This window comes from Candidatus Oscillochloris fontis (assembly GCF_004138135.1).
GTDB lineage: Bacteria > Chloroflexota > Chloroflexia > Chloroflexales > Chloroflexaceae > Oscillochloris > Oscillochloris fontis.
Genome location: NZ_RYFD01000006.1, coordinates 30,992 through 88,662, shown reverse-complemented (window position 1 = coordinate 88,662; position 57,671 = coordinate 30,992). Strand labels below are relative to the sequence as shown.

At 57.5% G+C, this 57,671-nt stretch carries 36 protein-coding genes (1 of these 36 cut by a window edge); 25 read left to right on the top strand and 11 right to left on the bottom strand.

What is annotated here, in order from left to right:
• Both hemE and hemL read left to right on the top strand, forming a co-directional pair.
• A protein-coding gene (hemE, locus tag EKD03_RS04415) for a uroporphyrinogen decarboxylase (protein WP_129627987.1) crosses the window boundary here: on the top strand, nucleotides 1-62 show its 3' end. Its footprint begins 979 nt before the window's first position; 62 of the gene's 1,041 nt are visible here — the last part of the coding sequence; the start codon falls outside the window, past its left edge; it ends in the stop codon at nucleotides 60-62.
• Nucleotides 63-77: 15 nt separating this feature from the next.
• Entirely contained in the window at nucleotides 78-1,412 is a 1,335-nt protein-coding gene (gene hemL / locus EKD03_RS04410; RefSeq protein WP_129627985.1) for a glutamate-1-semialdehyde 2,1-aminomutase, read from the top strand.
• A 68-nt stretch (nucleotides 1,413-1,480) separates the two neighbouring features.
• Here hemL and EKD03_RS04405 read toward each other — a convergent pair whose 3' ends face one another.
• The gene (locus EKD03_RS04405) at nucleotides 1,481-3,232 is read right to left on the bottom strand and encodes a SulP family inorganic anion transporter (RefSeq protein WP_129627983.1); all 1,752 of its coding nucleotides are present in this window, start codon (nucleotides 3,230-3,232) and stop codon (nucleotides 1,481-1,483) included.
• 344 nt (nucleotides 3,233-3,576) lie between these two features.
• Between EKD03_RS04405 and bchN the strand changes: the two genes are divergently transcribed.
• The 4 genes from bchN (at nucleotide 3,577) to bchL (ending at nucleotide 8,670) form a co-directional block, all read left to right on the top strand.
• Nucleotides 3,577-4,863 (top strand): ferredoxin:protochlorophyllide reductase (ATP-dependent) subunit N, encoded by a 1,287-nt coding sequence (bchN, locus tag EKD03_RS04400; RefSeq protein ID WP_129627981.1) that lies wholly within the window; start codon nucleotides 3,577-3,579, stop codon nucleotides 4,861-4,863.
• Nucleotides 4,864-4,906: 43 nt separating this feature from the next.
• The gene (locus EKD03_RS04395; RefSeq protein WP_129627979.1) at nucleotides 4,907-6,511 is read left to right on the top strand and encodes a ferredoxin:protochlorophyllide reductase (ATP-dependent) subunit B; all 1,605 of its coding nucleotides are present in this window, start codon (nucleotides 4,907-4,909) and stop codon (nucleotides 6,509-6,511) included.
• A gap of 2 nt (nucleotides 6,512-6,513) precedes the next feature.
• On the top strand, nucleotides 6,514-7,770 hold the full coding sequence (locus EKD03_RS04390; RefSeq protein WP_174842808.1) for a Coenzyme F420 hydrogenase/dehydrogenase, beta subunit C-terminal domain: 1,257 nt from the start codon (nucleotides 6,514-6,516) through the stop codon (nucleotides 7,768-7,770).
• Between the two features lie 78 nt (nucleotides 7,771-7,848).
• A complete protein-coding gene (gene bchL / locus EKD03_RS04385) occupies nucleotides 7,849-8,670 on the top strand; it encodes a ferredoxin:protochlorophyllide reductase (ATP-dependent) iron-sulfur ATP-binding protein (RefSeq protein WP_129627977.1) in 822 nt (273 codons plus the stop codon).
• A gap of 33 nt (nucleotides 8,671-8,703) precedes the next feature.
• Here the strand turns inward: bchL and glgX are convergent, their stop codons facing one another.
• Nucleotides 8,704-10,842: a glycogen debranching protein GlgX gene (gene glgX, locus EKD03_RS04380; protein WP_129627975.1), complete on the bottom strand. Its 2,139-nt coding sequence runs from the start codon at nucleotides 10,840-10,842 to the stop codon at nucleotides 8,704-8,706.
• Between the two features lie 192 nt (nucleotides 10,843-11,034).
• Here glgX and EKD03_RS04375 point away from each other — a divergent pair, with 192 nt between their 5' ends.
• The 3 genes from EKD03_RS04375 (at nucleotide 11,035) to EKD03_RS04365 (ending at nucleotide 22,668) form a co-directional block, all read left to right on the top strand.
• On the top strand, nucleotides 11,035-13,062 hold the full coding sequence (locus EKD03_RS04375; protein WP_129627973.1) for a serine/threonine protein kinase: 2,028 nt from the start codon (nucleotides 11,035-11,037) through the stop codon (nucleotides 13,060-13,062).
• Between the two features lie 266 nt (nucleotides 13,063-13,328).
• Nucleotides 13,329-21,914, top strand: a complete 8,586-nt coding sequence (locus tag EKD03_RS04370; protein WP_161569179.1) for a cadherin-like domain-containing protein — start codon at nucleotides 13,329-13,331, stop codon at nucleotides 21,912-21,914.
• 85 nt (nucleotides 21,915-21,999) lie between these two features.
• The gene (locus EKD03_RS04365) at nucleotides 22,000-22,668 is read left to right on the top strand and encodes a peptidase associated/transthyretin-like domain-containing protein (RefSeq protein ID WP_129627968.1); all 669 of its coding nucleotides are present in this window, start codon (nucleotides 22,000-22,002) and stop codon (nucleotides 22,666-22,668) included.
• A gap of 478 nt (nucleotides 22,669-23,146) precedes the next feature.
• On the opposite strand, the gene EKD03_RS04360 is transcribed toward EKD03_RS04365, so the two are convergent.
• The 7 genes from EKD03_RS04360 to EKD03_RS04330 form a co-directional block, all read right to left on the bottom strand.
• The gene (locus EKD03_RS04360; RefSeq protein ID WP_129627966.1) at nucleotides 23,147-24,280 is read right to left on the bottom strand and encodes a L,D-transpeptidase; all 1,134 of its coding nucleotides are present in this window, start codon (nucleotides 24,278-24,280) and stop codon (nucleotides 23,147-23,149) included.
• Between the two features lie 132 nt (nucleotides 24,281-24,412).
• A complete protein-coding gene (locus tag EKD03_RS04355; protein ID WP_129627964.1) occupies nucleotides 24,413-29,791 on the bottom strand; it encodes an FG-GAP repeat domain-containing protein in 5,379 nt (1,792 codons plus the stop codon).
• Nucleotides 29,792-29,825: 34 nt separating this feature from the next.
• Nucleotides 29,826-33,287: a WD40 domain-containing protein gene (locus EKD03_RS04350; RefSeq protein ID WP_129627962.1), complete on the bottom strand. Its 3,462-nt coding sequence runs from the start codon at nucleotides 33,285-33,287 to the stop codon at nucleotides 29,826-29,828.
• A gap of 27 nt (nucleotides 33,288-33,314) precedes the next feature.
• Nucleotides 33,315-35,399 carry a CHAT domain-containing protein gene (locus EKD03_RS04345; RefSeq protein WP_129627960.1) on the bottom strand — a complete coding sequence of 695 codons (2,085 nt, stop codon included), beginning with the start codon at nucleotides 35,397-35,399 and terminating at the stop codon, nucleotides 33,315-33,317.
• A 69-nt stretch (nucleotides 35,400-35,468) separates the two neighbouring features.
• Complete coding sequence (locus tag EKD03_RS04340) at nucleotides 35,469-36,170, bottom strand: DUF4388 domain-containing protein (RefSeq protein WP_129627958.1); 702 nt, start codon at nucleotides 36,168-36,170, stop codon at nucleotides 35,469-35,471.
• A gap of 71 nt (nucleotides 36,171-36,241) precedes the next feature.
• Entirely contained in the window at nucleotides 36,242-36,697 is a 456-nt protein-coding gene (locus EKD03_RS04335; protein ID WP_129627956.1) for a 4-vinyl reductase, read from the bottom strand.
• A 451-nt stretch (nucleotides 36,698-37,148) separates the two neighbouring features.
• Nucleotides 37,149-38,708: a helix-turn-helix domain-containing protein gene (locus tag EKD03_RS04330; protein WP_129627954.1), complete on the bottom strand. Its 1,560-nt coding sequence runs from the start codon at nucleotides 38,706-38,708 to the stop codon at nucleotides 37,149-37,151.
• A gap of 392 nt (nucleotides 38,709-39,100) precedes the next feature.
• Between EKD03_RS04330 and EKD03_RS04325 the strand changes: the two genes are divergently transcribed.
• The 4 genes from EKD03_RS04325 (at nucleotide 39,101) to EKD03_RS04310 (ending at nucleotide 44,506) form a co-directional block, all read left to right on the top strand.
• Nucleotides 39,101-40,441: an extracellular solute-binding protein gene (locus tag EKD03_RS04325; protein ID WP_238613384.1), complete on the top strand. Its 1,341-nt coding sequence runs from the start codon at nucleotides 39,101-39,103 to the stop codon at nucleotides 40,439-40,441.
• Between the two features lie 82 nt (nucleotides 40,442-40,523).
• Nucleotides 40,524-41,744: a carbohydrate ABC transporter permease gene (locus tag EKD03_RS04320; protein ID WP_129627952.1), complete on the top strand. Its 1,221-nt coding sequence runs from the start codon at nucleotides 40,524-40,526 to the stop codon at nucleotides 41,742-41,744.
• Nucleotides 41,741-42,586: a sugar ABC transporter permease gene (locus EKD03_RS04315; protein ID WP_129627950.1), complete on the top strand. Its 846-nt coding sequence runs from the start codon at nucleotides 41,741-41,743 to the stop codon at nucleotides 42,584-42,586. The genes EKD03_RS04320 and EKD03_RS04315 overlap by 4 nt, the downstream gene beginning before the upstream one ends.
• 3 nt (nucleotides 42,587-42,589) lie before the next feature.
• A complete protein-coding gene (locus tag EKD03_RS04310; protein ID WP_129627948.1) occupies nucleotides 42,590-44,506 on the top strand; it encodes an alpha-amylase family glycosyl hydrolase in 1,917 nt (638 codons plus the stop codon).
• Here the strand turns inward: EKD03_RS04310 and EKD03_RS04305 are convergent.
• Entirely contained in the window at nucleotides 44,481-45,230 is a 750-nt protein-coding gene (locus EKD03_RS04305; protein ID WP_238613383.1) for a YceI family protein, read from the bottom strand. The genes EKD03_RS04310 and EKD03_RS04305 overlap by 26 nt on opposite strands.
• A 211-nt stretch (nucleotides 45,231-45,441) precedes the next feature.
• Here EKD03_RS04305 and EKD03_RS04300 point away from each other — a divergent pair, with 211 nt between their 5' ends.
• The 12 genes from EKD03_RS04300 to EKD03_RS04245 all read left to right on the top strand — a co-directional run bounded on the left by EKD03_RS04300 (nucleotide 45,442) and on the right by EKD03_RS04245 (nucleotide 56,793).
• The gene (locus tag EKD03_RS04300; RefSeq protein ID WP_202976762.1) at nucleotides 45,442-45,675 is read left to right on the top strand and encodes a hypothetical protein; all 234 of its coding nucleotides are present in this window, start codon (nucleotides 45,442-45,444) and stop codon (nucleotides 45,673-45,675) included.
• Nucleotides 45,668-46,081 (top strand): putative toxin-antitoxin system toxin component, PIN family, encoded by a 414-nt coding sequence (locus EKD03_RS04295; protein ID WP_129627944.1) that lies wholly within the window; start codon nucleotides 45,668-45,670, stop codon nucleotides 46,079-46,081. Before EKD03_RS04300 ends, EKD03_RS04295 begins: the two co-directional genes overlap by 8 nt.
• A 160-nt stretch (nucleotides 46,082-46,241) precedes the next feature.
• Nucleotides 46,242-47,198 (top strand): glycosyltransferase family 2 protein, encoded by a 957-nt coding sequence (locus EKD03_RS04290; RefSeq protein ID WP_129627942.1) that lies wholly within the window; start codon nucleotides 46,242-46,244, stop codon nucleotides 47,196-47,198.
• A gap of 200 nt (nucleotides 47,199-47,398) precedes the next feature.
• On the top strand, nucleotides 47,399-47,665 hold the full coding sequence (locus tag EKD03_RS04285) for an AbrB/MazE/SpoVT family DNA-binding domain-containing protein (RefSeq protein WP_129627940.1): 267 nt from the start codon (nucleotides 47,399-47,401) through the stop codon (nucleotides 47,663-47,665).
• Nucleotides 47,662-47,979: a type II toxin-antitoxin system PemK/MazF family toxin gene (locus EKD03_RS04280; protein ID WP_202976760.1), complete on the top strand. Its 318-nt coding sequence runs from the start codon at nucleotides 47,662-47,664 to the stop codon at nucleotides 47,977-47,979. The genes EKD03_RS04285 and EKD03_RS04280 overlap by 4 nt, the downstream gene beginning before the upstream one ends.
• Before the next feature lie 18 nt (nucleotides 47,980-47,997).
• Nucleotides 47,998-50,133, top strand: coding sequence for a glycoside hydrolase family 2 protein (locus EKD03_RS04275; RefSeq protein ID WP_129627938.1), 2,136 nt, complete (start codon nucleotides 47,998-48,000; stop codon nucleotides 50,131-50,133).
• Nucleotides 50,134-50,199: 66 nt separating this feature from the next.
• Nucleotides 50,200-51,342 (top strand): CpXC domain-containing protein, encoded by a 1,143-nt coding sequence (locus tag EKD03_RS04270; RefSeq protein ID WP_129627936.1) that lies wholly within the window; start codon nucleotides 50,200-50,202, stop codon nucleotides 51,340-51,342.
• Between the two features lie 75 nt (nucleotides 51,343-51,417).
• Nucleotides 51,418-52,512, top strand: coding sequence for a glycine cleavage system aminomethyltransferase GcvT (gene gcvT / locus EKD03_RS04265; protein ID WP_129627934.1), 1,095 nt, complete (start codon nucleotides 51,418-51,420; stop codon nucleotides 52,510-52,512).
• Between the two features lie 37 nt (nucleotides 52,513-52,549).
• Complete coding sequence (gcvH, locus tag EKD03_RS04260) at nucleotides 52,550-52,939, top strand: glycine cleavage system protein GcvH (protein WP_129627932.1); 390 nt, start codon at nucleotides 52,550-52,552, stop codon at nucleotides 52,937-52,939.
• 272 nt (nucleotides 52,940-53,211) lie between these two features.
• Nucleotides 53,212-54,546: an aminomethyl-transferring glycine dehydrogenase subunit GcvPA gene (gene gcvPA, locus EKD03_RS04255; protein ID WP_129627930.1), complete on the top strand. Its 1,335-nt coding sequence runs from the start codon at nucleotides 53,212-53,214 to the stop codon at nucleotides 54,544-54,546.
• 10 nt (nucleotides 54,547-54,556) lie between these two features.
• The gene (gene gcvPB, locus EKD03_RS04250; protein WP_129627928.1) at nucleotides 54,557-56,032 is read left to right on the top strand and encodes an aminomethyl-transferring glycine dehydrogenase subunit GcvPB; all 1,476 of its coding nucleotides are present in this window, start codon (nucleotides 54,557-54,559) and stop codon (nucleotides 56,030-56,032) included.
• Nucleotides 56,033-56,088: 56 nt separating this feature from the next.
• A complete protein-coding gene (locus EKD03_RS04245; RefSeq protein WP_129627926.1) occupies nucleotides 56,089-56,793 on the top strand; it encodes a lysophospholipid acyltransferase family protein in 705 nt (234 codons plus the stop codon).
• 114 nt (nucleotides 56,794-56,907) lie between these two features.
• Here EKD03_RS04245 and EKD03_RS04240 read toward each other — a convergent pair whose 3' ends face one another.
• A complete protein-coding gene (locus tag EKD03_RS04240; RefSeq protein WP_129627924.1) occupies nucleotides 56,908-57,429 on the bottom strand; it encodes a transposase in 522 nt (173 codons plus the stop codon).
• Nucleotides 57,430-57,671 lie beyond the last annotated feature (242 nt).

Below are 57,671 nucleotides of genomic sequence, written 5' to 3'. Positions count from 1 at the left end.
AAGAGAATGTCGGTCGTCTGGTGGACTTTGTGCATAACTTTGTCGTTGAGCCTGCGCAGTAATAGGGGCTTTTCTCTATGACCACGACTACAATTGATCGCTACGCCCGCTCCAAGGAGCTCTTCGCCGCCGCCCAGGAGGTCATTCCGGGCGGGGTGAACTCTCCGGTGCGCGCCTTCCGTGGCGTCGGCGGTTCGCCGATCTTCTTTGCGCGCGGCAATGGCTCGCACGTTGAGGATGTAGATGGCAATAACTACATTGACTACGTGCTCTCCTGGGGGCCGCTGCTGCTGGGCCATGCCCACCCGGCGGTCATCCAGGCGGTGAATGAGCAACTCACCCGTGGCAGCAGCTTCGGTGCTCCCACCGAACTAGAGACCGAACTCGCCAAGTTGGTGATCAACCTCATTCCAAGTGTCGAGCAGGTGCGCTTCGTCAGTAGTGGCACCGAGGCGACCATGAGTGCCTTGCGTTTGGCACGTGCCTACACCAAGCGCGAGAAGATCGTCAAGTTTGTCGGTTGTTACCACGGCCACGCCGATATGCTGCTGGTGCAGGCCGGTAGTGGCGTGCTCACCCTGGGCTTACCCGATAGCCCCGGCGTGCCCGCCGCAACCGCCGCAGATACTCTGACCGTCGAGTATAACGACGTGGCGGGTGTCACCGAGATCTTCCGCCAGTATGGCGAACAGATCGCGGCGGTGATCGTTGAGCCGATTGCGGCCAACATGGGCTTCGTGGTGCCCGAGCCGGGCTTCCTCCAGATGCTGCGCGAAATCACTACCGCCAATGGCGCTCTGCTGATCATTGACGAGGTCATGACCGGCTTCCGCGCTGCCCCCGGTGGTGCCCAAACTCACTGGGGGGTTGACCCCGACCTGACTTGTCTCGGCAAGGTGATCGGCGGCGGTCTGCCCGTCGGAGCCTACGCGGGCAAGAAGGCGATCATGCAGACGGTCGCTCCGGCTGGCCCGATGTATCAGGCCGGGACGCTGTCGGGCAACCCGTTGGCCATGGCCGCCGGTATCGCCATGCTCCGCACCGCCTTCGAGGCTCCAGAGGGTGAAACGACCCTCTTTGAGCGTGCTGTGGGGCGCACCCAGAACTTGGCCGATGGCATCCGTTCACTCAGCGAGGAGACGGGTGTGCCACTTCAAGTGGGCAACATCGGCACCATGTTCGGCTTCTACTTCTTGAAGGAGCCAGGGGTGAAGGTGCGTAGCTACGCCGAAGCCAAGGAGTATGTGGACGCTGCACGCTATGCCAAGTTCTTCTGGGCCATGTGCGAGCGCGGGGTCTATATGGCACCCTCGCAGTTCGAGGCGGGCTTCCTCAGTTCCGCCCATGACTCGGTAGACATCGCGGTGACTCTGACCGCATGCCGCGAGGCATTCCTCGCCGCACGCGGGTAGGTGGAGTGTGGGGGCGCATCGCAATGTGCCCCCGTGTCCCCATCGTAGGGGCGCGTCGCGACGCGCCCCTACATGTTCGGCGGCGGGTTTATCCCGCGCCGCTCCACCGCTGCCTGTAACACCCGACAATTATCGCCGTGGGCATCACAGTGCGGGCACTTGTGGATTTCGCGGCGCTCGTGGAGTTGAATAATCGCCTCAATTGCACTCCAGTAGACCTGCTGCTCGCCAACCAGATTGGTTAAGCCAGCCCGCGCAAACATCTCACGTACTGTTGGCTGGAGGCCACTAAAGGCGACCACCCCACCCCGTGCATGGTGTTCCTCGATCAGTTCACCTAGCGCCTTTACGCCCATTGCATCAATCAAGGGCACGCCGCGCATACTGATCACCAGAGTGTGGTACTGCTTGGCATTAGCGAAGGCTTCCATAATGATGTGGACACTGCCAAAGAAGACCGGCCCGGTCAGGTAGTAGACATGAACTGCCGGACAGTACTCTTCGATGTTGTAGCCTTGGGCACGTAGTTTGGCGGTATCAACGGGTTCGCTCGCCACAGCCGTACTCTGCGCCGACTGCCGGATGTAGATCACCGCCGAAATAGTCAACCCGATCAGGATGGCCTGGGTCAGATCGAGCGCCGCCGTGGCAATCATCGTCACCACAATGCCCACGAGGGCGTGCCGGATTTTGGTGTGCCAGTAGAAGTGGATCGTCTCCCACTCGTTCATGCGCCATGCCGTGACGAGCAGGACACCACCGAGGGCCGCCAAGGGCACCCGCCCAATCATCGGGGCCAGCAGCAAGGCACTCAGTAAGAGCGTCACCGAATGGATAATACTGGTCAGTCGGGTGACGCCATTGCTCTTGATCGCCACGCTGGTGCGCGCAATCGCCGCTGTAGCCGGAACACCACCAAAGAAGGGGATGATCATATTGCCGATACCCTGGGCGACCAGTTCGGCATTGCTATCGAAGGGCTTGCCAGTCATCGTGGCCCCAACACTACCACACAAGAGGCTCTCGATGGCACCGAGGGCCGCGATGGAGATCGCCGGAGCAATCAGGTCGCCGAGATCACTCCATGGGATACCGCTGAAACTCAGCCGATGCTCAAGCAGAATTGTCTGCGGGATACTACCGATGGTGTCCACGTTCCAATCCAACCCAATTGCGATCAGGCTGGCCAGGATCAACCCAACCAACGACGCGGGAATACTCTTGAGGAAGCGCGGCAGGATGATCATGGTCGCGATCACGATCAAGGCCAGTGCCACACTCGGCCAATGCGGGCTGGGTGGGTGCGCAAGGTAGCCCCACAACTTCAGCATGGTGTTCTCGGCAGCTTCGGTCTTGACCCCCAGGACATTATCGAGTTGGCCGACGGCGATAATAATCGCGATCCCACTGGTAAACCCGGTGATGACTGGTGAGGGAATGAAGGCGATATAGCGCCCTAACTTGAGCAGACCGAGCAGCAGCATCAAGGCTCCGGCCATGACACAGGCCACCCAGACCCCTATTAGCCCATAATTCAGGGCAATTGCGATCAGAATAGCCGACATGGCTCCGGTAGGGCCGGAAATCTGAAAGGAACCACCACCTAATCCACCGATGATCAACCCGGCTAAAATCGCTGTCACCAACCCGGCGGCTGCATCCGCGCCTGAGGCCACCCCAAAGGCGAGTGCTAGGGGCAACCCCACCGCCGCCACCGTCAACCCGGCCAGTAGGTCACGCTGGAACATATGGCGATTGTACCCGGCAAACTCGCGCCGCAAAGAACTCAAGAGGCTCAAACGGCTCAGCATCGCTCCCATGCTCGCTCCTTATCATGTTTAAGGGCAATGAATGGCAACGACCAACGCCGAACTACCAACGACCAATGACCAACAACCAACGCTCCAGGTTCAAAACCTAGTCGCCCGTTGTTCGCCGCTCGTCGCTCGCCGTCCTGCCTTGGTCGCCTGTCTTCCATCGACAAAAAGTGGTAACGCTTTATGGTAGCGCTGCGCACAGTGCTTGTCAATGGTATCTATCTGAGATCCGAAAGGAGCTAGCCTAGCTGAAAACCACCTGCACACCTTTTGCCTATATTTCACGGTTATTTCATTACATGCTATAATCCTATCGAAAATCCCACCGTGCTCCAAGGAGGTCTTGTATGCCGCCGAAGGCCCAGTTTGTCCGCGAGGACGGCCTTTACCACTCGTTCTGCGGGCTTGTCAGCGTGGGCTGGCTCTACCAGAAGATCAAAGATAGTTTCTTCCTGATCCTCGGCACCCATACCTGCGCCCATCTACTTCAGAATACGCTTGGCGTGATGATCTTCGCCCGTCCGCGCTTTGCGGTTTCACTACTTGAAGAGGGCGATCTCTCCGCTGCTCAGCCCGATATTGTTGACCAGATTGCAGAGATTAAGCGTGAGCATAATCCTTCGGTCATCTTCCTGCTCTCCTCGTGTACGCCCGAGGTGATGAAGGTTGAGTTTGAGGGTCTGGCTCACTCGCTCAGCACGCCAGAACTGCCGGTGCTCTTCGTTCCTGCCTCTGGCCTCGACTACACCTTCGCCCAGAGTGAGGACTCGGTGCTCCAGGCGCTCTTGCCCTTCTGCCCGGTGGCACCGCCAGAGGATAAGCGCGTAGTCTTCCTGGGTTCGGTGAACGACGCGATTGCCGCCGACTTCACCATGGAGGCGCAACGCCTCGGTATTCCGGTGGCCGGCTTTTTGCCCGCTGCGCACTTCTCCGAGTTGCCGCCGATTGGCCCCGGTACGGTCATCGCGCCGCTTCAGCCCTTCTTGCCCAAGGTGGCGACGCTGCTCCAGAATGAGCGCGATGCCAAGGTGCTCAACTCGCTCTTCCCCTTTGGCCCCGATGGCAGCCGCGCCTTCTGGGAGGATCTCGCTGCTGAGTTCGGGATGAAGATCGATCTCTCCGAGCGCGAGGCCGCCGCCTGGGAGCGCATTAAGGAACATACCGACCTGCTGCGCGACAAGAAGGTCTTCCTCACCAGCGACACCCTGATGGAACTGCCGTTGGCGCGCTTCCTGCGGGCCTGTGGTGCCAATGTGGTCGAGTGCAGCACTCCTTCCATCAACCGCCGCTTTCATTCGCGTGAACTGGCGCTGCTCGATGGTGTGCGCCTGGTCGAGCAGCCCAACTTTGATCGCCAGATGCGCGATATTGTGGCCGCGAAGGCCGATCTGGTCATCTCCAACATGATCACCACCAACCCGATGGTCGGCCATGGGATCGTCGCTAAGTGGGGTACCGAGTTTGCCTTTATGCCTATCCACGGCTGGTCCGGGGTGAATACCCTCGCCACGACCTTCACCCGCGCCATGCGTCGCCACGCTAAGCTCGATCCGCTTGGGATGGACCCGATCTGGATGACGGGGATGATGCCTTCGGCACCCAGTGGTGTGATCTCGTCCGCCTTGGAAGACTAATTCCTTCTGAGGCAGCATACATACACATAACAGGAACATCAATATGCGTCTTGCCTACTGGATGTATGAGGGCACTGCCCACCACGGCGTTGGCCGGGTGATGAATAGCATGCGCAATGTCCACGCAGTCTTCCACGCGCCCCAGGGCGATGACTACGTGAGCACCATCTATACCATGCTGGAGCGCACGCCCACCTTCCCCGCTATGACGACCTCGGTGGTGAGTGGTACCGATCTTGCACGTGGTACCCTGCGTCTGCCCGAAACCTTGCGTCAGGTTGAGCAGCGCCTCCACCCTGATCTGATCGTGGTGGTGCCCTCGTGTAGTACGATCCTCTTGCAGGAGAATCTGCATGTGGCCGCTGCGACCGCTGACCTCACCTCTGAGGTGATGATCTACGAGGCCAATCCCTACCGCATGCAGGAGAATATGGCCGCCGAGGGTCTCTTTACCGAACTGGTGCGCCGCTTTGCAACCGCCCAGCCCCTCACTGACTACCCCAGCGTCAATATTCTTGGCCCGGCTTCGCTTGGCTTCCACGTCCGCCACGACCTGACCAGCCTGCGCCGCATGTTGGCTACCCTCGGTGTACAGATCAATGTGGTCGCTCCCTGGAGCGCCTCGGTAGATGATCTGCGCCGCTTGCCCGCTGCGTGGCTCAATATTGCTCCCTACCGCGAACTCGGTGCCCAGGCTGCCGATTATCTCGCAGAGCAGTTTGGTACGCCCGCCCTGCGCGAGGCTCCGATTGGTGTCCAGCCCACCCTGCGTTGGCTCAATGCACTGCTCGAGGCGCTCAATGAGATCGGTGCCCGTAACAATGCGCCGGTCATCCGCATGCCCCACCTCACCGCCTTCTCGCTCGATGGCATGTCGGCCCCTTCGTCGGTGCCCTGGTTCGCCCGTACCGCCGATATGGAGAGCTACGCCGGGAAGACCGCCTTCGTCTTCGGCGATGCGACCCATACCGTCGGGATGACCAAGTTCCTCCACGATGAATTGGGCATGCCGATTGTTGGTGCCGGTACTTACCTGCTGCGCGAGGCCGATTGGGTGCGCGAGCAACTCAAGGGTTATGTCACTGACGAGCAGTTCCTGGCTACCGATGAGTTCCAGACGACGGCCAATCGCATCGCTGAGTTGCGCCCCGAACTGATCTGTGGCACTCAGATGGAACGCCATACTGCCCGTAAGTACGACCTCAACTGTATGGTGATCGCACCACCTACCCATATCGAGAACCATCTGCTCTCCTACCGCCCCTTCTTTGGTTTCGATGGTGCCGATGTGATTGCCGATGAGGTGTATACTACCTGTACCCTGGGTATGGAGAAGCACCTGATTGACCTCTTCGGGGACGCTGGCCTTGAGGAGGCGCAGGAAGAGCCAGAGATGGTAGCGGAGCCAACAGCGGCTGCCGTGGCGACCAACGGGGCGACTCCGGCACCAAGTGCCGGCCTCCCAGATGCGCTACCCTCCTCTGGGGTCATCACTTGGTCACCCGAAGCCGAGGCGATGCTGAAGAAGATCCCCTTCTTCGTGCGTGGCAAGGCACGCGGGAATGTCGAAAAGTACGCCCGCGAGCATGGCATCACCCTGATTACCGGCGATGTTCTGCTGACGGCCAAAGAGAGTATTGGGGCCTAGTTATGACCGTCAATGAGGCCGTCAAGCGACCATTGCACGAGATTACCCTGATGAGCGTTGCCGAACGCATTCAGGGTCGGCCTAAGATCTGTAGTGACTGCGGGATCTGCTCCAGCAGCTACCGCCCGCTGCTACCACAGGTCTGTATGTTCGTTGAGAACCGGGCTGAGCAGATCGAGCGTAAACTCCACGGACGCAACCGTAACGATGGTGATGAGTTGCTCTTCGGCATCTATCGCTCGCGCCATGTAATTCGCATGGCCAAGCCTAATCTCGATGCCCAGTGGAGTGGGGTCGTCACGAACCTTGCCGCCATGCTGCTAGAGCGCGGCATGGTCGAGGCGGTCATCACCACGATGGCGGTACCCGGAACGCACCACGCGCCGCTGCCCGTCCTGGCGCGCACCCCGGAAGAGGTGCGCGCTAGTGCCCGCAACAAGCCCTGTCTCTCGCCCAATCTCGATCTGCTCGATCAGGTGCGCGAGAGCGGGGTCAAGCGCTTGGCCTTTATCGGCACCAGTTGCCAAGTGCATGCCCTCCGCGCTATCGAGGAACAGTTGGGCCTCGAAAAGCTCTATGTGATCGGCATCCCCTGTACCGATAATGTCGCCTACCCCGATCTGCTGCGCTTCCTCAAGATCGTCTCGAAGTCGCCTGATACCATCGTTCACCACGAGTTCATGCAGGACTTCCGGGTCTGGATGCGCCACGAGGATGGGCACATCGAGAAGATGAACTATGTTGATCTCGATGTCTCGGCACTCGGTGGCGAGTTGGGCATCTTCCCGGCGGCCTGTCTCTCCTGTTTCGATTACCAGAACAGCCTCGCCGACATCACCGTTGGCTATTTGGCGGCCCCGCTGCCACCGCCGGAGCGCTGGCAGTGGACGCTGGTGCGTACTCAGGTCGGCGAGGAACTCTTTGAGTTGATCCGGCCTTTGTTAGAGTTCGGCACCTTCAGCGAACGTGGCAACCGCCAGATCGGCGTGAGTGAGTATGTCCGCATGCTCAAGCGCCCACGTAAACGCCCACCCTTCCCCATCCGCAAACTGATCGCCTGGATGCAGCGCAACCGTGGCCCGCGTGGCATGGAGTTCGCCCGCTCGGTGATCGAAATGAAATTGCTGCGCAACCTCCAGTATATCCGTGATGCGCATGGGCGTCTGGAGCGCCGCATCATTCCCGCCTATGTCTACCGTGCGCTGGCAGCGTATGCCACGGTCTATGAAGAGGAATTCGGGCGCACGCTCGCTCCCTAAGTTCTTTGTGGCCCACAGATCAAACCCGACTGTCACCGCTGTGACAGGGATACCAGACCCTAGCAGGAGAAGAAGTCAATGTCCCTTGTGATCGCAATCTATGGTAAAGGTGGGATCGGCAAATCAACCACGTCGGCGAACCTCTCGGCGGCGCTGGCGCTGCGGGGTGCCAAGGTGCTCCAGATTGGCTGTGATCCGAAGCACGATAGCACCTTCCCGCTGACTGGCATGCTCCAGCCGACGGTGATTGATGTGCTTGATGAAGTTGATTTCCATATCGAAGATATCTCCCGCGAGGATGTCATCCGCACCGGCTTTGCGGGTGTGGATGCGCTTGAGGCCGGTGGCCCCCCCGCTGGCAGTGGCTGTGGTGGCTATGTGGTCGGCGAGACGGTCAAGCTGCTCAAGGAGTTTGGCCTCTACCACAAGTATGATGTGATTGTGTTCGACGTGCTCGGCGATGTTGTCTGCGGTGGCTTCTCGGCTCCGCTCAACTACGCCGACTATGGCATCATCGTGGCCTGCAACGACTTCGACAGCATCTTTGCTGCCAACCGCCTCTGCTTGGCGATTGCCCAGAAGAGCCAGCGCCACAAGGTGCAGATGGCCGGCATCATTGCCAACCGTGTCGATCACGTCAATGGCGGTGGCACCAGCCTGCTTGAGCAGTTCGCCGAGACCGTGAACACCCGGCTGCTTGGCAAGGTGCCCTACCACGATCTCATTCGCCGCTCGCGCCTCGCTGGTAAGACCCTCTTCGAGATGGAAGGTCCCGGCAAGGATATCTGTGTCCAGCCCTTCTACGAGATGGCCGACGAGCTCCTCGGTGAGCCAGCCACCACCATCCCCACCCCGCTCAACGACCGCGAGATCTTCGATGTGATCGGCGGTTGGAAATAACGCATGCACGTAGAGACGCAAAATATTGCGTCTCTACGGCAATACCGCCCCGGCTCGCTCCCGCAACAACACCAACGAACGCGCCTGAAGGTGATAGATCTCACTCGATGGTGCGCGATCTCCATTCCCCTCTGGATCGGCTGTATCAATGAGCACCTCCCACACCGGGTCATCGGGCCAATCCGGCAGGATGAACGGTACAGGGGCGTGGTCGGCATTGAAGAGCATCAGTAGGACATCATCGCGTACCGGGCGGCCCTCGCGATTATATTCATACATCACCTTGCCATTGAGCAGTAGCCCGATGCAGCGCAGATCGGGATTGTGCCATAGCTCTGGGCCGATCTCTTGCCCATCCGGGCTGAGCCACTCCACATCATACTCGGCTCCAGTTGGGTTGATGCTGCCGCGAAAGAAGCTGCGGCGGCGGAGGATCAGGTGGCGCTTGCGAAGTTCGATCAGCTTCTTGGTGAAGGCCAAGAGCTCCTCCGCATCGGGATCGGGCGACCAATCAACCCACGAGATTGGATTATCTTGGCAGTAGGCGTTATTGTTGCCCTGCTGGGTGCGGCCACGCTCATCCCCGGCGAGTAGCATCGGGGTTCCCTGCGAGAAGATCAGCGTTGCTAACAGGTTGCGCATCTGGCGCATGCGCAACTCCTGGATCTTGGGATCATCCGTTGGCCCTTCCACCCCACAGTTCCACGAGTTGTTGTGGTTATCACCATCGCGGTTCCTCTCGCCATTCGCCTCGTTGTGCTTCTCGTTGTAGCTCACCAGATCCCGCATCGTGAAGCCGTCATGCGCGGTGATGAAGTTGACACTATGGTAGGGACGGCGGCCATTGTGCTGGAAGAGATCCGACGATCCAAGAAAGCGCGAGGCAAATTCGGGAGCCTGCGCCTGATCACCCTTCCAGAAGGAGCGGATATTGTCGCGGTACTTCCCATTCCACTCCGCCCAAGGCGCGGGAAAGCCGCCCACCCAGTAGCCATCTGGCCCAATATCCCAGGGTTCGGCAATCAGTTTGACTCCCGCGAGGGTGGGATCTTGCTTCACCACATCCAAAAAGGCACTCGGACGATCCCCATCATGGGCACCCCGCACCAAAGCCCGCGCCAGATCGAAGCGGAACCCATCAACATGCATCTCGGTTACCCAGTAACGCAACGAATCCATCACCATCTGAAGCACCCGTGGATGCATCAGATTGAGCGTATTCCCCGTCCCGGTGTAGTCCATGTAGTAGCGCTGCTCTTCGGGCACCAGGCGGTAGTAGGAGACATTGTCAATGCCACGGAAACTCAGTGTCGGCCCAAGCTGGTTGCCCTCACCCGTATGGTTAAAGACGACATCAAGGATAACTTCGATCCCGGCAGCATGCAGGGCCTTGACCATCTGCTTAAACTCGTTGACCTGTTTCCCCAGACTTCCCTGGCTGGCATAGCGTCCATCGGGGCTAAAGAAGTTGATCGTCTGGTAGCCCCAGTAGTTGGTAAGCCCGTGATCAACCAAGTGTTGATCATTGACGAACTGATGGATCGGCAATAACTCGACCGCCGTGACCCCCAACTCCTTGAGGTAGGCGATCACCGGTGCGCTGGCCAACCCGGCGTAGCTCCCGCGCAATGCGGGCGGCACGTCGGGATGCTGCTGGGTAAAGCCCTTCACATGCAGTTCGTAGATCACACTCTTACGGTACGAGGTATCCGGGCGCGTATCATCGCCCCAATCAAAGCGCGGATCGATCACCACTGAGCGCGGTATATAGGGCGCACTATCCCGCTTCCCAATGGTCAGATCGCTATAGGGGCTATCCACCCGATAACCATACATCGCCTTATCCCACTGGATCGTCCCACTCAGCGCACGCGCATACGGGTCAATCAACAGTTTATGCGGATTAAAGCGGTGGCCCTGTTGTGGGTTATACGGGCCATAGATGCGATAGCCATAGAGTTGCCCCGGCTCCAAGCCCGGCACGTAGCCATGCCAGATATGCTCGCTCCGTTCGGGGAGCGTCAAGCGCACCGACTCGCGCAGGGCCGTCGGGCTATCGAAGAGACACAGATCAACCCGTGTCGCGTGGGCCGAGAAGATCGCAAAATTGACACCGTCACCGTTCCAACTCGCACCAAGCGGATACGGTCGGCCTGGAAAGATTGCCGGCATGTCGTATGCTCCCGAGTCTAATAATGATGCAACGTGTACTCGGCATTGAGCGAACGGACGTGCGTTCCTTCTGCGGGTATGATACCATATCTTTGCAACTATTGTTGCCCGATAGACCTAGGTGGTATAATATCTCTCCTAGATTATCTTCATCTCCTACCGCGATCTGTTGGTCTCTAACATCAATTTCTTATGAAAATACCAGCACAGATCGGCCATTATATTCTTGATAACCCAATTGGCGATGGTGGCTCAAGCGTTGTTTGGTTGGCCCATCATGCTGTTTTGACCGAACACAAGGTTGCTTTTAAGTTTTTGCGTGATCGCAACAGTGAAAATATCCGCCGCTTTGAGCGCGAAGCGACCATTGCGCTGCGGTTGCATCATCCTAATATTATTAAAACCTATGACTATGGCCAGTCTGAGGATCTCTACTATACAATAAGTGAATATATTCCCGGCTCATCGCTGGCTCAATTGATCGAACAACAAGGCCCAATTCCATTTGAAACCGCATTACATATCTTCCGCCAAGTTGCAGCCGGTTTGGATTATGCACACAAACAGAAAATTATCCATCGCGATATTGCGCCCAAGAATATTCTGATCGAAGCAGCGAGCCAACGGGTGATCCTGATTGATTTTGGTATTGCCCGTGAGCATAATCCCGCCCATACCGAGACGGGTTCATTTATGGGGACACTGGGTTTTCTCTCACCCGAACACTTCCCCAATGGGCAGCCCATTTCGCATCTTTCGGATATCTTCGCGCTTGGGATCGTCCTCTACTACATGTTGAGTGCCAAATTACCCTGGGAAGAATCCCTGGATAATCCACCCAAAGCAACCTTTTCCGCGCCAATCCCGTTGCACCAGCGCAACATTCCCCACTTGCCAGGATCTGTTGATCGGGTACTGCTCACGATGCTGGCCCTTGATCCTGCGCGTCGCTATCCCTCGCTCCAGGCGGCGGTCGAGGAACTGGATCGTCTGATTGCCCGCCACCACGTCGCAACCCAGGTGGTCGGGCATTCCTCAACCACCACCGCTCCGACCACTCCCGCATTCCAAGCCCACGGCCTAGAACCGAGTCAGATCGAGAGCATCCTTGGTACTGCTGTTGCCCAGGTTGTGCTCGACAAAGTGCGCCAGCATGCCGATGAACTCTCGAACCCCCAGGAATTGACCCACCTGCTCAACCAGTGGGCGGCCCAATATCCGTGGGCGCTGCGCCGTCCGCTCTTGGGCCGCTTGGCCAAGTTTCACCAAGCAACAACCAAGCTGATCGCCTTCTACTACCTGCGGGTGCTGTATGAACAACGCACAGCCCCCCAATTGCAAGAGCGACCAGATCACAAGGCCGAGCATTTCCCGGTTGAGTCCGAGGTTGATTACTGGAAGATTGAGTTGCCACAAGGAACCGATTTCCGTGATGAACCGGGCAGCCGTCTGACGATCCCTGGCTCTATCCAGATACTCAAATGCCCCGCCTGCCAGGGCGCGGGTGTCTCCGTTTGCCCCCGCTGTAAGGGATCACGGCGGGTGATGGTTACTCGCCCGGTTGTCGCTTCGCTTGCTCCTGTGGCATCCGCAACTGCCGCCGCTACCTCTTCCTCCACCCAACGCCCGCCGAGGAGTTCCAGTGGCTCTGCGGCGGCGAAAACGCCGCCGCCGCCAGCCGCTTCGCCCCCCGCAATGGAGCAGGTGCTTGAACCATGCCCCGATTGTAGTGGCCGTGGTGGCTTGCCATGTTCGCGCTGCCAGGGCGCTCGGCGGCTGATCCAAGAGAAGACCTTTAGCTGGAGCCGCCAAACGACCCTCTTTACCGCCCATGATGGTCTGCACAAGATCAATCCCCACCTGTTATTGCGTACCTGTCCTGCGGAAGAGATCTATCGTGAACGCTATCCTGCTGGCTTCAATCCGCTCTGGAACCAACTTGAGGGCGTGGCTCCGCTCACTACCCAAGCCCAGCGTCGTCTGAGTAACGATACCCGCATGGTACTGAGTGAACTACGTATTCATGTCGTTCCTGTCACCGAGATCGTCTTTGATCTTGGCAAGTCAGGTGAGGATGATCTCTATTGCTTGTATATCTATGGATTCGAGAAATTCATCCCTAACGATAACCGTTTCTTCAATTGGGAACGGCTGGTCGCTATCGGAGCGCTCTCCATGGCATTCCTGACTCTCCTTCTCATGGCTCTTCTTCGCTTCTAAGTCCGAAAACTGTATCTTGGTACTATCTTTAATTAGTACCTGAAGCTATAGGCAAGCGGTACTCTTGGAAAGCGAGGCTACTTGAGATATTTGCCAAGACAGGGTATTATAGGTGCGAGCTAGTAGGTTCAATCAATGTTCGCCTCGGTGTGCGCTTTTGGTGTAGTGCTTTCTTGAATCTCAGGAAGTGGCTCCCTATGCAGAACTTGCCCTCACCCCTCAGACAGCTCCTTGTGAGCATCGGACACGCACGGCTTCGTTTCGCCATGATCCTGTCCTCCCTCCTGGTTCTTGGAATGCTTGGCCTTGGCGCACGCATGATCTGGGCCAACCCGACAATCACTGTTCAGCTCTCAACGGCTCAAATTTTTGAGCGCGATCCGGCTCCTGGCCCTGGTGATGAGGTTGTGAATTTTAACATCACACTCTCAGCCCCTGTTCCTGCAGGTAATTTGGTCGTGATCGATGCGGTTGTTGTGCCCCTAGATCCGGCTAATCCTGAATACGCAGCACCAGGCGTTGATTATAGTGCTGTACCTATGCGGCTTACCTTTACTCCTGGTGAGAGCGCAAAGCAATTCCCCGTTACTATCATCGCAGATGACCTTGATGAGTTAAACGAGGGATTTTTCGTTCGTACTCAGGTGGTCTTTCCGGATACGACACTTCCCGATACCACGCCAGTATCTAATGATACCTACGCGATTATCTTCGATGATGATAATCAAGCGGTAACGGGTATATCGAACCCAATTGCCGCTGAGAATGCGGGTACGATAGATTTCGTTGTCAGCCTAGATGCTGCGAGTACGGTTGATGATATTCGTATCGCCTACCGAACGGTAGCCGTAACCGCTACCGATGGCAGTGACTATACCGGTACGAGTACTGGTATGTTGATCATCCCTAAGGGATCGTCTGGGACGACATTTACGATCTCCATCCCGCTCGTTGATGACGCAATTGACGAGATGCCTGAGACCTTTACCCTCGAACTGCTGCCTGCCGATTCGGCCAACGTGAACTTTGGCCCCACCTCGGCCACCGGCACGATTACCGATGATAACGATGCGCCATCTGCGAGTAACCAGACGCTGTCCTTCGATGAAGAGACGGCTGCACTCCAGACAGCTTCAATCACTGGTGTTACCGATCCTGATAGTGTTAATTTCACGTATAGCACATCTGATACCATAACCCCCTTTGTTTTGGCCTCGGATGGTACTGTGTTCCTGGCTACGGCGCTGAATTATGAGGCACCGTTCACCCCAATCATCTTCGAGGTGACGATTACCGATGATGGTACTCCTGCTAGGAGCACAACCATTGAGGTTACGCTGGCACTCAACGACGTCAACGAAGCTCCAGTGGTGGATGCCGATAGTCCCGCTCCTGGTATTGATGGCACGGCTACCTTTGGCCCCATTGGCAGTGGCCCCATCTCCATCGCACCGAACCTGAGTCTGACCGACCCCGATGCTGGCGATCAGATTACAACGGTGACGGTGACGATTGCTGGCGTCCAAGCCACTGAGGTGTTGGCGGTGACAGTAGGAACCAGTGGCGTGACTGATTCCTATAATACTGTTACTGGCGTTCTTACCCTCACTGGGCCAGTTTCGCCAGCCGACATGCAGGCTGTCCTGCGCACGCTCACCTATAATTACACGGCACTTACTCTTGGAACCACCTCCCGTAGCGTGACTATCGTTGCCAATGATGGTGCGCTCGACTCGTCTACGGCCACGATCACGATTGACGTGGAGGACAACGCGCCGACGATTGACACCAATGCCACTTTGACCGTGGATGAGGGCGGGAGTGGTTTGATTACCACCACGTACCTTGATGCCAGCGACTCGGATACGCCTGATGCCAACCTGACCTTTACGGTTGTGGCTGACCCCTCTAATGGCTCTCTTGAACGCTGGGATGGTGCTGCGTGGCAATCTTTCGTAACCTTCACCCAGGACGATCTGGCGAATAATCGTATCCGCTATACCCACGACGGTAGTGAGACCCTCAGCGATAGCTTCACCTTCACGCTGAGTGATGGCACGACTACGCTGCCAGTGGAAACCTTCAACATCAGCGTCACCGCGCAGAACGACGCGCCAACGGCAGCCCCGTCGCAGTCCGGCTCGGTTGCTGAGGATGCGGCTCCGACTACTCTCGTGATGACGGTGACTGCCTCTGATCCTGATGGGCCGGGCCTGACCTACACCAGTAGCGATACCCCATCCGTCTTTAACCTTGCATCTAATGGTGATATTACCGTCGCTAGTGCTCTAAACTACGAGGGTACACCGAGCTACACCTTCACGGTGAATGTCTCGGATGGCGTGGCTCCTGCGGTGCCCGTCACGGTGACGATCTCCGTCACTGACGTGAACGAGCGCCCAGTGGTGGACGCCAATGGCGCTGGTGACGGTATTGACGACATTGTTGCCTATACCGAGCGCGCACCAGCGGCCAATATTGCGCCTAATCTAGTTCTGACTGACCCTGAGCAGGCGGCATCCACCAGCCCGAATAATGGGCGTATTTCTCAGGTAGTCGTAGATATTACCAATCTACTTGATGGCACCAACGAGCAGTTGGATGCGACGGTGACGGGGACTTCGGTCACGATTAACAAGGTGTACGATTCGGGCAATGGTACCCTCACTCTCACTCCAGCTAGCCCAATGACCGTGGCTGAGATGCAGTCGGTGTTGCGTACCCTCACCTATCTCAACGCATCGAACACGCCGAGTGCCTCGCGCTTGGTGACGGTTACTGCCACTGATGCGGGCACCCCCGGATTAAGTAATAATCCGCTCGCCCAGATTACGATCAACATCGAGCCGGTGGATAATCCGCCGACGGTCACTACCAATACAGGTATGACGGTGCTTGAGGGCGCGAGTGGCACCATCACTACCGCACGGCTCAGCGCCAGCGACCCGGATACGGCGAATGCCAATCTGGTCTTTAACGTGACGGGTGGCCCCAGCAATGGCAGCCTTTCCTCAACAACCTTCACCCAGGCCGATCTGGTGGCTGGCACGGTCACCTACACCCACAGCGGTGGTGAGAACACCAGCGACAGTTTCACCTTCACGCTGAGTGATGGCACGACCACGCTGCCAGAGGCAACCTTCACCATCACGGTTACCCCGCAGAACGACGCACCAACAGCAAGCTCGCCGCAGTTCGGCTCGGTTGCTGAGGATGCGCCTCCGACTACTCCCGTGATGGCGGTGACTGCCACTGACCCTGATAGTACTCTGACCTATGACGATACCAATGTCCCCGCTGTCTTCAGCCTGGACACTTCGACTGGTGTGATTACCGTCGCTGGTGCTCTGGATCGGGAGACGACTCCGAGCTATACCTTCACGGTAGATGTCTCGGATGGTGTGGCTCCTGCGGTGCCGGTCGCGGTGACGATCAACATCACCGACGTCAACGAGCGCCCAGTGGTGGACGCCAATGGCTCTGGTGATGGTATTGACAACACGATCACCTATACCGAGCAGTATCCGCCAACCCCAATCGCTCCGAACCTGGAACTGACTGATCCTGATAGTTTGCTACCAAACAGCTATATCACTCATGTAGTGGTTCAGATCACGAATCCACAGCCGGATGATCAGTTGGTAGTACCATATACGCCGTCTGATTTTATCTATACCCCTGGATCTGGTAGTGTCACTATTACTACTTACGATCCATTTTATTCACTTTCTGAATTACGAGATGTCCTGCGCTCGGTCTCCTACTTCAATCCATCTAACGATCCCAGCACGCCACGCACCGTGACGATTACCGCCATTGATTACCTTGGCCTGGACAACATCCCGCCCGCCACGATTACGATCACCATCGAACCGGAGGACGATGCGCCGATAGTGGCCAATAACGGTGCGGGTGTAGATGAGGGTGCGAGTGGTGTTATCACCACCACGAATCTCAGCGCCACTGACCCGGACACTGCTGATGCTGGTCTGACCTTTACGGTTCAGAGTGGGCCTTTCAATGGGCAGCTTGAGTATTGGAACGGTAGTGCTTGGGTAGTTGTTACTGGCTTCACCCAGGACGATCTGGCGAATAATCGTATCCGCTATACCCACGACGGTGGTGAGACCACCAGCGATAGCTTCACCTTCACGCTGAGTGATAGCACGACCACGCTTCCAGCAGCAACCTTCAACATCACGGTTAACCCACTGAACGACGCGCCAACGGCAGCCTCGCCGCAGTCCTTCTCGATTGCGGAGAATACTTCCGGGCCGGTTGGGGAAGTTCTTGTCAGCGATGTTGATGGGCCAGCACTGGCCTATATCTCAGGCGATGCACGCTTTACGCTCACGCCAACTCCCGGTGGGGCAACGCTGAGCCTCACTTCGGGTCTGGACTATGAGGCGCTCCTGCCCAACAATACCATCATCTTTGATGTAGATGTCTCGGATGGTGCTGGTGGAACGACGACGGTTCAGGTTGAGGTGACGATCACCGATGTCAACGAGGCGCCGGTGGTTGATGCCAATGGTGCGCCTGCTGGTATCAATGCCTCGGTTACCTATACCGAGCGTGCACCGGCAACTCCTATTGCCTCGGCGCTGACGCTCACCGATCCGGAGAATAACGCCATCTCCCTGGTGGTTCTCCAGATCACGGCTCCGATTGACGGTACCAATGAGACCTTGGATGTCACCGTGGCCGGGACTCCGGTTATCAAGTCCTACAATCCGACCTTGGGTACGCTCACCCTCACCGGGCCAGCGACCCTCGCGGAGATGCAGACGGTGCTGCGCTCCCTCACCTACACCAATGCGTCTTCGATCCCCTTACCGCTACGGGTGGTGACGATCACTGCGACCGATGCAGGTGCCCCGCCAGCGAGTAACAATTCCGCTGTTCCGCAGGTTAGCATCACCATTATCCCGATAGATGATGTACCGACGCTGACCAATAACGGTATGACGGTGCTTGAGGGTGGGAGTGGCCCCATCACCACCGCGCAACTCAGCGCCAGCGACCCGGACACGGCGAATGCCGATCTGGTCTTTGACGTGACGGGTGGGCCTATCAATGGCCTCCTTTCCGCAACGACCTTCACCCAGGCCGATCTGGTGGCTGGCACGGTCACCTACACCCACAACGGAAGTGAGACCACCAGCGACAGCTTCACCTTCACGCTGCGTGATGGCACGACCACGCTGCCAGAGGCAACCTTCACCATCACGGTTACCCCACAAAACGACGCACCAACAGCAAGCTCGCCGCAGTCCGGCTCGGTTGCTGAGGATGCGACAGTGGGTACTCCCGTGATGTCGGTGACTGCCACTGATCCTGATAGTCCTCTGACCTATGACGATACCAATGTCCCCGCTGTCTTCATCCTGAACACTTCGACCGGTGCGATTACTGTCAATGGTGCCCTGGATCGGGAGACGACTCCGAGCTACACCTTCACGGTGAATGTCTCGGATGGGGTGGCTCTTCCGGTGCCGGTCACGGTGACGATCGACGTGACCAATGTGAACGAGCGCCCAGTGGTGGACGCCAATGGCAATGGTCCTGGTGATGGTATTAACAACGCGGTTGCCTATACCGAGCAGGACCCGGCAACCCTTATCGCTCCGAACCTGGATCTGACTGATCCCGATGCAGGCGACACCATCCCTGCGGTGGTGGTTCAGATCGATTCTGTCCAACCCGGTGAGACCTTGGCGGTGAATGTGGGAAGCAGTGGGGTGTCAGCTTTCTCTGGCACGGGCACCCTCACCCTCATTGGGCCAGCAACGCCAGCGGTGATGCAGGATGTCCTGCGCACGCTCACCTACGCCAACACATCGAACACGCCCAACACGCCACGCACAGTGAGGATCGCCGCCTCGGATGCTGGTGGACTGGACAACATCCCGCTCGCCACGATTACGATCACCATCACCCCGGTGGATGATGTGCCGGTGGTTGGTAACGCCAGCATGACGGTATCTGAGGGGAGCACCAATCCGGTGACTCTCAGCGCCAGCGACCCGGATACGGCTGCTGCCAACCTGACCTTTACGGTGACGGGTGGACCAAGTAACGGAAGCCTTTCCGCAACGACCTTCACCCAGGCGCAACTCTCTGCTGGGACTGTCACCTACACCCATGACGGGACTAATACCTCCAGCGACAGCTTCACCTTCACGCTGAGTGATGGTGTGAACACACCTGTCCCTGGCACCTTCAACATCACCATTACAGCCCAGAACGACGCGCCAATCGCGGCTCCTCAGACCTTCGATGTCCCTGAGAACACCGCAGTTGGCTTCTCATGGCCGATAGTGGTTGCCCCAGATCCTGATGGGCCAAATGCGTTGGCCTTCAGTGTCGCCGCGTATCCGCTCTCCCCAAGTCCGTTTGTAGTGGATAGCGCGGGCAACATTAGTGTAGCCTTGCCGCTGGACTATGAGACGTTCGGTCCGAACCCCTACGTCTTTAATGTAGCTATCAGTGATGGTCTGGATACGACCACCATCGCCATCACGATCAACGTCACCAATGCTAACGATCCACCATACGTGACCGGGCCTGTGCCGTTAGCATTCACCGTCGCTGAGAACTACACTGGCCTTGTTGGTACCATCACTGCGGCTGATAGCGACCTTGATCCTATCCAGTTCTCAGTGCAGGGTGTCTCGCCCTTCAGTGTAGATGCGAGTGGTAACGTCACACTCAATACGGCATTCGACGCCGATACGATCACTTCCACCAGTTTCACGATCCGGATCTGGGATGGTCAGGTTGGTCATGAGGTTGATCTCGTTGTGCCAGTTACCATCACCAACGTCAACGAGCCGCCGGTGGCCGACGCCAATGGTGGTGCAGCCGGCATCAATGGCACCTTTACCTATAACGAGCGCACGGGTGCCCAGCAGATTGCCTCTGGCTTGGTACTCACCGATCCAGAGAACGATACCATTGACCGTGCCTACGTCCAGTTCGTTGCTCCGTACACCCAATTGGCGGGTGAGTCGCTGGGTGCCTCGACGGTAGGTAGCATTGTCCCGTCATACGATCCGTCAACTGGCATCCTGACCATCCCTGGTCCGGCCACTCTCGCCGACATGCAGACGGTGTTGCGATCACTCACCTATGACAATACATCCTACACACCGCCCGCAGCGCGTACCCTGCACATCATCGCCTGGGATACTGGCAGCCCAAGCTTAGAGAACAGCCCGTATGCCCAGATCCAGATCAACATCACGCCGCTGGCTGATGCGCCAACGGTGACACCGCAGACCTTCACGGTGAGTGAAGGTGCAACCAAGGCCTTCGTTGGTGAGCTGAGTGCCACTGACCCTGACACGCTGCCAGCCAACTTGACCTACACGGTGACCTCTGGCCCGACCAATGGAACACTCTCTAGTACAACCTTTACCCAGGCCCAGTTGGACGCTGGTTCGGTCACCTACACGCATGATGGCACCAACACGACCAGCGATAGCTTCACCTTCACGCTCTCGGACGGAATCAATTCGGTTCCTGGAACCCTGTCAATCGTCATCACAGGTGAGAATGACGCACCAGTGGTGACCACCAGCGCTGGGACGACCTCCTACAACCTGCCTGACCCAGCGGTCGTGATTGATGCGGCGGCTACCCTGACCGACGGTGACTCGTCGGATCTGAATGGTGGCCAGTTGCAGGTCTCGCTGGATGCTGCAACCAGCACCAGTGGGGACATCCTGGGCGTCAATAGCCAGCCTGCTGGCCCAACCGCAATCACGGTAGCGGGAACCAACATCTCCTATGGTGGTGTTGTCATCGGTACCATGAGTGGTGGCAGCTATCCGAATCCGCTCGTCATCACCTTTAACAGTGCGGCTGCCACGCCAGCGGCTGTTCAAGCCCTGATGCAGAACATCACCTTTGCTAACGCAACAACGACCACCTCGCTTGTGCGCACAGTCACGTTCATTGTTGATGATGGTGATGGTGGTGCCAGCGCAGCACAGACCAAGGGTATGGTGCTCAACAACACCCCGGTGGCTGTTGATGACACTGGTGATCTGGTGGTAGATAGTGGTAATGTCGTTATCTCCGTACTGGACAACGACAGTGACCTGGATAATGATACGTTCGATGTGACAGCGGTTACACAGGGAACGCACGGGAGTGTCATCTTCGATGCAACTACGGTGACCTATACGCCTACTGCCGGTTACATGGGGTCTGACACCTTCACCTACACCATCACCGATAGCAACGGGGCAAGTGCAACAGCAACCGTCACCATTGAGGTGAATCCGCATCGTGTCTACTTGCCGTTGGTGGTGCGCTCGGCCTTTGCGGAGCTGGTGGTGGACTTCACGGTCAACCCAACCAGCCCCAAGGTGCGCGGTCCGGCTGCCATCGAGGTGACGGTGACAAACAATGGTGAGATATCGGCCACGAACTTCTGGGTAGACTTCTACATCCAGCCCAGCCGTGCGCCGCAGGTAAACGAGCCGTGGTACGAGCTCTGTTCGATGAACCCGTGCCTTGGTCTCGCTTGGTACTACACCGGAACCTTGGCTCCTGGGCAGAGTGTGGTGCTGAATAGCAACCCACAGAGTGCGGCCAATCCGAATGGTTTCACTCTGACCGCTACCAACTGGCAAGGCTTCTTCAACCTCGGGACGCAGAAGCTGTACGCCTATGTTGATAGCTGGAACCGGAGTGCCAACGGAACCGTTCGCGATCCCAACGGTGCGGTTATTGAGTCGAACGAGGCCAATAACCGGGCTGAAAAGACGATAGTCTTGACGCCGAATGCCCAAGCGGCTCCGCTTCAGGAAGTGCCTGCCAATCGGAACTATACGCGTCCGTAACGTTGGGTTGTGAGATGGTGGTGATTGCTGAGGGTCTATTCCTCAGCAATCACCGTTCTTCTGCCGTAAGAACAAGGAAGATCGTATGCGAAAACACCTGAGTAGCTTGATCCTGATGGGGTGTGGCATCTTGGCACTCGTGCTTGGAATGATGACAATGTCGATGCCCTCAGCAGTTTCTGCACAGGAACCTGAACCATCCCCACGCCCTGGCCTTCCTGGCGAAGGTTCGGATCGTAAACCCACTGCGGTTGTTCCTGGTCGGCTAACAGGAACGGTCATTGATCTTCGCACAGGGATACCAGCAACGGGTATTACCGTAGCGGTTGGGGATCAAACGATCAGTACTGACTCAAATGGAAACTACGATATCTGGTTGGTATCAGGCAACTATACGCTCGATCTGGTGCTGACTGCTCAACAGGGGACTGCGATTCAGCCTGCACAGGTGGTTGCAGTGGGTGCTGGGGATACGGTAGTTGTCCATCTCTTCTTCCGTAGCACAGAGCCTACGGTTACGGTGCAACCGGTTATCCAGCCAACCGCAACACTGGTTCCGGTTGTTCCCACCAGCGTGCCAGTTGCGACCCCTCAGATCCCTCAATCGTTGCCCAATACCTCAACGTCAAGTGATCTGGGTACACCAACAACCTGGCTCCTGATCGGGGTGATTTTGATTGGTATGAGTCTTGTGGTACGCTTTGCGCCTACTCAGCGCCGACGAACCCACACGAATGATAGCGATAAGGGGTAATCTGGCCCTCACCCCCCCTAGCCCCCTCTCTCGCGTGCGAGAGAGGGGGTATTGCTTTTCTGGTGCTGAAGCGCTTGTCATTCCGAGCGCAGCGCGGAATCCCGACCGGCAGTGGGTTGCCCGCAGGCGATGCTTCGCCCCTACATGAACCCCGGCCCCGCGCATGCCACGGGTGCGCCACCATTCCCTGGCTCCCGTAGGGGCGAAGCATCGCGCCCCCGATGGCCTGGGGAACCCCAACATGGTTGGGGGGCGATGCTTCGCCCCTACATGAACCCCGGCCCCGCGCATGCCACGGGTGCGCCACCATTCCCTGGCCTCCCGTAGGGGCGAAGCATCGCGCCCCCGATGGCCTGGGGAACCCCAACCATGTTGGGGGGCGATGCTTCGCCCTACGGGTGCGTTGCGGCATACCCAATGTTCTCCCACCCCGCCATATCCACGATATCGAGCGAGCTTTGCTATCTCCAGATCTCTTCTACCAGCGCACCGTTACTGGGGTGCCCATCGGTGCCCAATTGTAGAGCCAGGCAGCTTGGCTGAGGCCCACATTGATACAGCCGTGGCTCATGCGTACCCCGCTGCCAAAACGATTGTGCCAGTAGGTGCCATGAATGGCAACCCCACCCACAATGTACATCACGTGCGGCACATCGGGGACGCGGTAGTATTCACCGCCCAGAGTGCCCTCCATCGTCTGCGAGCGGATTTTGGCATAGACCGCAAAGGTACCAATCGGGGTATTGAAGCCATCACGTCCGGTTGAGACAGGCGCATCATAGATGAGGGTCTGGCCCTCGTAGGCATAGAGCCATTGGTCGCTAATATCCACAATCATGCTCTTGCCACTACTACTTGTTGCTGGAGCCACCGGTTTACTCGTCGGGCGGGGCGTGGCAGCCGGGCGGTTAGTCGGGGCTGGGGCGGGGGTGGGGGTTGGTTCGATGATCGTGGCACCATCATCACCAACTCGGATCGCATTGTCGGGGGTGACCGGGGCAGTATGGATACCGCGCAGCCGGGCTACATCACGCCCCAAGCCACTCATGGTGACTGCTGGCGTATTTGTGGCGCGGTACTCAAGCCGGGTGCGCTCGAAGTACTGGACGTGGATCAATTCCGATCCGACATATTCCCAGAGTGGTTCGCTGATCGGAAACCCGAAGACCTCGATGTCACCATTGGCCTCCCAGAACTCGCGGAAGGGTGAGCCAAGGGTATGCTTGGTTTCAGTAAAGAAGCGGGTATCGGCTTGGTCGGCGCGGCTGGTTGCGGCGGGGAAGCGCCGTGCGAGGGCGCGACTATACTCGTGCCCTAAGAGGCCGCGCACAATTGCATTGCCATACTCCGGGTGGCGCTCCAGCCGCCCAAGAACAAAGTACTGAACCGTGAGATCGCCATCGGTAAATGGCTCACTGATCGGCGCACCGAGGGTCTGCGGGCCATGACTGGCACGCCAATAGCCCAGAAAGTCATCGCTGAGGTGGTGTCCAGTCGAGACAAAGAAGAGGCGGTCGGGATTGGCACGGCTCAGCGCTGGGTGGAGCCAGAGAGGTACGAGTAGCCCCAGAATGATCCCGATCTGCAAGATGTGGCGCATGCGTCGGTGCATAGTTCACCTGTCTAATGCGGTGCGGGTTCGGGGGCTGCGCCCCAGACCCGCTTTTTTCTCTGATGTGGGCGGCGCAGCCGCCAACCACCACCAAACATTGGGGTTTGGGGCGTTGCCCCAATAGCCTACTGTCTAGCGCATCACCAGCGGCAGATAGACAGGATTCTTGATCACGATTCCATTTGGCCCGACTTCGCGGATGGCACTGTTGCTCCAAGGAATAGTGACGCTAGATAAGATATTCGCACCATTACTGATCTGGATTGTCATCATCTCCTGCGTGACACCACACTGAGGGTGTTCGCCATCAAGAGCCAGCATATCCAGTGCAAACCCGATCTGCCCACTAGCAACATTCCGGGTTGTGCTCGTGCCACAGACGGTTGTTCCGTTCATGGCTTTGACACTCAGCCCGGTTTGGGGTGTAAAGCCCCAACTACTATCGAGGAATCCATACACGTTTGAGGGCGGCGGTGGCAGTAGCATCGCATTCAGGCTCGTATCGGGAATGGGTAGGGCAATTGTGCTATTGGCCGTGGTCAGGTAGATCCAGTAGCTCTCGCTCTCCTGCATCTGGGTTAATTCTAGCACCCATGCGGGGATCATGGGATCGGGCGTAAAGACCTTCCATGGATCATTGGCATCGTTCGGATCATAGCCATAGAGCATGGTGTAGGCTTGCTGTTCGGCAGCCGCACTGAGAACTTCTGTCACCGGGCCAGTGGCACCGGGGTAGGAATAGACGAAGTTCCAGCCCGCACGGTTGAATGTGAGGCGTAGGCTCGTGACCAGTACATAGATGCCGGGGGTAGGCTGGACTTTCACCGCTGCCTCGTTGCGGGCCGTATCAACACGAGTCTCCAACTCTCTCCAGCGGGTGCCATCGTGGAAGAGGACACGCACATCACGCTCCAGACCGAGGGGCACATCGCCCTGGCTATAGCTGAGACTCAGCGCCAGGGGCTTATCCACCTGACTGAGCATCTCTGGGCGCGAGGCGAGCAGGCGGTAGCCCTGGCCGACCTGAGTGGCCCAAGCGGGTAGGGTGGGTAGACTCGCTGCGCGTTGCAGCGCGAAGAAGTCGCCACTTGGGAAGGTGGTATCTTCGGCAAAGATCGTTGCCTGGCCATCGGGAGAGACGGCGGGCGCATTGCGGCGTGAGCGGCGGGGTGGTTGGCTGCGTGGGGCCGGGTTGCCTCCAATCGCGTAGTCGCTGATCGCCTCGCGGCGTGGTGTGGCTTCATCCACCCAGATGTGTAGCAAGCCCTCCTCAACAATGCTACTCAGGGCAATATTGGCTGTGTAGAAGCCATTCTGAAGCGGCGCACTCACCAGTACCGGCGCGATCTCGCCCTCACGCGGGAAGAGCCGGATCTGGAGCGCAGTGGGTGGGGTTTGCCCTTCAGTGATGGTACTCTGCACTGGGATGCGCACCTGGAGCACCATGGTCATCGCGGTAGGATCGGTCTGCGGTGTGATCTGGATCTCCGGCTGCCAGTCGGGGTAGTTGGCGGTGAGTTGCAGGCCAGTGGCGGTCAGGTTACACCCGAAGAGACCCTGGGCAGGATCGAAGAGACACAGCCGATCCCCACTGCGGAAGCCGCGTGCGAGCACTTGGCCGGTAGCGGGCACACCCAGATCAATCGGGGTGGCATTATTTGCCGGGAAGATGAAGGCGCGGGCAACCGGGCTGGGTGTGTAACGACCACCACCGGGGGCAATGATGCTGTAGAAGGCTGCGGCAGGCGCGGCAGTGCCCGTGGCGCTGGCCTCGGCCACCTGGAGCAGTTGGAGTGGCAACAGGCTTGGCCCCGGATTACTCTGGGTGCTTGCCGGAACATTCAAGCTGAAAGTAAAACCATGCTGCGCCTGAGTACGGGTATAGAAGTGGGTGATGCTGCCCCACTCGCTCATCCCACTCCCCAGATGTTGGAGCGTGGTTTGGCATGCGCTCGGCCAATCGCTACTGGGGCGAAACTCACTCGAACTATCCACGTAGGGATCATACATGGCGCTGCTACAGCCGGTGGTGGGTACAAGCAGGCTGCCATCGGGGCTACTGATCTTGCCCAGGTAGGTCTCATCAAGATAGAAGACATAATGACCGATCTCATGCGCTAAAGCGCGTGCCCACTCTTCACCATTATCAATCTGGGGGTTACCATCACTATTCCATGCCGAACCCATCCGAATATAGCCTGGCTCATAGGTGGCGCTCTTTCCCGATAGATAGGTGACACTGGTGGGGGCATTGACGATGCCGCCCTGGGTGGCATTGGGGCGCAGGTTATTGGCGGCGTAGATACGCAGATCGACCCCGCGCTGAGTGACATTGCCCTGGGCATCACGCACATGGCTCCAGCGCTCTTTATTCTGGTAGATGGTAATACTGCCCAGAGCAACTTGGCCGTTGCTCCAATCGTAGAGTACCTCGGAGGTGCGTTGCAGGCGGTTGCGTAGCGCCTGCATAAAGGCCGCATCTTGGCGCGCATCCCATTCGATGCCGATATTGAGATTGAGCAGCAGGAGCGGATTGCTAGGGTTGACAACCAGGGTTTGGGTACCACCCGTACTGCCAACTGGCAGCGTATTCAAGCCGCTGCTGGTGGGGGCTGCACTGGTATAGGCGAAGGTGAAACGGCTATCATCCTGATTGATGACGTGAAGCGCAACCAGTTGATCGCCAGGATTGAGCGGCGTGCGGCTGTTGACATAACCACTCTGATCGCTCAGAACCGGGCTGCCATTGAGGGAATTACTCAGGGGCAGACCAGCAAGATTCTGGCCATGCGGAATCCGATAGACCCGTGCGTTGGCGATAGGCTGGGCTGGTGTCTGGGTGTTCATGACGCGGGCAATCGTTCCACGCAACCGGAAGGGGAAACTGGAGGTGCCGGTGTAGCTATACTGGTAGTTCCCAGGAATCATACTGGTTGTGGGGCGATAGCTGGGGAAGGCGCGTAGCCGCACCACTGCCATATCAGACTGACCGATGACCTCGCTGGCCAGCGTGTCCCAACCAAAGGTATGGTTCACCCCTGTGGCACTGGTGGTTAGGTGCCGGGTGATGGTACTACCAGTGGGGATTGCCGGAAGCCAATTGCCACCCCCGTTGAGTGAATATTCGACATAGATATTGGCTGGATGACTCTCGGCATCGCGTAGCACATAGGGAATACTGATTTCGCCGCTGACGATACGACTCACCGCGAAGAAGTTAGCGCTATAGCTCCCGGTGCCACTGGTCTTGGTTGGGTAGGCGAGCGCGGCACGCGGCAGTTGATTCGCGGCACTGCTCGGAGTCTGCTGGAAGGCATAGACCCGATTGGAGGTACCGCGATTCGCGACGGCCAGTTCGAGTTGACCATCGCCATTCATATCGCCCCAGGCGATAGACTGGGTATTGCTGATCTCAGCAGATGACCACGTGGCATTCTGGCTCAGTTGCCCGCGCTGATTACGATAGATGCGCAGCGGTTGCCCGTTATTCCCAGCGGCCAGATCGAGATCGCCATCGCCATCCACATCGCCCCAGGCAATCGCGGTGGTGGTATCGGATTCATTTGAGGCCCACACCGCGCTTGAGGTCAAGATCCCTTGATCGTTGCGATAGACGCGGTTGGGTTGCCCCTTATTCCCTACTGCCAGATCGAGATCACCATCGCCATCCACATCACCCCAGGCGATGCTAGAGAGGGTATTATTCTCCTCGGCGCGCCAATAGGGCTGACCTTCTAGGCTCCCATTGGTTGTTCGATAGACTTCATTTGCGACGGCGAGATCAAGATCACCATCGCCATCTACATCACCCCAGGCTACAGCGGACGTATTGCCCCAAAAGCTGACAGGAAGAGGGGTACTTGGATTGAGCGTTCCACTCGTATTCTGGTGGAACCTGAAATCGGTGTCGGTTCCGACGGCAAGATCGAGATTGCCATCGTTATCAGCATCAGCCCAGGCCATGCTAAAGGTGAAAAAATCTGTAGAACTCCAATTGGCACTCGTACTGAGCGTGGAGCCATTATTGAGATAGAGTCGCCGTGGTTGACCGTCATTCCCAACGGCCAGATCGAGATCGCCATCGCCATCCACATCACCCCAATCAAGATCGGTGGTGGTGCTGGTCTCATCGGCGTTCCATGTCGCACTGGTTTGGAGCATCCCGCTCTGGTTGAGAAAGACCTGATTGGGGATGGAGAGATTACCAACCGCCAGATCGAGCCGCCCGTCACCATTCATGTCGCCCCATGCCACCTTGGAACTGTAGTCGGTTACGCTGTTTTCCCAAACAATGCTGCCGCTGAGACTGCTCTGTCCATTCAGGTAGATGCGACTATTAAGCTGGTTGCCGACGATAAGATCGAGATCATTATCGGCATCAATATCTGCCCAGGCGAGACTCGCAGTTCTATCACCATGGGTTGCTTGCCAATCCGCAGTTGTACTGAAGGTTCCACCTGTATTGAGGTAGATGCGATTCTTTCCGTTTGAGTTGCCGACACTCAGATCGAGATCGAAATCCTGATCAACATCAACTAAGGCGACATCAGTGCTATGATCGGTCTCGGTTGGAATCCAAGGCGATGTAGCCCAGGTCATGATTCCTTCTGATAATGAAAAATTGCCATTGTTGTTGATGTAGACGAAGAGCGGTTGCTGTGGGCTAGGCGTATTATTACCTACCACCAGATCTTGTTTGCCATCGCCATTCACATCACCCCAATCGAGGGTCGTGAGGCTACTGGTTTGATTTGTGGTCAGGTAGGCACTTGTCTGAAGTGATGTACCAGTATTGCGATAAATGCGGGTTGGTTCAGATTCAAACAATTCGCCATTACCTACGGCGAGGTCGGGTTTTCCATCGTTATCTATATCACCCCACGCGACATATTGGGCATAGCTTGCTTCACCAGATTGCCAAACCGGGGTTAAACTTAAGACCCCACTTGTATTGGCATAGATCAAGGCATTTCCTTTTGAAATTTCGCCTAGATCATTCACATGGGTTGTTTTGGCAATTGCCAAATCCAAGTCCCCATCTGCATCAACATCGGCCCAGGCAACACTAGGGACTGATTCTAGCGAATTGAGGTCGCTGGCCGTCCATACGGCGGTGGCACTGAGCAGACCCGCATCGTTGCGATAGAGGCGGGCACCAATGGCAAGATCGAGATCGCCATCATTGTCTACATCGCCCCAGGCGAGCCCGCCACTGTTGCGATCAGTTGCCGACCATACAGATTGAGTATCAATAACGCCATTGTTATTACGATATACCCGTAGCGGTTTTGCTCCACTACTTATGGCAAGATCAAGATTACCATCATTATCTACATCACCCCAGGCAAGATTACCTACATTTGCAGCATCGGTAGAGAGCCAGTATGATTGTAAGGCAACTCCAGCCGCCTGTGCCATAGGAAGACGCGAAACAACCGGGAGATCAATCATCGTGGTGCTGATCAGAACGATGATGAGCGTGAATGATACGGCATAACGTGGGTGCAGCATAGGTTTTTCCTTAAGAAGCTAACCGTTTTTCAGATCAACACCCATCAAATTGTCCATATGTTGTACATTCAGATCGGCTGGCGGGCCGCAGCGTGGTTTGGGTGACGAGCCTGAGCAGATCTGCGGTGCTTACCGGCATGATCCGTGCAATACCATCGGCACTGGCACTAACGATACTGCTTCCCTGTGGGTGGTAGTTCACCGTATAGACCTCGGATGGATGTGGTAGTACCTGGATCTGTTGCAGGGTAGCCGCATCCCAGATCCGTACCTGCCGGGTGCGTTCGGCGCTGGCGATGTGGGTGCCATCGGGGCTAAAGGCGAGATCGGTGAAGGCGCTCTGGGTTGTGATCCGAGCCACTTCGCGGCTAGTGCTGACCTCCCAGATAGCCAGATCTCCACTATCATTGCCCGCAGCCAGCCAACGCCCATCGTGGCTGAAGGTTAGCCCCTGCACGATCTCGTTACTGCGGAGTGTCCAGGTCTTGCCGAGGCTCTGACCAGCGGCATCCCAGAGGCTGATCTCTCCGTTGGCGACACTTGCGATCATGCTTCCAGCGGGGCTAAAGGCAACAACGGTAACTTCATCACTATTCGTTGTGGGAAGATTGATGATTTCGCTACCGTCGGTGCAGTCCCAGATACTCAGGCTGCCATCGCGGCTGGCACTCACTAGCCGCTGCCCATCAGGGCTATAGGCTATGCGGTTAACCTGATCGCTATGACCTTCTAACCGTTGATTGATAGTGCCACTCTGGGGGGTGATCAAAAGAATGGTGCCATCAATACTTCCCACGGCGATCTCAGTGCCTTGCGGATGATAGGCGATGGTAGCGATTAGGATAGGAATTTCGATACTATAGAGCATCGTTTCGTCAGACTGATTCCAGATCTGTACCTGTGTTGCTCCATAGGTAGCCAAAGTGTCACCAGCGGGGCTAAAGATCGCCCCGTAGGCTCCGTCAGCGGGGGCGAGGCTGAGATCCCAGGTGCGCAACGTCCCGTCGAGGCTACTGGTGATTAGTTGGGCACCATCGGGGCTGAAGATGGCTCCGCTGAGTCCATTCTCGTGCCCCATGAGGCTGAGGATCATGCGGCTGTTATTCATTGCCCAGACCTTGGCACTGCCATCGGCACTGGCCGTGGCAAGTCGGTCGCCAGTCCTACTAAAGGCTACGGTCTCTACGGTGGTGACATGGCCACGTAGGATATCCAGGGCACTGCCATCACTGCTCGCCCACAACCGCACACTCAGATCGGCTGAGCTACTGGCGATGACACTACCATCGGGGCTGATGGCCATCCCGGTAATAAGGTCTTGGTGAGCGGGGAGGCTCCAGATCAGATCACCTGTCAGCACATCCCAGAACATGATCTGGCCTGCGAAGTCACCCGTAGCGAGGTAGCGACCATCGGGGCTATAGGCAATGGCCCACACCTCACTTCCCACCTCAAGGGTGTAGATGGGTTGATCCTGGTTGCGATCCCAAAGCCGGGCAGTGCCATCGGCGGAGCCACTTGCAATAACGCTACCATCGGGGCTGAAGGCGACGGCAAGAATATCATTGTTCATAACCTCAGCACCGCTCTCTGGATGGGCATCAAATTGGTACGCAACCTGTCCATTCGTGATCGCCCAGATCATAATCTGATCGCTACTTCCCGCCGCCAGATAGGTACCATCGGGGCTAAAAGCGAGGCCAAAGGTGGGTAACCCGGCATCATTGGCTGTGATGTGTTGGATCTCCTGGCCTTGGGCGCGATCAATGAGGTGGATCTGGCCATCACTGGCGTTGGTGGCAATCATGCGACCATCGGGGCTGAGGGCGAGGTCTTGCAGGCCGCGTTCACTCACGCGGATGATCTGGCGCACCCGCGAGGCGGCGAGGGCTTGGTGCAATGCCTCTAGCGTTTCGGGTGGAGCGGGATCACCGGCAGCGGCACTGGTGGCATAGGCGGCGTGGGCCAGGATGAGGCTGCGTTGGGGATCAACCTGTAGGTTGCTGACGGCAGCGGCGGCCAGTTCCCGTGAGCGGGCTTGGCGGGCATTCTGTTCGGCTTGAATGCGGAAGGCGTTGGCAATGAGGGCCAGAATGAGGGCAATAACCGCCACAACTGCCACCGCAATACTCAGATTGCGCAGCAGGGCGGCGCGTTGGCGTGCGCGGCGACAGAGATCGAGGAAATCGCGTTCGCTGGAGGTCAGGCTCTTGCTGTGCTGGGTGGCCCACGCCTCAGTTTCAAGCAGACTTGCGCCCCGTAGGAGCAAGCCTTCGGGGCGACCTTGCTGCTCCCAGAGCTGGGCTTGGCGTTGCAGGGTACTCAAATTCGACTCAAACCAGAAGGCATTGTTGGCCTGGATCGGAGCGATCAGGCGGTCGTGGGCCAGTTCGTACCATGTGGCACCGCGCCGTGGTTCGGCCCGCACAAGGTAGGCGTCAATCAACAGAGTAATGGCGCTATTCTCCAACCCCGCACTACTTCCGGCCCCCTGAAGTACCTGACCGCGTACCCCCTGAGGGGTAATTAGTTCATGCTCAAACCAGTTGCGCAGCGTGCGTTCCGCAACCCCACTGGCTTGGGCCACCGAGGCCGCCCGTTCGGCGTAGTAGTCGCCGAGGGCAGTACCGACATCACCGAGGGCATCAATCTGTTGCGCCGAAATACTTGTCGTACCGGGAGGCAAGCGCTCCCAGAGGCGTAAGCCAACCACCTGAAGTTGCACCGGCTCAACACTGGGGCCAAGTTCGCTCCGGATGCTGCCATCGGCCTGTTGGACATTCACGCGGCGCAGATCATCAATCAGGCGGTTGGCCTGAGTTGTAGGAATATCCACCCCGGCGCTGCGCAATGGTTCGCACAGCGCCTCAAGTGCGCCTTCAACCCCCAGCAGATCGAGGCGGAAGTGGGCAGCGAGGCGGTTGGGGAGCAGGCGCATAAAGGGTTCAAGTGCGGCCACATACTCTTCGCGCACCACACACAGCACCCAGAGGCGTGGTTGTTGCAGCGCCGCGCCCAATTCGCGGAAGAAGACCGCCTTGGCATCCTGATCTGTTGGATCGCGGGTGAGTACTTCTTCAAACTGATCAATAATCAATACCGTATCTTGATCTTTAGGGATACGCTGGGTGAGATACTGTTTGAGCGAGGTAGCCGAGATCTCAGTGGTCGAGATCTGATCGTCATCGGCTTGGCCCTCTTCCAATGCGAGCAGCATGGCGCGCACATAGCGATTGCCGACCCAACCAGGAGGAGCCTCCTCACCGACGCGCACGGTGGGCAGAACGACAAAGTCGCGTTCTGCGAGCAGCGGTAGCAGTGCGGCTTGGATGAGCGAGGTTTTACCGGCCCCGGAGGGTGAATGGAGCAGCACCGCACGTTCAGCCACCAGCATACTCAGGAGGGTGCGGGCCTCATAATCACGCCCATAGAGGCGTTCACCCACTTGGAAGGGGCGGGGACCACGAAAGGGCGGAGTGATCGGGGTATGGCTCATAGATACTCACTCAGTAGTCGCTCGACGTTAGCGACGACGCAGACTCGCCCGTTCGGGAGCAGCGGGTGGTGGGGCAGCCGCGATCTGGGCCAACAATTCACGAGTAAAGTCTTCGACACTTCCCCAGAAGATACTAATATCGTTATAGTCGAAATAGCGCTCGAAGTAGCGGCGGGCCTGCACGGGGAGCAAGAAGTAGTCCTCATCGGGGGAGACCTGCCCGGCGATATTCGCATACTTACTGCGGCGAGCGCGGCCCTCTTGTTGCAGGAGGCTACGGTAGAGCACGCGGAAATCCCAGCCATCAATGCGATAGCCAAGCAGGAGCAGAGCGGTATCGGTGAGGGCCTCGCGGACAGCCAAAGGAACCAGATCGGGCACGCGGGCCACGCGCAGCAAGAAGTCGAAATGATCGTCCTCTGTCAGTACCAGTGATTCGGGTTCGGCGAGGATACCGAAGAGGTGGAAGACCAGGGGCCGTTGGGCAGTAGGCAGGTAGCGCGGCTCATCGTCATAGATCGAGGGAATCGACTCCAGTTCGGGGCGCCAGCGGCAGAACTCGATCAGCGGATCTTTCCCAGCGGCGCGTAGCGCCTCACTGAGCAGACTATGGTAGGCGGTCGTCAGGTAGATCGGAAAGGGCTGTTCGGCCAGCACTTTGTAGGGATCATAGGGATTGCGTTCACGCTGGATCTCACCAACCACAGCCAAGAGATCATAAATATCGGCCTGTTCCGCCCCTTCGGCGAGATCAGCAGCGAAGCGCTGGGCCAGCGTATGGCGCAGGGTATCCACCAACTCCTCGCGGGGGAACATAGGAGCCTGGCTAATCGAGAGATACTGTGTGACATCGTGCAGTTCCTCGCGCTCGTGGGCTGCGAGCGGGAAGTTGTAGCGTTCCGCCCACTCGCTGGCGAGGGTACGTAGTGACGTGATCACCTGTTCATCAAGCGTTGCGCCGATGATCGGAGTAGCTTGGCCACGGGTAACACTGCGCACAATGGTGGGCCACTTCTCGAAGGACTGGCGTTCATCGGCAAAGCCGGGCACATACCAGATGCGTCCGGCGCGCAGACGCATAAAGAGCGCGGGCATCCAGCTATCGGGGCGATGGCGCACAACGCCGCGTGCCACGGTGAGGGCGCGATCAATCTGGCCATCGCGGCTCAATTCGCGGAAGAGTGCGGGGGTAAAATCGGCGATAGTCTCCATCGAGATCTTGCCCTGCATCGCAATGACCGCCGGAACCCCAGCCTCAGCTAAGAGTGGCCCCAGGGCATTCAGGGCCACCCCAGCGCTATCACCGGCACTTTCGCAGGAGGCCAGCACGACGAGGCGCGGGCGCTGATCGAGTTCGCGGATGCGTTGGGCAAATTCCACCCCGGAGGTATGGGCAACCGTACCGTTCTCATCTTCGAGCCAGAGGGTAGGCAGACCTTTAACCAGTGAGCCGTGGCAGACCAAATAGAGCAGATCGGCACCCTCGCGTAGAGCGGCAATAATTCCGGCGATGGTAGCCTGACCGGGTTCACTAAGCGTTAGCGTTGTCATCCCGGTTAAGCCCGCCTGAGCGCGGGCAAGTTCGGCGGGGGCATCAATCGGAGCCAGACGAAAGCGAACCAGATCGGAGGGTGCGGCGACCGCAATGAGCGCACGCAACTCGTTTTTGGGGCGCAGCGTAATCGGACGCCAATCACCGGCGGCGAGGTAGCGTGAGAAGAGCAGGCGTTCATCGGTGAGCAGCGGACGATCTTGTTCGGGGTCACGCAGCATTTCCCAGCGCAGGGCGTGTAACTCAGTCGCGCCGACCCCTATCACGAGGCGCAGGCGCAGGGGCAGATCAAGCGACTGGGCACTGGCGCGAGCCTGGGCGAAGGCGACGCGCAGTTCTGGGGGGGCGAAGAGTGCCGCCGTGAGGGACTGACCATAGGCAAGCGGATCGAGTTCAAGGGCACGCAGGGTTACGGGATCAATTGTAACCAGGATTGGTTCGGAGGAGTTGAGGCGAATATCGGTTGCGCTATCGGATTGGGTATAGCGCAGGTCAACGCTATAGGTATGTTCACCACGGGGATGCAACCCGATCTCAAGATCGGCAGGAGCAGCAGCCATAGGATTGCCTGCAATAAAAATGGAGGAGCCTTTGAGGCTCCTCCATTATACACAAGTGAACGAACCAGACTAAAGATTCTGCACCTTACGAATAATGGCTCGCAGCAGGACATTATTTGCACCTGCGGGTGCGCTCTCTGGCTTCTTATTCGTATTGGTGACCCGATTAGCCCAAATGGGTGTAGGTGCTGTAGCATAGGCCGGGCGGATGGGTTCAGCCAAGGGGTTCCGCAGCAGACCACGGTCGAGCAGACCCTTGGCCACCGCGAGAGCCTGTGAGGGGGCAACACCGAGATCGCGGCTTACTTCTTCCACAGTACGTTCATTAAAGAGGGCACACAACAATTGCCACTCTTCGCGATTGATCTCGATTCTATCATCGCTCACATCGGGGCGATTATCTATACGGAGGAGATCCGTTGTTTGCAACGTAACGTGAGCCAATGCACGTTGGCGTTCGGCCTGTTTAAGAATCTCAGGGAAGGTTGCACGGATTTGGATCGGTTGATTATCGAGTGCTTTATCGTGAACAAAGATAAAATTGGCATGATCCCAGAGACACATCCGGATCATGGCCTCAGTATCAGAGGCGACGAGTGTCCGCCCTGGCATTGCGAAGAGGGACGCATCAGCGATTCGCCCGCGGCTAATCGTGATCTTGCCCTGTTCACCTCCTTGTGCCAGGAGCAGACGGCCAGAACGTTGGCCAGTGACGAAGATATCAAAGAGATCTTCGAGCGAAATATCACGCAGTGTTCCCTCGAGTGCCATAATTCCCTCTATCTCTGTTGATGCTTGATCGGGGAGTCTTCATCTCATGGATCAGGCATCAAACATCACAACTAAATGGGCGTAATCTGGTAGACACACTGTGGTGCACCACATGCTTGACACTCTAGCTCTTTACCGCTCATACGTACCCCTGTGAGGGCGTGGATCGCACCGATGAAGACGCCGAGGGTAAAGGCGCAGAGTGGTTCGCTCGCATGTTGATTGGCAGTACAGGCACTCTCAATGATATGTACCTCATACCCACCATCGGGGAGCGTTGTAATTTGCTCAACAATGCAGAGGCGCGTGCCTTCGACACCAAGGGCACCATTGAGCTTTTCCTGTATCTCAGCAGCATCGCTCATCTTACCGACAAGGCCGAGCGAGACGATAACATCGTAGCCACGCTTACGACCGGCGGCAATAATTGGTGCGCGTCCGGCTACATCTTCAGTGGTGTTGCGCAGATACTGGAAACAGACCAAGTTCATAAAGGGGCCGAGTATTTGGCGGTTGTTGGCAGTCATTGCAAGCTACTCCTTAGGTATGTTGGCGGGGTGCTTATGTGATAGTGCTACGTTACCACATCTTTACCTAATCTGAAGATATTGCTTGGTTGTATCACTCCCTATTGGAATTTGGGGAACCTTCGTCTCTATTTGTTTGTTGTTTACATAAAAATAGGAAAGGAAGGTCTGCTGCTACCAAGGCGATCCGGTGTTGGTTTGCCCCGCACCGGCGATGTTACTATTATACAACCGATTGTGTACAGCGTGCATACCGTTCGCATGTCTGAAGTGTGTGGCATGGTTGAAGAAGATGAAAGAAAAGTGTTTTTTGTGTATTCTTTCTTAGATTACTATAAGTAATCGTAATATATGTCATAAAAAACTGTGCCGCGTGAGTAGGTATATTGTGTGGAGATGAAAAGATTTTTATCACCACACCAACCAAAACCTTAGTTGGTGTGGTGATCTTCTACGAGGCTTCATCGAGGGTTGCGAGCACGCGATGCGCCCGCAGTGCTAACCAGAGGGCAAAATGTTCCTCGGAGTTATCGAGATCCATGCCACTAATCTCCTTGATGCGATCAAGGCGATAGAGCAGGGTATTGCGATGCACGTGGAGGGCTTCGGAGGTGGCACGCAGGTTGCCAAGGTTAGCGAAATAGGCTTCGAGGGTTTTAATCAGATCGGCGCGTTGACGGGTATCATAATCGGCGAGTTTGGCCAACGTTTCGCGGTAGAAGGTCCAGAGTTCGGGGGTTTCACGCAGGCGTACCAGTAGGCGGTAGACTCCCAGATCACTAAAGGCGAGAACGCGGTCGGTTCCAAAGAGTTGGCGACCCAAGATGAGCGCCTGTTCGGCTTCTTCGAGGGTACGCCGCCAATCGGCGAGGGTCGTCACTTGGCCACCAATTGCGACGGCGACGCTGGGGTAATCAACCCGGAGGCGTTCACGGATCTGCTCGATCAGATCGCGGGGGCGGGTGGTGCCACTGATCGGGATCATGGCGAGGACGTTGGTATCGCGGCGTGAGATGGGGGCGGTGATTCCCCGGCGGGTGAGTTCGCTCTGCACACTACTTGCGACCCGCCCAAGTGCTGCGGGGTTGGCATCATCGAGGTTAATCAGCACCGCCATATGGGGCAACGTCAGGCTATAACCGAGTTCTTGGCCACGTTGGATGGCAGCGGCAAGGTCGCTTGGTGGGCCAGTCAGGATATTGGAGAGAAAATCGCCACGTAGGCGTTCTTCTGCTGCTTGGACAGCCTGTTCTTTGGCGATCTCAAGCGCCATTGCAGCGGCTCCGCGCAGGGCCGATTCGCGATCCCATGGATCGAGTTGGTTACCGGCTACGGCGAGGTAGCCACTAGGGTAATCGGTCGAGCCGATCACCTCGACCCAAATCTGCTGATTGAGCAGATTGGCCTCGCCTTTACTGGTTGGACGGAGCGCTTGCAGGGCGATGCGGGCTGATCCTTTGCTGCGATGGCTGCGTAGTTCGCCATTGGGCGCATAGCACGCCACACTCTGGCCAGTACGTTCGGCTAGGGTGTCAAGTAGGCTAGGGATACCTTCGCCAGTCAGGGAGCGTTGGGTGAGCAGATCGTAGAGTTGGGCGCTCCGGCGTTCAAACTGGGCTTCATAGTCGGCAATGAGGCGCGTAATTTCGCGTTCGACATCGCGCAGATCGGTGCCACTAGGGAGTTGCAGCAGTGGGAGCTTGCCCTCCTCAGCGGCGGCGGCATCTTCTGCCGTAATCGCACCTAGCGCGATCACACCGGCAACCGGCACGGGCGCTTGGGCAAGGCGGCGAACAAGTGTTGCGAGGGTCAGCCGTGTGTCCAGGGCTCGGGCAGCGTCGACCGAGAGCAGGGCCAGCTCACCGCCGCGCAACTCTGCGAAGGCGGGTAAGGTGGCACGCAGCGTTGCAACCCAGGTCACCTGACGCCCCACATTGGTGGAGCCTGCGGCGATCATCGTCCCTAGCGGTAACGCGAGACGAAGAACGTCGCGGACAGTGACTGATGGCATGGTGTTGCATTCTTCATATACTAGGACTCATATCTATTATAGCACGGCAATCTCTACCTTCGGTGGGGAGTTCGGGGACGGCTGCGCCGCCCCCGAAGATCTTTTTTGTTGTTTTTTGGCGGCTACGCCGCCAAAAAACAACAAAAATTGAGGTTTGGGGCTTCAGACCCAAGGACTTTGCACATGCCCTGTGATACTGGCCCAATACCTTGCGTTGATACCATTCAACGCGGTATAATTCTCATTCATCCTCTCGTTCGCCCCCTTCGGTTTAGCGATTAAGAAGGGAGGTGGTCATCCATCAATCGTACAGCGTGCGGAGGTAGCACAAGTTCCCCTGTTTCTCAATTCGGGCCAATGATGGCCACTTTTTGCTAAGGAGCAATAGGACTATGAAACGCTTTCATCTCTCATTCGCGGCCTTGATCGCGCTCTTGGCGCTGTTCCTTACCGCGTGTGGTGGTGCTCCAGCGGCATCGCCAACGACTGCCCCGGCGGCAACGACGGCCCCGGTTGGTGATGCGACGACTCCCCCGACAGACGCGACGACTCCCCCGACAGACGCGACGACTCCCCCGGCAGATGCGACAACTGCCCCGGCGGGCGAGGTGAAGATTACGATCTGGCACCAGTGGGATGGGAAGTATGTGGATGCGATTGCCGCTGCTTTCGATGCCTATGAGGCCAGCCATCCGGGGGTGACGATTGATCTCTCCAAGCCGGATGATGTCAATAATGCGTTGATGGTGGCCATTCCGGCGGGTGAAGGCCCCGACATCATTGGCTGGGCCAATGATCAGATCGGCCAGTCGGCGATGGCGGGTAGTATCGTAGCGCTCGATGACTACGGGATTACGCAGGAGTTCCTCACCAGCACTTATGAGCCGGCGGCGGTGAATGGTGTCGTGTGGCAGGAGAAGATTTGGGGCTTGCCGGAGAGCCAGGAGGGCATCGCGCTGATCTACAACAAGGCGCTGGTTGCTGAGGCCGATCTGCCGACGAGTTTGGATGATCTGTTGGTGAAGGCGACCGCCTTCCAAGAGGCCAACCCCGACAAGACCTATGTGTGTAACCAGGGTTTTGGCACGCAAGACGCCTACCATGTTGCGCCGATCTACTTTGGGTTTGGTGTACCGGCCTATGTAGATGATGCCGGTGTGGCCTATGTCAACACTCCAGAGATGATCCAGGGTGGTGAGTGGCTGGCGGCGATGAGCAAGGTTTCGCTCTCCGAGCAGAGTTATGACATCTGCAAGGCGGCTTTGGCTGAGGGTAAGGTGGCCATGTGGTGGACCGGCCCGTGGGCGATTGCGGGGATCGAGGAGGATGGCGTGGATTACGGTATCCTCTCGATGGGTAAGCCGTTTGTGGGTATCAAGACCCTGCTGCTTACCAAGAACGCCGTGGATCGCGGGAATGCCGAGGTTGCGCTCGACATTATGAAGTACTTCACGAGTGCTGAGGTGCAGAAGGTGATTGCGCTGGCAAATAAGACCATCCCGGCTGCAACGGCTGCGGTGCAAGATGCCGAGATTCAGGCGCTGCCAACTCTCGCAGGTTTTGGGGTGGCGATGAATGCGGGTGTGCCGATGGCCAACACCCCGTTTGCGTCGGCCCAGTGGACTCCGGTGGGTGATGCGAGCATTGCCATTTTTAGTGGATCGCAGGCTCCGGCTGATGCGTTAGCTGCTGCCCAGACGGTGATCGAGGACGCCATTAGTCAGATGAAGTAGGTATCTCGTTTGTTGGTGTTTGGCGGCGCAGCCGCCAAACACCAACAAACGAGATCTCCCGAATCCCACCGGAGGTGACTTTATGGTCTCATGGTCAGCCCGGCGGAAGGCACTAACGATACTGCTCTTCATTGGGCCAACACTGATCGGTATTCTGCTGTTCAGTGTTTACCCAATTGTGCTCAGTACCTATGTCTCCTTTACCGACCGCAATAAGTTTCGCCCCAATCCTGATTGTACGGTGTTCCTGACGGGGTTGTTGGAGCCACTCTGTTGGCCGCAGTTCCGCGACCGTGCCCCAGTGGGGTTGGGTTCGCCTTATGGCCTGCAAGACCCGATCTTCAAGAACTATGCCGATCTGTTGGGGACGATGTTTACCCCAACTGCATTAGGTTCGATGTTCTTGATGGTGCTCTGTTTCTTGCCGCTGATTGCCGCGTGGGTGCTCACCAAGCGCTTTGCCAAACTAGCGACGCCGCCTGTCTCTCGTACCACACTCTGGTGGGGAGGGCTAGGTTTGAGTTTGGTGTTGGCGTTTGCGCTCAATATCGGCGCGGCCTATAACGTGCTGATGGATACCGGCGATTTTGTGGTGGTGGTGGGGCGGACCCTGATCTTTGTCATAGCGCGGGTGCCGCTCAGTTTTGTTTTGGGCTTGACTTTTGCACTGATTCTGAATAGTGAACATCTACCGGGGCGTACCTTCTTTCGGATTGCGCTCTTTATTCCTTGGGCCGCATCCTCGTTGGGTATCCTCATGGCGCTGATCTGGCAGTTCTTCTTCCGTGAGCAGGGAACGATCAACCAGGTTCTCAGCATCTTTGGCCTGACGGGGATGGCATGGCTGAAGGATCCCTTCACCGCCTTTGCGGCGGTGGTATTGGTTGATACGTGGTTCTCGTACCCCTTCTTTATGATTACCATCTTGGGGGCGCTGCAATCGGTGCCGCACGATGTGTATGAGGCGGCGGATCTGGATGGCGCGAGTTGGTGGCAACAACTGACCCGCATCACGCTGCCCTTGGTGCGCCCCGCGATCTTGCCTGCCACCGTCCTGACCTCGATCACCGCCTTCCAGATGTTCGGGACGGCCTGGGCGATCACCCAGGGCGGGCCGATCCAATCGGTGGGCAAGCCGGGGGCGACCGAGTTTGTGATCGTCTATGCCTTTAAGCAGATCTTCCAGACCCAGAACTATGGGCGGGCGACCGCATTTGCGGTCATTCTCTTCATCTTCCTCTTTGCGCTCACGCTCTATAGTTTGCGGATGACTAAGATCACGAAAGGGGCATTTGAGTCATGAGACGCAAACCGACCACAGCGGCATTGGTGCTGCAATATAGCATTTTGATCCTCGGTGCGCTCTTTGCGATCTATCCACTCTGGTTTGCCCTGATCGCGTCTGGGCGGGTGGGTGACCGGCTCTATACGCTGAATCTGGCGGGGATGTTTGTGCCCTTGGAGTGGACGTTCGAGAACTATCGCACGATGCTCTTCGATAAACCACTCTTGACGTGGTTGCGCAATAGCCTCTATGTGGCGAGTGTTACCACCGTGGTGTCATTAGTGGTGACCACCTCAGCCGCATTTGCCTTCTCGCGCTTCAAGTTCTATGGGCGCGAGTTTGGGTTGATCTTACTGCTGGCCATCCAGACCTTTCCGGGGGTGCTCTCGCTGGTGGCGGTGGCGCAATTGCTCACTGCACTCGGTTTATATGGGAAGCACGAGGGCTTGATCCTGGCCTACACCACCAGCACGCTCGTCTTTAGTACCTGGAATATGAAGGGCTACTTCGATACTATCCCGGTGGAGTTGGAGGAGGCGGCCCAGATTGATGGCTGTGGGCCGGTGCAGTCGTTTGTGTTGATTGCGTTGCCACTGGCGCGCCCGGCGTTGGCGGTGACAGCGCTGCTGGGTTTTTTGGCGGGTTGGGGCGACTTCATCTTTGCCTCGGTGCTGGTACCTGCACCCGATTCGATGAAGTTGGTAGTGCCGGGGCTATACAGTATGGCGAACAGCCAGAGTGTGCCGTGGGGCTACTTCGCGGCGGGCGGCTTACTGATCATCATTCCAACTATTTTGGTCTTCCTCTTCCTCCAGCGCTACCTGGAGTCGGGGCTGACGGTAGGTGGCGTAAAGGGGTAGCGTATGGGGGCGGATCATGTCTCGTCCGATTTTATCTTTGGGACACTGGCGACCGATGCGCGGCGATTGGGGGCCATGCAGGCGGAGTTAGCGGGGATTGCGCATCGCCACCGTATCGAGCCAATTGATCCGATCCCCGATCAGCCGGTGCGGTTGTGGGTCTCGCTTGGCCCGCATATTCCTGGCGACCGGGTGACCTGCTACTTCACGACCGATGGAGGTGAACCTGTTGGAGCGCGTGGGGTAGCGGGGGATGGTTCGCAGATGGTGGCCTTTGTGCGCCAGGCGGTGCGGTGGGAGACCTTCCTGTGGGGCTACCTGGAGGAGTGGGTGGCTGACATTCCGCCCCAACCGGCGGGGACAACGGTACGTTACCGGATTGAGGCATGGTCGAGCCTGGAGGATGGTAGCAGTTGGGCCAGCGAGATCATCGGCAGTACGCCGGGTGATGGAACCGTGTTGGGGGATGAGTCACCGGGCGACATCTACCTGCACGCGATGGGGGTGGAGTTTGGGTTGACCTTTGTGCGGCGGGCGCGCACGTTTGCTTTTCGGGTCGATCATGAGCAGACGCCAGATTGGTTGTATGACGGGCTGATTTATCAGGTCTTTGTAGATCGTTACGCTCCTGGTGGTGGGCGTGCGTTTACGCAGCCGGATGACCTTAACGGATTCTATGGCGGCACACTGGCGGGCGTGATCGAGCAGATTGATCAGATCGCTGCGTTGGGGGTGACGCTGATTTGGCTCTCACCGATCTTTTCAAGCCCCTCGCACCACGGGTATGATACAACCGATTTCTATGCTGTAGAACCGCGTTTAGGCACCCTGACTGATCTGCGGGAATTGCTCGATGCGGCCCATGTGCGCGGGATACGGGTGCTGCTCGACTTTACCGCCAACCATGTCTCGGATCAACATCCGGCCTTCCAAGCGGCGTGTCGTGACCCGCACAGCCCGACGTATGGCTGGTTCACCTTCACCGAGTACCCAGAGACCTACATCTCGTTCTTTGGGGTGCGCAGTTTGCCGCAGATTGACACCGATCATCCTGATGCGCGGCAGGCATTGATTGATGCGGCGGCCTTCTGGTTGCGCCAGGGGGTGGACGGATTCCGCCTGGATTATAATATCGGCCCCTCGCATGCTTTTTGGGTGGATTTCCGTGCTGCGATGCGGAACATACAACCTGAGGTGGTGTTGATTGGTGAGGCAGTCGAGACCGCCGATCTGCTACGCACCTATAGCGGGCGGCTCGATGGGTGTCTGGATTTTCTGCTACTCCAGGCGCTGCGGCTCTTCTTCGGTTTCCATGAGATACGGGCGAGCCAGTTTGATAGCTTCGTGTGCCGCCATCTGAGCGCCTTTCCGCCGGGCTTTGTGCTGCCCAGTTTTCTCGACAACCACGACATGAACCGCTTCCTCTGGATTGTGGGCGGGGATCGGCGGCGGCTCAAATTGGCCGCGCTGTGTCAATATACCCTGCCGCACCCACCGATTCTCTACTATGGCACCGAGGTCGGCTTGAGTCAGCGCGACGATGTCCGCCACGCTGATGGAAGCGGACACCCGGAGGAGGCGCGCTTGCCGATGCTATGGGGAGCAGAGCAGGATCAGGATCTGCTGACGTTTTACCGGCGTTTAGGTACTGTTCGGCGGGCGACAGCAGCACTGTGGCGCGGGGTACGGCAGACGGTCTACCTTGATGATGTGGCGGGCCACTACGCCTACCAGTGTCGCGACGGTGACGAGATCGGCCTCGTGGTGCTGAACAATGGCCCGCAGGTGGGGCGGGTGCCCCTGCCTGCGGCTGAATGGACGCTCGCGGTTGTGAGTGATAGCGTTACCATAGAAGGTGGCGCGGCTTGGTTGCCCGCATATGGCGGCGTGATCTTTACGGCGCGGTTGCCACAAGATTAATGGCGATGGTGACCTGTTCGCTCACGCTGGCGACCATGGGCACACTCGGAATGGTTAGGCCAAAGTCGGCGCGGTTGACGGTGGCAGTAGCGGTACCACTCATGCGGTTGGGACTCTCGGCCATGATCGTCGCGGTAAAGACGACCGGCACAGTCTTGTCGCGGATGGTGAGATTGCCATTAATCTGGAAGGTGTAGGGCGTTCCGGGAGTGCCGCTACCACTCAGGCCCGTGATTGTGGTGGGAGCGAAACTGATAAACTCATAGGTATCGGTATTGAGGATAGCATTTTTAATCGCCCGGTCACGGCGCTCACTATCGGTGACGAGGGTACGGGCATTAACGGTGATCGTACCGATTTGGGCTGTGCTGAGATCCGTCGGATTGACCGCAATCTCCCCGGCAACTTGGTCGGTGGTTCCAACGACGGTGAAGGGGTTGCCATTCAGCACCTCATCAATGGTGAAGGTGGCGGTCGATTCACTCTGCACGATCTGGAAGCGCAGCAGATCGCCAGTTGTGGGGGCGCTGGTTGGATTGGTAACCGGGGCCATCGTGGCACCAGCGGGGGGCGATGTGGGGGCGCTGGTGGCTAAGGGGATGGCGGTGATTGGCCCGCTGGCGGGTTGGGTTTCACCTTGGACGGAGGTATAGAGCCATACACCGAGGGCGATCACGACGACGAGCACTCCGGCGGCGATCCCGATCATGGTGTTACGATTCATGTGTTGCTCCATGTGTTGATACGAATAGCGTATAGAGAGCGTACCATGGATTGGGTGGGGATGGATCTCACTCACCCAACATGGTAGAGTGGACAGTAGTTGAGGTTCGTAGCAGCGCAAGGCTTAGGTTTGAGTGGTATACTACAAACAAACGTGCTATACTCTCTATCAGAGGGTACACCTAAGAAGTAGGGTGGTCAAGGAATTCATCATGAGCAATGCAACGATTATGATTCCGGTTGATACTGCAACAGCGGCGAAATACTATGCTGCAACGGAAGAAGAACGACGGAAAGTACAATTACTTGTACGCCTGCTTTTCCGGACTAGTGTGATGCCTGTAGAGGGAACGCTACAGCAGATTATGGATGAAATGAGTGATGAGGCGCAATCGCGTGGATTAACTCCTGAAATTCTTGACCAAATTCTTAATGACTATGAGTAATCGCTTTGTTATTGATACAAACACCATTGTTAGCGCTGCACTTTTTCGTCAATCCGTACCACGTCAGGCAGTAGACGCTGCTCTTGTAGGAGGGATTGTGCTTGTTTCGGAAGCAACGACGCTTGAATTAACTACAGTACTTTTACGAGAAAAATTTGATCGCTATCTTTCACGCGATGTACGAGAGCGTTTTCTGACAATTTTTTTGCAGAAAACTGTACTTGTAGAGATTATTGAGCCTATTATTGCTTGTCGTGACCCGAAAGATAATAAATTCCTTGAAGTGGCAATCTGTGGGGATGCAAAATTGATTATAAGTGGAGATAATGATCTTCTTGATCTTCATCCATATCGCGGAGTTGCGATTCTGAATCCACGTACATTTCTTGAGTATGGGTATGTATAATATCTCCCGAACCAATCCCCCTCATTATACCAGTTCCTGGTGAATATACCGCATTGTCATTCCGAGCGTAGCGAGGAATCCCGTCCGAGACGCTTCGCTTCGCTCAGCGTGACAATGCGGTAGCTTCTTCAGGAATTGGTATTACCCCCATGGTGCTATTATGCCCACACTCGCAATTGTCATTGTTTCGTGGAATGTACGCGACTTGTTGCGGCGCTGTTTGCAATCGGTTGCTGATTCGTTAGCGCTGAGTGATCTGGATGCGCGGATTGTGGTGGTGGATAATGCGAGTGGTGATGGTACCCCGGAGATGCTGCGGGCTGAGTTTCCACAGGTTGAGTTGATCGAGTCCGGGGCGAATCTGGGCTTTGCGGCGGGCAATAATCTGGCGCTAGAGCGCTTGGGGCTGGGCGTGCAACCGCGTACCACTGCACCAGCGTATGTCTTGTTGCTCAACCCGGATACGGAGGTGGTGGGGCGGGCGCTGGGGCGCTTGATGGCCGAGATGCAGGCGCATCCTGATCTGGTGGTGGTGGGGCCACGTTTGCGGTATGGCGATGGCAGCCTGCAATCTTCGCGGCGGCACTTCCCCACCCGTATGACACTATTCTGGGAGAGTACCCCGTTGGAGCGGCTCTGGCCGCACAACCCGTGGCTGCGCCACTATCGCTGCGTCAACCAGTTTGAGGCGCGGGTGCAGCGCGTGGATTGGCTGGTGGGAGCGGCGCTGTTGGTGCGCGGGCGGGCGATCCAGGCGGCGGGACTGTTTGATGAACGCTTCTTCATGTATAGTGAGGAGTTGGAATGGCAGGCGCGGTTGCAGCGGGAGGGACGGGTTGCCTATGTGCCTGACGCCGAGATTATGCATTATGAGGGCAAGAGTAGCGAACAGGTGCTGGCGCGGCGGCATATCTGGTTCCAGTCGAGTAAGATCCGCTTGGCCCAGATCTGGTTCGGGTGGCGCTTTGCACGCCTATTGCGCCTCGTGCTGCGGCTGGGCTATCTGTATGAGTTGCTTGTCGAAGGGTTGAAATGGCTGTTGGGGCATCGCCGTGAACTACGCCGCCAGCGGATCGCGGTGTATCGCCAGGTCTGGGCTGCGCTTGGTCGCATGTAACTGTTCACACTTCTCCTAGCTTCCAGGTTTTGACGCAAAGACGCAGAGGCGCAAAGCCTGCAACAAAACCTTTGCGTCCTTGCGCCTTGGCGTCAACACGAGATTTCTTTTACCCCAAGGGTGAACAGTTACGGTCGCATCTGTGCTTGACACCAGCGTGGATTGTAATTACACTGTACCTACGTTGAAAGGATACACGTATGAGCACAGTGATTAAAACCCGCCTCGTCAAAATTGGCAACTCACATGGTGTTCGTATTCCAAAAATTGTACGCGATCAGGTGGGTCTGATTGATGCCATCGAATTGGAAGTTCAAGGCACCCACTTGATCGTGCGCTCTAGTTCTGCGCCGCGTGCGCTGTGGGCGACGCAGTTTCAGCGTATGGCCGAACAACACGACGATGCGCTGCTTGATGCTGAGGAACCAGCAACCCTTTGGGATACGACGGAATGGGAGTGGGAATGAAGCGTTTTGATGTCTATTTGGTGATCCTCGACCCAACAGTGGGTGTTGAAATCCAAAAGACTCGCCCATGTCTCATTATCTCGCCGGATGAAATGAATGACTACATTCAGACGGTGATTGTGGCTCCTATGACCACAAAAGCGCGTGCGTATCCATCGCGTGTTGCGACCCGTTTTGATGGCAAAGATGCCCATATTGTTCTTGATCAGATTCGCACCGTGGATAAGCGGCGGCTCGTCAAATATCTTGGTCGTATTACCCCAACGACGCAAACCAAAGTGCTGGGGGTGCTCGCCGAACTTTTTGCTGAGTAGCATTTACCCTCAAACCTCATGCTTGATCAAACCCTCAACACCGCTTGGCAGATTCGCCCGCTCGAACATTTTACCCAAGGCATCTATCCTCGTGATGATGAAGGCTGGCTGCCAGCAGTCGTGCCGGGGCATTGGCAGCAGATTCCCGAATTGTCTACCCATATTGGTAAGGTGGTCTATCGTTGCCACTTTGCGGCTGCGGAGGGCGCGGCGGGGCAGCGGCGCTGGCTGCGGTTGAACGGTGCCTTCTACTATAGCCGGGTCTACCTGAACGGGGTGGTCGTGGGCAGCCACGAGGGCTATTTTGCTCCCGTGGAGTATGAGGTCGGCGCGTTGCTCCAGGCCGAGAACGATCTGCTGATCGAGCTTGATAGCCCCGAAGAGCGCAATAAGAGTGGCAAGCGGATGATTACGGGGGTCTTTTCGCATTGGGACTGCCTCGATCCGTATGCCAATCCGGGCGGGCTTTGGCTCCCCGTTGAGTTGCACCAGAGTGGCCCGCTGCGCCTCACCCATGCCCGCTGTCTGACCCTAGCCTGCGATGAGCGTTTCGCCCAGATTCGCTTCGATCTCGATCTTGATGCTGCGCATGCCTGTGCGGTCACGCTGCGCTTCACCTTTACGCCGCGCACCTTTGTGGCACCCGTACAGACGATCATCCAGCGCCGGGTGTTGCGTGCGGGGCAGCAGGAGGTGGGCGGGTTGTTCAAGTTGCGCGAGCCGCGCTTGTGGTGGACGCACGACCTGGGGCGGCCCGATCTGTATGATGTGCAGGTTGAGGTGGTGTTGGAAGAAGGAGTGAGTGACCGTTGCGCGTTTGGTTTTGGCGTGCGGCGTTTTGAGTTACGCAACTGGGCACCGCATCTGAACGGGGTGCGTTTTCAGGCCAAGGGGAATAACTATCCACCGGGTGATATGTGGATCGCTACTATGACTCGTGAGCGCTACGATCAGGATCTGCTCTTGGTGCGCGAGTGCTTCATGAATATGCTGCGCATTCACGCCCATATTGATCACCCGGCGCTGTATGAAGCAGCGGATGTGGCGGGAATCCTGATCTGGCAAGATTTCCCACTACAATGGCTCTACGATCAGCAGATCCTGCCGGAGGCGCGGCGGCAAGTGTTGGAGATGACGCGGCTCTTGGGGAGCCATCCGAGCGTCGTGATCTGGTGTATGCATAACGAGGCGGTGTTGATCGAGGATACGACCGATGAGAGTCTGTTGGCGCGTTTGCGTACCTATGCGACCGGCTTTGGCTTCAACTGGAACCGCGATGTGATGGATAGCCAACTCAAGGCGCTGGTGGAAGCCGACGACCCGACGCGCCCGGCGATCCGCAGTTCGGGTGAGCCGGATGTGCCCTACCTGCGGCGGGGTACCGATGGGCACGCCTATTTTGGCTGGTACCGTACCTATGGGACGCTCGATGATGCCGAGGTGATGCAGCGGCGCTTCAGTGGCAACATGAGCTTTGTTACCGAGTTTGGGGCGCAGAGTTTCCCGAATGTCGAGAGTAGTCGCCGTTTCATGCCCGATCCGCTCGATGCCGAGGCGATTGCGCGTCTGAGTATCCACCACGGCTTTCAGGCCGAGATCATGGACAACTGGATTGCTTGGCGTCAAGCCGAATCGCTGGCCGAATTGGTTGATCTGACCCAGGACTACCAGATCTTCATCAACCGTTACTATATTGATCGGCTACGCTTCTACAAATATCGGCCTAATGGCGGGATCATCCCCTTTCTGTTTGTTGATCCCTACCCGGCGGTCTTGTGGAGTGTGGTGGATTACTGGCGGGTACCAAAGCGTTCCTACTATGCCATGCGGATGGCCTTTAGCCCGCAGTACGCCTTTTGCCTCTTCCCGCCACGCGCATATAGTCTGGGGGAGGCGGTTGAACTGCCGCTCTATCTGATCAATGATGCGCAGATGACCATTGGCGGGGCGCGATTAGTGGCGCGGCTCACTGATCCACAGGGGCAACTGCTGGCCGAGACGATCCGCATGCGTGATCTGCCGCCGGATTGTCAGGCCATTGAGGTGGATCGGCTGCGCCTGACCCCAACGATGCGCGGGCGCTATTGTTTGGCGTTGGAGTTGACGGGCGTGGTTCATGAGGTACGCCAGGATTATATGATTGAGGTGGTATAGTGCGGTGCTGCCACATGGTACAATAGGTGTAGAGAATGATTGATTGTACATGTCTCAGATCTCACTATGCCAATCTCGTACCAGGAGCAGGCCAATCTCACCTGTCCAAGTTGTGGAGCCGATGTTGTTGCTGCGATCTGGCTGATACTCGATGCCCAAGAGCAGCCGATGGCGGTTGAGGCATTGCGACGCGGTGAACTCAATCGGGTAGTGTGTCCTCAGTGTGGCGACCATGGCCCGGCAGGGGCACCTCTGCTCTTCCATGACGGCTTGGCGCGCCAGGTCGTCTTCGTAGTGGCACCGGGCATGGCCGAGCATGCGTGGCGTGATCAGGCGCGTGATTTGCATGCACTGTTGGTGGGCGCGATCCCTGAGGAGCAGCGGCGGCCCTACCTCGCGGATGTGGATATTGCCCAAGATCTTGATGGGCTGGCGCGGCGTTTAGAACGCATGCAGCGGCGACGGGCGGCGCAACCCGCAGAGTCGGTAGCGGATCGTGCATCTCGTGATGATACGGCCCAGCCGCCCCTTCTGTTGGCGGTGGCGGCGTTGCTGGATGCACAGACGCCAGAGGATCTCCAGCGGGTTTTGGGTGAGTACCCGGTATTGTTGGCACCTGCCACCGATCTCACGCTGGCCCAGTTGGCGGATGTGGCGGTGGAGCAGCGCGCCCACGATGTGGCGGAGAGTCTGCAACAGGCACGTCAGGTGTTGAGTCAGGTGGGGCAGGTACGCCCGCCCATTGCCGAGACGGAGTTACCCGCAGCGGCGCTGCGCGCCTTGATGCAGGCCACCAGTCCGGCTGAGGTGCAGGAGTTGGTGCAGCACTACCCACTGCTGTTGCATCCGCAGGTGGATGCGTTATTGGCAGAAGAGATCGAACACGCCCTTGATAGCGGCCATGATCGGTTGGCGAGTAGCTTGGAGGAGCGTCGCGAAGCGGTAGCGGCGTTGCGGGCCGCTGCGATAGCGCAGCAGTCAACCAGTATGAATCTGGAAGAGGCGATTGAGGCGCTGTTGAGTGTCGAGGGTGAAGCAGCAATAATCGAGGTTCTGGATCACTATCCGTTCTTATTAGATGAGTCGGCTCTGCACGCGCTTGCGCAGTTTGCGGCTGTGGCACGGGCGAGTGGTGATGATGAATTGGCCGACTATGCCATTGATTGCCGCGAGATGCTCCGGCATATTCGCGACAGACTCGCCGGGTGATGGAACCACCCGCTAGGGTGGGTGAAGCTCGCTGGGGCGTTTCCCCCATGAACTTGCCCATCGGGAAGAATGATCATGTTAAAGCGAACTCCCCTCTACGAAAAGCACGTCGCCATGGGCGCACGTATGGTCGAGTTTGGTGGCTGGGAGATGCCGGTACTCTATACGGGCATCATTGATGAGCACCATGCGGTACGCGAGCATGTTGGGCTCTTTGACATTAGTCATATGGGGCGCTTCATGGTGCGGGGGCCACAGGCTGAGGAATTCTTGCAGTATGTGGTCACCTGCGATGTTTCGGCCATTCCGCTGGGTCAATCTAACTATGCGCTGCTCTGTCAGCCTGATGGCGGGATCATTGATGATCTCTTCATTTATCACCTGCCCGAAGAGTATCTGGTAGTCGCGAATGCGTCGAACCGTGAGCGGGTATGGCAGTGGTTCCAGGAACATGCTGCGGACTTCGATGTCGAGATTGTCGGGCGCTCGGATCGCTGGGCGATGTTGGCTTTACAGGGGCCAGAGGCCGAGAATCTCTTGGTTCATGCCGAGGAGGCTGATGCGGGGAGCCTTGCAGGGTTGCCCTTCCATGGGGTGGCGCTGAGTTCACTCTTCGGCTTTACAACACTTGTGGCACGAACCGGCTATACCGGCGAAGATGGATTTGAGCTTTTTTTCGATGCGATCCATGCGGTTGATTTCTGGGATAAACTTGTGGCTCTTGGCGCGAAGCCGTGTGGTCTGGGTGCGCGTGATAGCCTGCGCTTTGAGCCGTGTCTGGCGCTGTATGGCCACGAGATTAGTGATACCATCAACCCCTATGAGGCTCGGCTGGGTTGGGTGGTGAAGCTCGATAAGGGCGATTTTATTGGCCGCCCAGCGTTAGCCGAGATCAAGGCGCGTGGGGTTAGTCGCCGTCTGACCGGGTTTGAGATGGTGGGTAAGGGCATTGCGCGTGGTGAATACCCGGTGCATAATCTGGCCGGTGAGTTGGTGGGTTCGGTGACGACGGGCATGCCTGCGCCGACAGTCGGGCGGCCTTTAGGCATAGCCTATGTGCCGATGGAACTGAGCCGCGAGGGCAGTGAATTTGATATTATCATTCGTGAGAAGCCCGTGCGGGCACGGGCGATCAAGATGCCGTTCTATACACCTCGGTATAAGAAGTGATGCCCAATTGCGGCATCCATAAGAGGAGCAAGTAACCATGAGCTACAACGTCCCAGAGGAACTGCGCTACAGTAAGTCCGATGAGTGGGTGCGCGTCGAGGGCGATGAGTTGGTGATCGGGATTACCGACTTTGCCCAGGATCAACTGGGTGACATCGTCTATATTGAGCTACCCAAGGTGGGGACGCTGATTGCCCCTAGTGAGTCGTTTGGGGTGATCGAGTCGGTCAAGGCCAGTTCCGACCTCTACGCCCCGGTGGGCGGTGAGGTGGTGGCGGTGAATGCTGATCTGGATGCGAGCCAGGAGCCGATCAACCGCGATCCGTATGGTGAGGGATGGCTGATTCGGGTACGCCCCTCCGGTGCGGAGGAGGAGTTGTTGGATGCTGCCGCATACACGGCCTTCTGCGAGGAGCGCGGGCATTAGGGGTATGTCTATGCCGGGGGGGCGGAGGCGGCGCAGTTGAATATGCGTTTGGTTACGTGTCTGCTTGTACCCCGGTTGTTGACCGCAGAGGACGCAGAGGAACGCAGAGGAAGAACCAGAGGTCGTCACCCCAGGGAGCGCGAAACCCATCCCTCTGCGTCCCTCTGTGTTCTCTGCGGTTGATAGGGTGTACCACCGAGGATAATGACTATGCGGCGACGCCGCCCCCGCAGATCTTTCTGCCAATTCTTATAGTCCTGTAGCATAATTCTATGTCACACTATATTGCGATTACCGAGGCTGAGCGGGCCGCGATGCTCCAGGCCGTCGGGGTAGCCGATACGGCTGACCTGTTTGTTGATGTGCCTGCTGCCAAGCGCTTTCCGACGCTGAATCTGCCTGCACCCTTGTCCGAGCCGGAACTGGTGCGTGAGTTGTTGGCCATGAGTGGCCAGAATGCGCATGCGCATAGCCACCCGATCTTTTTGGGGGCTGGGGCGTATAACCATTTTGTCCCCGCAGCGGTGGATCAGATCCTGCGCCGGGGCGAGTTTTATACTGCCTATACGCCCTATCAGCCCGAAATTAGCCAGGGGACGCTGCAATCAATCTTTGAGTACCAGAGCTTGATCACGTCGCTGACCGGCATGGAGATTGCGAATGCCTCGCACTATGATGGGGCGACGGCGCTGGCTGAGGCGGCGATCATGGCGCTGAATGTGGTGCGCGGGCGGCGCAAGATTATCGTGGCGCGTAATGTGAATCCGCAGTACCGGGCGGTGTTGCGCACCTACCTCCAGGCGCTCGATGTTACCATCACGGGTGACGAGACTCCAGGGAGTGGCGTGGCCGAGGCGTTGGCGCAGGTGGACGACCAGACGGCGCTGGTGATTCTGCAAAGCCCTGATTTCATGGGCCAGATTCACGATCTGCGCGGGGTGGCCGAGCAGGTGCAGGCGCAGGGGGCGTTGTTGTGTCTCCACTTCGACCCGATTGCGCTGGGGTTGTTTCAGACTCCTGGCGAGGTGGGGGCGGATATTGCCACTGCTGAGGGCCAGCCATTGGGGATCGGGCTGAACTTTGGTGGCCCCTACCTAGGCATCTTTACCACCAAGCAGAAGCATGTCCACAAGATCGCTGGGCGCATCGTGGGTATCACGAAGGATGTTGATGGCCAACTGGCGTATGTGCTCACCCTGCGCGCACGCGAGCAGGACATCCGCCGCGAGCGAGCGACGAGTAACATCTGCACCAACCAGGCGCTCATGGCGCTGGCCGCGACGGTCTATATGAGCCTGATGGGCAAACAGGGGATGCACCGGGTGGCCGAACTCTGCTACCACCGTGCCCACTATGCGGCTGCCGAGATTGCCAAGTTGCCCGGCTACCGCGTGCTCACCAGCGGCACCTTCTTCAAGGAGTTTGCGGTGGCGCTGCCGCGTCCTGCCGCCGAGATCAATGCGGTGTTGCGTAGCCAGGGCATCATCGGCGGCTACGATCTGGCCAACGATGAGCCGCAGTTGGGCAACGCCATGCTGCTCGCGGTGACAGAGATGACCAGCAAGGCCGATATTGATCGTCTGGTTGGGGTATTGGGCGGAATATGAAGGTAGATTGATGAATACCTACGAGCCACATATATACGAACTCTCGACACCAGGGAAGTATGGTACGAGCCTCCCGGTGCTGGATGTGCCGGAGTGCGAGGTGCCGACTGACCTGTTGCGCCAGGATGGGTTGGCCGATTTTCCCGAACTGACCGAGCCGGAGGTGGTGCGTCACTATACACGCATTAGCCAGCGTAACTACAGTGTAGATACCGGCTACTATCCGCTCGGATCGTGTACGATGAAGTGGAACCCCAAGCTGAATGAAGAGGCGGCGCGTATGGCGGGCTTTGCGGCGGCGCACCCACTTCAGGATGCCGCCGATTCGCAGGGGGCGCTGCGGTTGATCTATGAGTTGCAGGCGTACCTGGGCGAGATCGCCGGTTTTCCGGCGGTGAGCCTCCAGCCGGCTGCCGGGGCGCACGGCGAATTTGCGGGTATCCTGGTCTTCCGCGCCTACCACCTGGATCGCGGTGATCATGATCGGGTGGAGGTGCTGGTGCCCACATCGGCCCACGGCACCAACCCGGCCACTGCCGCGATGACCGGCCTGAAGGTGGTGGAGGTGAAGGGTGATGCACGCGGGAATGTCGATCTGGACGACCTGCGCGCCAAGGTGTCGTCGCGCACAGCGGGCATGATGCTCACCAACCCCAATACGCTGGGCCTGTTTGACGAGCAGATCGTCGAGATCTGTGAGATTGTGCATAGCGTGGGTGGCTTGATGTATGGTGACGGAGCCAACTTCAATGCCATTCTGGGAATTGCCAAGCCGGGCGAGTTGGGCTTCGACTTTATGCACTACAACCTGCACAAGACCTTCAGCACGCCCCATGGTGGCGGTGGGCCGGGGAGTGGGGCGGTGGGGTGTAGCGCGGCGCTGGCCCCCTTCCTGCCGGGGCCAGTGGTGGTGAAGAACACCGACGGCAGCTATGCGCTGGCCAACCCCGAAAAGGCCATCGGGCGCATGAAGTCGTTCCATGGTAACTTTGGCATGCTGGTGCGGACGTGGACCTACATTCGCACGCTGGGTGCAGCCGGGCTGCGCGAGGTAAGCGAGATGGCGGTGCTCAACGCCAACTATGTACGGGTCAAGCTGAAGGATGTCTATCCACAGGCGATTGACCGCATCTGCATGCACGAGTCGGTGCTGAAGGGGCAGATTGCCGGGGCACCGAAGGATGTGCGCACCCTCGATATTGCCAAGCGGCTGATTGACTACGGGTTCCACCCGCCAACGATCTACTTCCCGCTGATCGTGCCTGAGGCATTGATGATCGAACCGACCGAGACTGAGAGCAAGCAGACCTTGGATGTCTTTATTGACACGATGCTCCAGATCGCCCGCGAGGCGGTTGAGGCACCCGAACTGCTGCATGCGGCCCCGACCAAAGCGCCGGTGCGGCGGGTGGATGAGGTGCGTGCTGCGCGGCAGCCCATCCTGCGCTATGATCGTGAGGCGATAGCGCGGGTCCGTTCGGAATAGTTGATGATCATGGTGGGTGAGTGGAGATGTTTCACTCACCCATCTGCGGAGTAGTCATGCGACTCTATCGGAGCCGTCATGTGGCGGCACGTTTTGTCCCGTTTCTCTTTCGGCTCTTTGTGCGGGTCTATGTGCGCCCACGGGTCGAGGGGGCTGAGAAGTTACCCACCGAAGGCTCCTTTATCATTGTGGCCAACCATAGTAGCCATGCCGATACAGCGGTGATCTATACTGCCTTACCGCGCCATGCGCGTGAGCGCTTTGTGGCCGCAGCGGCGAAGGATTACTTCTTTCAGGGCGGGATCTGGCAGTTCATCTCGCGGGTACTCTTCAATGCCATCCCGATATCGCGTGATCGGCGCGGTGGGCAAGACCCGTTGCGCCATGCGGCGCGGGCGCTGCGCGAGGGCTATGCGCTGCTGCTCTTCCCGGAAGGGACACGCAGCAAAGACGGCAAGGTCGGGCCGTTTTTGGGCGGGGTGGGGCGTCTGATTGCCGACTTTCCTGGCACGCCGGTGATTCCGACCTATCTCTTCGATACAACAAAGGTGATGCCGAAGGGGGTGGTTATACCGCGTCCGCATCGGGTGACGGTGCGTTTTGGTGATCCGATCTACATCAAGGCGCACCCGCGCTTCCGCGCCACTTGGCGCTCGGCGGCGGAGGAGTTGCGCGATGCGGTATTGCAGGTGGGGGGTATCGCTCCCAATCCTGCGCCCCCGGTTGAGGCACCGCCACCTGAGGAGAAGGGGGAGGAGTAGGGTCTGGATATTTGTTGAAAAATTCTTTCAGGGAGCGAGGGTGGGAAGCCCTCGCTCCTTAGTTTTCCAGCGGTATTCTGAGATCGCCCCCCTGGTTCATCTAGCCTGCCCCTCTTAGCGTTCGAACTCCACTGATTGCGCTGGATTACCGAGAATATACTGGCGTATCCGAACCAATTCCTCCTCGCTACGAATCACATGTTCGTAGTAGTTACGCTGCCAAAGTGTTGATCCAATGGTATGCTGCATCTGATTTACGCGACGAGTTGATACCGATTTGAAATTCTGAACGATAGCTGCAAGTGAGTTAGGAGTCGTCCCATTGGAAGAGACCTGCGTTGCTGATGCTATTCCTTTGGCCATTGGCACGTTGATCGTGATAATACCGTGAAAATGATCGGGCATTACAATATGAACATCAAGGGTAATATGCGGAAAATGGTATGGTAGTGCAATCCAGCACTGTTCGATGATATGGCCAATTGGCGAGAGCGTTACCGAAAAATTGTTCAAATTACCTAGAATTGGAGCACGATCTTGGGTACAGATTGTCACAGCATAGGAGCCAAGTTGGGTGTAATCATACCCACGCAGGCGAATTGAACGGCGGTGATGTTTAGAGGGGTCGTATGGCATAATTGGTATAGATCAAGGTTGTGAAGATTCATTTTTACTATCATATACCGTATAAACACGACATTTTGTTACGATGCTCCGCCATGCCCCACCATACCCGGTCATCCCGTAGGGGCGAAGCATCGCGCCCCAGATGGCCTGGGGAACCCCAACATGATCCCCCGGCCCCGCCATGCCCCACCATACCCGGTCATCCCGTAGGGGCGAAGCATCGCGCCCCAGATGGCCGGGGGAACCCCAAC

What these genes read in the sequence shown, in the direction of transcription:
- hemL (WP_129627985.1), top strand. Translation starts at nt 78, where the DNA reads ATGACCACGACTACAATTGATCGCTACGCCCGCTCCAAGGAGCTCTTC.
- EKD03_RS04405 (WP_129627983.1), bottom strand. Translation starts at nt 3,232, where the DNA reads ATGGGAGCGATGCTGAGCCGTTTGAGCCTCTTGAGTTCTTTGCGGCGC.
- bchN (WP_129627981.1), top strand. Translation starts at nt 3,577, where the DNA reads ATGCCGCCGAAGGCCCAGTTTGTCCGCGAGGACGGCCTTTACCACTCG.
- EKD03_RS04395 (WP_129627979.1), top strand. Translation starts at nt 4,907, where the DNA reads ATGCGTCTTGCCTACTGGATGTATGAGGGCACTGCCCACCACGGCGTT.
- EKD03_RS04390 (WP_174842808.1), top strand. Translation starts at nt 6,514, where the DNA reads ATGACCGTCAATGAGGCCGTCAAGCGACCATTGCACGAGATTACCCTG.
- bchL (WP_129627977.1), top strand. Translation starts at nt 7,849, where the DNA reads ATGTCCCTTGTGATCGCAATCTATGGTAAAGGTGGGATCGGCAAATCA.
- glgX (WP_129627975.1), bottom strand. Translation starts at nt 10,842, where the DNA reads ATGCCGGCAATCTTTCCAGGCCGACCGTATCCGCTTGGTGCGAGTTGG.
- EKD03_RS04375 (WP_129627973.1), top strand. Translation starts at nt 11,035, where the DNA reads ATGAAAATACCAGCACAGATCGGCCATTATATTCTTGATAACCCAATT.
- EKD03_RS04370 (WP_161569179.1), top strand. Translation starts at nt 13,329, where the DNA reads ATGATCCTGTCCTCCCTCCTGGTTCTTGGAATGCTTGGCCTTGGCGCA.
- EKD03_RS04365 (WP_129627968.1), top strand. Translation starts at nt 22,000, where the DNA reads ATGCGAAAACACCTGAGTAGCTTGATCCTGATGGGGTGTGGCATCTTG.
- EKD03_RS04360 (WP_129627966.1), bottom strand. Translation starts at nt 24,280, where the DNA reads ATGCACCGACGCATGCGCCACATCTTGCAGATCGGGATCATTCTGGGG.
- EKD03_RS04355 (WP_129627964.1), bottom strand. Translation starts at nt 29,791, where the DNA reads ATGCTGCACCCACGTTATGCCGTATCATTCACGCTCATCATCGTTCTG.
- EKD03_RS04350 (WP_129627962.1), bottom strand. Translation starts at nt 33,287, where the DNA reads ATGAGCCATACCCCGATCACTCCGCCCTTTCGTGGTCCCCGCCCCTTC.
- EKD03_RS04345 (WP_129627960.1), bottom strand. Translation starts at nt 35,399, where the DNA reads ATGGCTGCTGCTCCTGCCGATCTTGAGATCGGGTTGCATCCCCGTGGT.
- EKD03_RS04340 (WP_129627958.1), bottom strand. Translation starts at nt 36,170, where the DNA reads ATGGCACTCGAGGGAACACTGCGTGATATTTCGCTCGAAGATCTCTTT.
- EKD03_RS04335 (WP_129627956.1), bottom strand. Translation starts at nt 36,697, where the DNA reads ATGACTGCCAACAACCGCCAAATACTCGGCCCCTTTATGAACTTGGTC.
- EKD03_RS04330 (WP_129627954.1), bottom strand. Translation starts at nt 38,708, where the DNA reads ATGCCATCAGTCACTGTCCGCGACGTTCTTCGTCTCGCGTTACCGCTA.
- EKD03_RS04325 (WP_238613384.1), top strand. Translation starts at nt 39,101, where the DNA reads ATGAAACGCTTTCATCTCTCATTCGCGGCCTTGATCGCGCTCTTGGCG.
- EKD03_RS04320 (WP_129627952.1), top strand. Translation starts at nt 40,524, where the DNA reads ATGGTCTCATGGTCAGCCCGGCGGAAGGCACTAACGATACTGCTCTTC.
- EKD03_RS04315 (WP_129627950.1), top strand. Translation starts at nt 41,741, where the DNA reads ATGAGACGCAAACCGACCACAGCGGCATTGGTGCTGCAATATAGCATT.
- EKD03_RS04310 (WP_129627948.1), top strand. Translation starts at nt 42,590, where the DNA reads ATGGGGGCGGATCATGTCTCGTCCGATTTTATCTTTGGGACACTGGCG.
- EKD03_RS04305 (WP_238613383.1), bottom strand. Translation starts at nt 45,230, where the DNA reads ATGAATCGTAACACCATGATCGGGATCGCCGCCGGAGTGCTCGTCGTC.
- EKD03_RS04300 (WP_202976762.1), top strand. Translation starts at nt 45,442, where the DNA reads ATGAGCAATGCAACGATTATGATTCCGGTTGATACTGCAACAGCGGCG.
- EKD03_RS04295 (WP_129627944.1), top strand. Translation starts at nt 45,668, where the DNA reads ATGAGTAATCGCTTTGTTATTGATACAAACACCATTGTTAGCGCTGCA.
- EKD03_RS04290 (WP_129627942.1), top strand. Translation starts at nt 46,242, where the DNA reads ATGCCCACACTCGCAATTGTCATTGTTTCGTGGAATGTACGCGACTTG.
- EKD03_RS04285 (WP_129627940.1), top strand. Translation starts at nt 47,399, where the DNA reads ATGAGCACAGTGATTAAAACCCGCCTCGTCAAAATTGGCAACTCACAT.
- EKD03_RS04280 (WP_202976760.1), top strand. Translation starts at nt 47,662, where the DNA reads ATGAAGCGTTTTGATGTCTATTTGGTGATCCTCGACCCAACAGTGGGT.
- EKD03_RS04275 (WP_129627938.1), top strand. Translation starts at nt 47,998, where the DNA reads ATGCTTGATCAAACCCTCAACACCGCTTGGCAGATTCGCCCGCTCGAA.
- EKD03_RS04270 (WP_129627936.1), top strand. Translation starts at nt 50,200, where the DNA reads ATGCCAATCTCGTACCAGGAGCAGGCCAATCTCACCTGTCCAAGTTGT.
- gcvT (WP_129627934.1), top strand. Translation starts at nt 51,418, where the DNA reads ATGTTAAAGCGAACTCCCCTCTACGAAAAGCACGTCGCCATGGGCGCA.
- gcvH (WP_129627932.1), top strand. Translation starts at nt 52,550, where the DNA reads ATGAGCTACAACGTCCCAGAGGAACTGCGCTACAGTAAGTCCGATGAG.
- gcvPA (WP_129627930.1), top strand. Translation starts at nt 53,212, where the DNA reads ATGTCACACTATATTGCGATTACCGAGGCTGAGCGGGCCGCGATGCTC.
- gcvPB (WP_129627928.1), top strand. Translation starts at nt 54,557, where the DNA reads ATGAATACCTACGAGCCACATATATACGAACTCTCGACACCAGGGAAG.
- EKD03_RS04245 (WP_129627926.1), top strand. Translation starts at nt 56,089, where the DNA reads ATGCGACTCTATCGGAGCCGTCATGTGGCGGCACGTTTTGTCCCGTTT.
- EKD03_RS04240 (WP_129627924.1), bottom strand. Translation starts at nt 57,429, where the DNA reads ATGCCATACGACCCCTCTAAACATCACCGCCGTTCAATTCGCCTGCGT.